Here is a 57671-nt window from a genome sequence, read left to right as displayed (position 1 = left end):
GGCAACTTGGACTCTAAAACGAGTATGGACGTGATTCTGCTGATGCAGTCACTCAGCCATGAGTTCGACCAGACCATCCTTATGATCACCCATAATGAGGAGATTGCGAGGATGGCAGACCGTATCATTCGTATTGAGGATGGCAAGGTCCTTTCGGGAGGTGTGAGGTATGCACGCTAACCGAAATAAAAAAGCAGTAAAGCGCGTGGAAAAAGGGATGATGAAAGCAAACCGTATAAGAAATCTGTTTGCGGTATTTGCAATCATCCTCACCACGTTTATGATTACCACAGTGTTCAGTTTAGGTATTAACTATGCGGAGAACATGAAGTTAATGCAAGTACGTACCGCAGGGACCACCGCCGATGTTTCCCTTGCGATGCCGACCAAAGCCCAGGAGCAGCAGATTCGGGACTTGGAGTATGTCAAAACGGTGGGCACACAGTACATGGTGGGTTCTGTTGCAGAGAAGAATGAAGAGGGACGGGAACTTTCTATCGTGCTTCAATATTACGACAATACGGAATGGGAAGAACATTATCAAGAAGCAATCAAAGATTTAGAAGGGAAATATCCTTCCGATGAAAATGAAATCATGCTGTCAGAGGATGCCCTTTCACAGCTTGGTATTACGGAACCGAAGCTGAATATGGAAATCCCTCTGTCCTACTTAGATAAAAACGGTCAGCAGGAGAGAACATTTACATTGAGTGGTTGGTTTCACTCCTACACCAGTATGGGAATGGGATTTGTTTCCGAGACGTATTGTAAAAACGCAGGCTATACAATGGAGGGGGATGGGGTTCTCTCCTTGTCTATGAATAAAATGCCAGATGATTTTATGCGCATTCAAAGAGATGTGGAGTTAAATGAAAATCAATCTTTCAGCGGTGCAGTTTCGATGAAATCATCAAGCGGCTCAGTCATCGCAATGGAAATCCTTTTGGTGTTCTTTATCATCGGAAGCGGCTATCTGCTTATTTATAATGTCCTGTATATTTCCATTTCAAAGGATACCCGTTTTTATGGCTTGATGAAAACGATGGGAACAACGCAGGCGCAGATCAAATCGCTGGTGAAAAGTCAGGCAGTGAAGTTTGCCTGCATCGGGATTCCCATTGGTATTTTGTTAGCAACTGTCGTTTCCTTTGGAATTGTTCCCTTTGTTTTGAATCAGGGATTTGAGGAAGGCAAGTCGATGATGGATGCAGAGGTGTTCTTTCACCCGCTGATCTATATTCTGTCCATCCTCTTTTCAGCAATAACAGTTTGGATTGCCTGCAATGCACCGGCAAAAGCGGCTGCGAAAATTTCGCCAGTAGAGGCGCTGAAGTTTCAGAACTTTGCACCAAAGAAAATGAAAAGCAGAAATTCCACTAATGGTGGAAAGCTGCATGTAATGGCATTTCATAATGTCTTCCGGGATAAGAAACGTGCAATCCTTGTATTTATGTCTCTGTTTATGGGTATCACCATGATTTTAGGTGTAAATGGAGTCATAAGAAGTATGAATGCCGAAAATTTTATTAAAGCAACTATGGATTATCATTTTGAATACAGCGATATTCAGTTTGAGCAGCCGGAACAGATTAACAAAGAAGTACCGCAGTTTGACGAACATTTTGTGGACCAGATTAAGCAAATTGACGGAATTAAAAATGTTGATACTCATAAAACAGTCTGGGCAGGTATTGCCTTTGACGAGGCGGCGTTGGAAGCTTTTATGAAAATCAAATATGAGGACAGCGGCTATAAAGCGGATGGGAAATCCTATGATCAAATGCTTACAGCGCTAAGAGGTTATGCAGATGCTGGTGAGTATGGTTGTTACATTACGACATTGGATAATGATGAAGTTTTGGAAGAATACAACGCCAATCACCCGGATAAGCCGATTGATATAGAAGCGTTCAAGCGGGGTGAAACAGCAATTTCGGGAACGGATAACGATTATTATACGCCGAATGCAGCTTTAGCCGGGAACACGCTGACGTTGACTGCCGACAGTACAGATGGAAAGGCAACTGATTTTCTCATTGACGGAGCATTTCGATATGATGACTATGAGGATAGGCTTACCCAAGGAATTGGTAGACGTAAGCATATTGAGATTGTACCGAATATTATCTTTGTTAGCGAAGCAGGTATGGAACGCCTGACAAAAGAACCAATCATTTCAGCAATCGGCGTTGACATTAAGGATTTAAACGATTTAGAGCGAATTGACAGTGAATTACAGGCAATCAACAGTACATTAACTACATCGGAGTGGCAGATGAAATCAGCTGTTAATCAGAAAGAACTATTTGAACAGACGAACTACTCTTTGAGTTTGCTGGGAAATGGTGCGGCAGTATTGCTCATTGTCATCGGCTTGGTTAATTTCGTCAATGTGATGCTGACAGGTGTAGTAGCAAGGAAAAATGAATTTGCCATTATGGAAAGTATCGGTACCACGAAAAAGCAGATCAGGAAGATACTGACCTTAGAAGGCGGTATTTACGCTCTGATTTCTACTCTGCTGATCATGACCTTTGGCAATGCGTTTCTGCTACTGGTGGCGGATGCTGTTCCCCATCTAGCAAACTATGCGGTATTTGAATACCCGGTTGCTCTTGTGATCGGCTTGATTGCAGCAATCTTTGTAATCTGTCTGAGTGTTCCGGCGATTGTCTATAAAGCGATTTCGGACGAAACGGTGATTGAGCGACTGCGTGACTTTGATAACTAGGAGTTGGAAGAACAGGAGGGAGAACTTGAATGATATATTATTTGGCAATAACAATACAGAAGTAATCAAACGGTTATCCAAGCGGTATTTTAAGAAAAACAGAATCCGGAATCTTGCGGCGATACTGGCGATCATGTTGACCGCGTTTCTATTTACTTCCATTACTTCGCTGGTATTTAGCATGTCCTCCTCCGTTCAGCTTTCCATGCAGATGCAGAAAGGAAGCAAGGCGGACGGGGACATCCGGTATCTGACGGAAGAACAATATGAAGAGTTACAAAATAGTGATTTTATCAAGGAGGCAGGATGCAGGCGGTTTGTTGGCTTTGCATCCAACGCTTCCGGGCATATGGTTGAGATAAACTATGCAGATCCGGTACAGCAGGAACTGACATTCTGTACGCCGACACATGGAAAGGCTCCAAAGAAAGCAAATGAGATTGCTACAACAGATCAGGCGCTGGAGGCGTTGGGGGTAGAGGCAAAGGTGGGAGAAACCGTTCCGGTGGAATTTACCTTACGTGGAGAAACCTATCAGTATGAGATGGTTGTTTCCGGCTGGTGGGAAGCTGCCAATGATACCGGAAGCCTGCTGATTGTTTCTGAGCAGTTTGTGAAAGACAATCCGGAAATATTTGTAAATACTTATGCAGAGGACCGGGAGATTGCAGGAACGTATATGGCAGATGTGGTATTGAAGGATAAGCGACACATACAGAAGCAGTTACAGGAATTTGCACGTTCCGTGGGCGGAGAACCGGAACAGATGAATGCAGACAATTATATTGCCTGTTCACAAAATCAGGTGGGAAATGCCATGCTTCAGCCGGGCATGATGCTGTCAGCGGTTGTATTTGTACTGTTGTTTGTCGTGAGCGGGTATCTGCTGATTTATAATATTTTCGACATTTCCGTGATGCAGGATGTAAGACAATACGGTCTGCTTCGGACAATCGGAACGTCCACAAGGCAGATCAAAAAGATTGTGAACCGGCAGGCACTTTGGCTGACGCTGATCGGTCTTCCGCTGGGATTACTCTTTGGATTTCTGGTAAGCAGGATGCTTCTTCCGGTTGTGATGAAGTTTTTCCAGGCAAATGCTTTGAATGCCATGCAAGTGTCCGTGTCTCCGCTTATCTTTCTGATTGCAGCGGTATTTACAATTTTTACCGTAATGATCAGTACACGGAAACCGGCAAGAAAGGCGGCGCGGATATCCCCTCTGGAAGCCATCCGTTATACCGGGCAGGAAAAGAAGAAAACGAAAGAGACAAAACGGACACATGGAACAAAACTGTCCTATATGGCATTTTCCAATCTTGGCAGGAACAAACGGAGATCTGTTTTTATTGTCCTATCCATGCTGTTGTGCATTGTTTTATTTAATTCCATTATTGTGATCACACAGAGTATGGATGAAGAAAAATGGATTTCCCGTTCTACGAAAACAGACTTTACCGTTTACAATTCCGTGGCAGTCAATGGAGTTTCTCCATTTCAGTATCGAGAAGACGGACTCCCGGTTTCGGTAGTAGATCTGATCGATCAGCAAAAAGGTGTGGAAGAGGAAAGAATTCTGTACCGGAATACACGAGATGATAGTGATGTGACGATAGATTATAAGTTTGAAGATCTGGTTTGCATCGCGGAGGAGGCAGAAGAAGATTCTGTCAGCAAAGCGTATGAAAACGGATTGTCTCTGCGGGTAGTTCCGGGAACAGAAGATGGCTATTTTGGAAATGTGTTTGGTGTTTCGGAAGCATTCTGGGAGGATGTCACGATTTATGAAGGTGAGAACAATCCGGATGTTTTGAAAGAGAAAATGGAAACCGGAGATTATGTGATTGTCGGAACGATCATAGACCGACTGACCGGAGAGGCGGAAGAAGAGACGCAGCTGCAGCAACAGCTTCAAGTAGGAGATTCCATTACGTTTTCCAAAGATGGAAAAGAAGAAAAGACTTGTACGATTTTAGCAAAAGCAACGGTCGTGGCAACGGAATACGAAACCTATGCGGGTGCAAATGGAGCAGCCTACATTGGCGGCGATGCGCCATTTCTTTATATGAGTGACACAAAGTTCAAGGAACTTTATGAAGAGCCGACGATTTTCAGTTACAGCTTTAATGCAGAAGAAGGGGAAAAAGAGAATCTGGAAGGATTTTTAGCGGACTTTACGGGAGAAAATACTTCTGTTGCCTATACATCCACAAAGCTGTTACAGGAACAGCTTGCGTCCAATCGGAATATCGTTCTGCTGGTAGGCGGTATGATCGGAGTGATTCTGGCATTTGCCGGATTGATTAACTTTACCAATATGATGGTCACCAATATCATTACCCGCCGCCATGAATTTGCAGCCATGCAAAGTATCGGCATGACAAATCGTCAGCTCCGCAGACTGATTGTGGATGAGGGCGTATATTATGCGGCAGGTGCGGATGTAATCGGCGGTCTGCTTGCAGCAATTTTAGGAATGACAGTATTAAAGAACGTACTCAATTCCCCATCTATGTGGTATTTTACCCTGCGCTTTACACTGATTCCGGCATTTTTCATCGCAGTAATCTATTTGATTTTGGCGGCGATTATTCCGGTAGTTGTCTTACATTTCTTCAATAAAGGAAGTGTGGTAGAACGGTTGCGGACAGCGCAGTAGACAAGCGAGAAAAACGGAAGACGGGGGTGATGCAATTTTCAAGTTTGAAAGAATACGGATTGATTTAAACAGCAGACAGGTACACATTGATGCAAAGTTGATTGTTTTGCGAAGAAAAGAATTTGACATTTTATCATTTCTGGCAGAACATCCGGGCTGGGTGTACACAAAGGAGCAGATCTATGTGTCGATTTGGAGAGATGAGCACCCGGTCAATGTGGATAATGCAGTGACCTGTCAGATAAAACAGCTTCGGAAGAAGCTGGGGAATAATCCCAAAGGAACGCCCTATATCGAGACAGTTTGGGGTGTGGGATATAAATTCAATCAGGGAATGTAAGGAGAAAGCGGTACTGGGAATTGGGCAGTACCGCTTTTGAGTTTGAAAAATAAAGATTGTGATAAACTTGTTATTGAGGGCATATCTGACTATAATGTTACTAAAAAGAATGATCGATGATAGAAATGTGGATTGATATAAGAACAGTTGGGAGTGGAATTGTGCTATGAATAAGATTTTAATCATAGATGACGATAAAGAATTGTGTACGTTAATTAAACGGAGTGTGCTTTCAGAGGAAATCGAAGCAGATATTTGTAATTCAGGAAGAGAAGGAATTCAACAGTTAAAAGAACAGACGTATCAGCTTGTAATTTTAGATGTGATGATGCCGGGGATGGACGGATTTGAAACATTAGAAGAAATCCGAAAGGAATATAGTTTGCCGATTTTGATGTTTACAGCGAAAAATGACAGTGCATCTAAAGTAAAGGGATTACGAGCAGGTGCAGATGATTATCTGACAAAACCATTTGATATGGATGAATTGATTGCAAGGATTGTGTCTCTTATCCGCCGCTATACACGTTTTAATCAGCAGGAAGACATACAGCAGCTTACTTTTGAAGGTCTGAAAATTGATATTGATAACCGTTGTATTACAACGGAGAATGGAATATTTGAACTTCCGCCTAAAGAGTTTGATTTGTTGTTGTTTTGCGCGAAAAATCAAGGCAAGATATTGACGAAACAGCAGATCTATGAATCTGTTTGGGGAGAAGAGTATGTTTATGATGACAGCAATATTATGGCAATTATCAGCCGGCTTCGGAAGAAACTAGAGGTAACTCCGGGAAAACCGAAATATATTCAGACGATAAAGGGGATCGGATACCGGTTTAATAAGGAGGTATGAGTATATGCAGGTGATGATTGGTTTATTAGTTGGAGTATCTATCATAGCTATATTATCAGTCTGCTTTATTCTTCGTCGTGTAAAAAAGCAGATTATGGAAATGACAGAGGCATTGCAGGATGTAAAAGAAGGAAATGGAAACCGGCGAATTTTATCAGCAGCGAATGAGTTAGTTGCTCCGCTTGCTTATGAAATGAATGAAATCATTGTATCTTATGAAAACAGACTTTCTAAAGTAAGACAGTCAGAAGAAACAAATCGCCAGCTTATGACCAGCCTTTCCCATGATGTAAGAACGCCTCTCACGACGCTGATTGGTTATCTGGATGCAGCACATAAAGGACTTGTTACAGGGAAAGACCGTGATGAGTACATGGAAACTGCCCGAAGGAAAGCGTATGATTTAAAAGAATATATTGATGTGCTTTTTGACTGGTTTAAATTAAACTCTGATGAATTTGCTATGGAAATCGAGGAAGTTGAAGTTGCAGAACTGACAAGAAATATTTTGATCGATTGGATACCAGTATTTGAAGATAAACAGATAGAGTATAATATTGATATTCCGGAACAGCCATTCCGAGTAAAACTTGATGCAGACAGTTATATGCGGATATTAAACAATTTGATTCAGAATGTGCTTGCTCATAGTCAGGCAGACAGAATCGGAATAATCATGCAAAAGCAGAGTGGAACGGTACAGATTCTTTTAGAAGATAATGGTATTGGGATTGGGAAGGATGATCTGAAGTATATTTTTGATCGACTCTATAAGTGTGATAAGGGAAGGTCTGAAAAGGGAAGCGGACTTGGATTATCCATCGTATATCAGCTTGTAGAGAAAATGAATGGTAGGATAACAGTAGAAAGTGAAGAAGGAAAAGGGACAGCATTTACTGTTACATTTCCGCTGCTTTAGGACTCTCGCTTTTGTGGCGGGAGCCTTTATTTTATACGGATTGTTATCATTGTGTAAAAGAGAGAACGAAATGCAAGGTTAATGCAAGAGCTTTGCAAGGTTCATGCAAGATTGGTGTGATAGAATACTTCACAGAACAGGAGGTTTGAATATGAACAAGTACATTATTGAAACAAAAAATCTTACGAAGAAATATGGATCACAAAAAAGCGTGGCTGACTTGAATATCCATGTGCAGAAAGGAAGGATTTATGGGCTGCTTGGAAGAAACGGAGCGGGGAAAACAACGACTATGAAAATGCTGCTCGGACTTACAAAACCAACGTCCGGCGAAGTGAAAATATGGGGAAAATCTTTACAAGGAAATGAAAAAAAGCTATTGCCACGCATCGGCAGTCTGATAGAATCTCCCGGATTTTATCCGAACTTGACCGCAACTGAGAATTTGCGTGTTTTTGCTACACTTCGAGGAGTTCCGAACAATCATGCAATTCAGGATGCTTTGGATTTGGTGGGCTTACCTTACAAAGATAAAAAATTGTTTTCACAATATTCTCTGGGAATGAAGCAACGTTTGGCAATCGCACTTGCAGTTATGCACGATCCGGAATTATTGATTTTGGATGAACCGATCAACGGACTTGATCCGATTGGAATTGCAGAAGTACGTTCTTTTATTCGTGAACTTTGTGATCTGAGAGGAAAAACAATCTTGATCTCAAGCCATATTCTTTCGGAAATCGCATTGCTGGCGGATGATATTGGAATTATTGATCATGGGATCTTGCTGGAAGAGGAGAGTCTTGCAGAATTAGAGCAAAAAAGTAGTAAGCATATCCGCTTTACTATTTCTGATACCGCACAAGCGGCAAGAATTTTGGAACATAAGTTCCATGAAAATCAATTCTCAATTCAGGATGATCATAATTTAAGACTGCATAATCTTGATTTGCCGGTAGGAAAAGTTGTGACAGCGTTTGTAGAAAATGGACTGGAGGTATCAGAAGCGCATACTTGTGAAGAAAGTCTTGAAGATTACTTCAAGCGTGTGACGGGAGGCGAGGGAATTGCTTAAACTAGTGAAATGTGAATTTTTAAAGCTGAAGCGGAAAAAGTTTATTCCGCTGGTGATATTAGCAGCCTTTCTTTTCCCGATCCCATTGACATATTTAATGACAACTCCGTCTATGATGGAACGATATGTGGATAAAGCAGACGCATTTGACGGATTGTTTAATATGGTGCTTGGATATGGTATTCAGTTTTTGCTACCTTGTTTGATTGGTGTGATTGCGGCAATGTTATTTTTTATGGAACGCGATAATGATACATTTAAAAATCTGCGTACCATTCCAGTTACCAGTACACAAATGGTTCTTGCAAAAATACTTGTATTATTTTTCTTTGGTATCATTTTTTGTGTAGCGTCTACGATTGTAACGATTTTATGTGGACTTGGCACGTTAGAAGTGTATGGAATTGGATATAAGTTGTTTTTAGCAGTTGAAACAGGAATTTTTATTACTGCTGGTACACTGCCACTGATTGTTTTAGTTGTCTTTTTCAGTAAAACTTATGTTTTTTCTATTTTATTGTGTGTGTTTTACAGTGTGCTGAATATGAGTGCTACTGCATTATTTGATGCGTTGCCGAAAACAATTTTGTGGATCTTACCGACTCCATTAACTACATTTTGGAGCGCCGGAGATATGGCAGAGCATGGAATTAAAATGGACTTGGAACAGATGACAGGTTTGATTCCATCAACCTTTCAGGTAGTGATTATTCTTGGAATCATGGCAGTATTGTCTTTCTTCGTGATTGACAGATTATATAAGCAAAGGGGTGAATAAGCATGGTTCGTATCATAAAAACAGAATTTTATAAACTGAAAAGGTATCACATTCTATGGGCGGGCGTTGCGCTTATGTTGTTATCTGTTTTATTGACGTTGTTTACCTCTATGGCAAATGATGGTTCTGTATGGGATTTCGCATATTTAACAGAGCAGGTGATTAAAAACAATATGTCCATGATCTTTCCAATGTGTATTAGCTTGATTGCCGGATACATGATTTCCCGTGAGCAAACGGATGATACATTGAAAAATATTCTGACCGTACCGGTTTCCTTTAAGCGTCTTCTGACGGGAAAACTAATTGTATGCGGTGTGCTGTCTATCGTGTTCGGTTTGATATGTAGTCTGTTTACGGTAATTGCAGAATTGATTGTCGGATTTCCGGGCTTTCATTTTTCCTTGATATTACAGGCTGTTCTGCAAATTACTGCAGTAAATTTCTTTTTGTATCTTGCGGTTTTGCCGATTATTATTATCACATCCCGAAAGTCGAGCAGCTTTTTAATCGGTGTTATTGTTGCTTTTGTTTATGGATATGGCGGAATGTTCGCGGCAGGAAATATGACATTAGCAAATATCTACCCGATTACAGCGAGTCTTGGAATGATTCACTATCGCAGTTATGATGCAGCAGTTCGTTGGAATACGGTAACTTGTATGGTCAGTCTTGTTATTGTTGTTGCAATTTCCGCAGTATTGATTTTATGTATGAAAGAAAAAGAGCCGAAGCAAGTAAAGAAAAAGGCGAAAAAAGCTGCACCAAAGAAAGGGTGGTAATAATGTCAGTGAAGAAAGGTCTTGTTTTATTAACGTTATCCCTTTTGGGAGTTTGCACACTTTCCGGATGTACAAAAGATGAAGTCCTCGATCATTATAATAATATTGTTCAATCTGTCGGATCGTCAGAATTGACCGGAAACTTGTCTTTGCAAGGGAAGAAAGAAAAAGGGATCGATGATTATACGGGAAGTTATCAGGCAGATTATAAAGGTTTTTCTGATACAGAATATTTGTTTGGAGGTACTTCAATAAAACGGGAAGCAGGAAAAGAAATTTCGATTACATGTAATTTGGAAGTAGATGAAGGGACAGCAAAGGTATTTTGGAGTTCAGGTGCAGAAGAACCAGTAACTTTAATTGAAACGACTGGGAAATATAAGGATACTTTTACGCTTCCGGATGGCGGAAATTACATTGGGATTGAATGTGAAAACTTTACGGGAAATGTAGAAATAAGTGTAAAATAAAAATCTTTTAACCATTAGAATGTAGAAAACTTTTAAGTGGGGAGAGTCTAGAGGCGGGTGATACCATTTTCATTTTCGGATCGTTAGTCATTGATTTAAAATGCCGGAAGGTTCAGATCGCTTCCCGGCAGATCGCGTTGCGAAGAAAAGAATTTGACATTCTTGTTCTTCTGGCAGAGCATCCGGGATGGGTATATACGAAAGAACAGATTTATCGATCAATCTGGTGTGAGGAAGTACCGGTTGATGTGGATAATGCAGTGACCTGTCAGATGAAACAATTACGGAAGAAGCTGGGAGAGAATCCCAAAGGCACACCTTATATCGAGACAGTCTGGGGTGTGGGATATAAATTCAGTCATGGGATGAAGTAAGAGAAGAAACTGTATAAAAAACAATACTGTATTGTTTTGGGTTCTGCTTTTTCGTTGATGCTTATTGACTGTATTTTGGAATGACAGTAGTATAGAAGAACAAGAAGGAAAGTTGGTGATGAGGATGTGCCAAAGTAAGAAAAGAAAAAATGATGCTGTTCTCCACGCAAAGCCAGTTGAAAAGCGACCATTGCGTGGAGTAGAGAAGCGTCGCTGATCTTATATTTCTGGCTTTGCTGCTTAGAGTACTATAAGGAGGAAAGCTGTTATGAAATATGTGAATGCTAACACGGTTCTTCCAAGTGCATTAGTGGAAGAATTGCAAAAGTATATACAGGCGGAATATCTTTATGTTCCGGCAAAGAATGAACAACGTAGGGCATGGGGCGAACTGTCAGGTTATAGGGCGGAAATTTGTAAACGGAATGAAAGAATTGTTTCCGAATTCCGGGATGGAGAAACAGTTGCATCACTTGCAGAACGTTATCACCTTTCTGTATATGCTATTAGAAAAATCATTTATCAGAAGTAATTGTGGAGAGCTGCATTTTGTGGCTCTCTTTTCTATTATTTGGGTCTGCAATGTTTGGTGTATTGAGTCGGTTTACAGATGAGCATAAAATGAGAGTGTAAATATAGAAAGTGCAGGAGGACTGATAAAATGGCTGATGTGAGAAAAATATATCCGAGAAGTGGAGATAAAAAAACAGTTTATCTGAAAAATGTAATTTCAAATCCGAATATTATCGTAGGAGATTATACGATGTACCATGATACGATCCATGATCCGAAAGAGTTTGAAACAAATAATGTGCTTTATCAATATCCGATCAATGGTGACAAACTGAAAATAGGGAAATTTTGCTCTATTGCTTGTGGCACAAAGTTTCTTTTTAATAGTGCAAACCACGCGCTTGATTCGTTATCTACATATCCATTTCCGTTATTTTTTGAGGAATGGAATCTTGAAAAGGAAAAAGTTACAGATGCATGGGACAATAGAGGGGACATTGTAATTGGAAATGATGTTTGGATTGGCTATGAAGCGGTCATATTATCAGGCGTTACCATTGGAGATGGAGCAATTATAGGAACAAGAGCAGTTGTTACAAAAGATGTGCCGCCATATACGATTGTTGGAGGAGTTCCGGCAAAGCCGATCCGAAAGCGATTTGATGAAAAAGTGATCGAAGAATTGTTAAAGATCAAGTGGTGGGATTGGACAGAAGAAAAGATTGCCAGAAATATAGAAAATATTAAAAACGGTTGTATCGAACGGTTGAAATAATTCATAAGAATATTATCTACGAAACTTGACGGTGTAAAGATTAAGAAGTATAATGTTTACAGTGTAAAGTTCGGAGGTGGAATATGAAACATACAGCCTATCATCATAAAAATTTGAGAATTGAACTGATAGAGAAGGGGATTGAATTAGTAGAAGAATATGGTATGCAGCAACTTTCATTACGAAAGGTAGCGCAGGAATGTAATGTGAGCCATGCTGCGCCATACAGTCATTTCAAGAACAAAGATGATTTGATTCTGGCAATGCAGAGTTATATTACAGATCAGTTTACGGAACGATTGCAGGATGTGATTGCGAAGCATTCGGGAAAACCAGAGTTTCTCATGGAATTTGGAAAGGCATACGTTTTATTTTTTCTTCAGAATCCCCACTATTTTTCCTTTTTATTTACGAAAGGTAAAATGCAGATCAATTTAGATAATCAAGGGGAAAGTGACGAGGACTATAAGCCATTTTCGATATATAGAGAACAGGTAATGAAACTGCTGGCTCCATTGGAACTTTCAGAAGAAAAGAAACAAGACTATATCATTGCATTATTCGCTTATATTCATGGACTTACCTCTTTGGCAACGCTTCAAAATGTAAGATATGCCTCAGACTGGGAAGAGAAAATAGAAGATCTGATTTGCACATTTCCAGTAGGAAACGAGGTGACATCGTGTTAGGGATTTATTTTAGTGGAACCAGAAATACAGAATATTGTGTGAAATTGTTATCTTCACTTTTAGGAGAAACTGAAACAGTTTCTTTAGAAAATCCATCGGCAGCTAAAAAACTGGAAGAGAATGACACGATTATCTTTGGTTATCCGGTACAATTTTCCAATATACCGTATTTCGTTCGGACATTTATAGAGAAGAATGGTGAAATATGGAAAGGGAAGCAGGTTCTTTGTTTAGCTACAATGGGAGCCTTTAGTGGAGATGGTGCCGGATGTGCCGCAAGATTGCTGGAAAAGAAAGGAGCAGTAATCTTAGGTGGAGTACATGTGAAAATGCCGGACTCCGTATGTGATAGTCCGCTATTGAAAAAATCTTTTGAAGAGAATCAACAGCTTGTGGAAAAGGCGACCGAAAAGATTGAAAAAGTCGCTTCAGATATAAAAAGGCAGATATATCCGAAAGAGGGGCTGTCTTTTCTGGCACATGTGATTGGATTGTTTGGACAAAGGCTTTGGTTCTATCATAAAACAAGAGCATATACTAAAAAGCTGAATATTCATGAGAACTGTAATGGTTGTGGGATATGTGCTCAAAACTGTCCGACGCAGAATCTTTCGCTGCTTGACGGAAAGGCAGTTGCAGGGAATCGGTGTACGATGTGCTATCGGTGTATTAGTAAATGCCCACAAAAGGCAATTACACTTTTGGGGAAGAAAGTGGTTGATCAACACGTTATAACAAAGTATGTATAGGCAGGAAATAAGGCTTGATGTAAAGAGGGTGATACTATTTTCATTTTCGGATCGTTGGTTATTGATTTGAAATGCCGGAAGGTTCAGATCGCTTCCCGGCAGATCGCGTTGCGAAGAAAAGAATTTGACATTCTTGCTCTTCTTGCAGAGCATCCGGGATGGGTATATACGAAAGAGCAGATTTATCAATCAATCTGGTGTGAGGAAGTACCGGTTGATGTGGATAATGCAGTAACCTGTCAGATGAAACAATTACGAAAGAAGCTGGGAGAGAATCCCAAAGGCACACCTTATATCGAGAACGTTTGGGGTGTGGGGTATAAATTCAGTCATGGAATGAATGAGAGAAGCGGTACTGGTTAAAGTGATCAGTACCGTTTCTTTATGCGCAAAACGTACCAAATGCTTACCAGTTTCTTACCAAGTTTTTACCCATTTCTTTTATAAAATCTTTTTATAGCAGAAAGAGCAATAGTCAGCCAAAAGGAATCTTCGGCTGATTATTGCTCTGAATCGGAATTGCGTTTGCGGAGTAGTTCCAGCATATAGCGGGTAACTCGAAGAAGTTCAGCAGCTTCCCGGTCATTGCAGGATTGAATTTCCAAAAGCAGTTGGTGCTTGTTTGGTTCGTCATCCTTCAGTTCCGGGTAGAATAACTTATCTCCGGGAATTTTGAGAAAATTGACAAGAGGATATAGGCTGTCAAATTTTGGATTTCCACGGAAGTTTTCTATGTTTAAAATGGTTTTATCACCCAGACCGAGTTTTTCAGACAATTCAGATTGTGTGAGTCCGGTCTTTTCACGGGCTTCTCTGACTACAATTCCGAGATTTTCTCTTATTTTATCCATTACAATTCACCTCGTGTATAGTTTACAGTACACGTTATCGGTTATGAATATACCTGTAATGGACTAAAAATATGCAGTGCAATACATGAGAGAGGGATGTATGGGAGGAAAGGTTCCGGGGGATGTCATTGATAAACGATTAAAAAAAGTCAGTTTCATATAGAAAAATGTTTTGGGAATGCAGGTGTACTACAAGACGGTTTGATTCTGTTTTGTAATGCACCTGATTTTTTTGACTTTATTTGCCGCTTTAGCAATGCAGTTGAGGATCATATCCCTTTTTGATTGTTCTGAAACCGGTTCGGTTTCAGGAGATCAGAGGTCCGCCTTTCGATTTGAAATTTTCATAAAAATTTTCAGATCGGAGGAAAGGACATGGAAGGAAAACATCCAAAAAGAAGAAAAGATAAATACAATCCGTACAGCATTTGTGAAAGAAACGGAAGTTACTATATTGAGTTTTTAGACGGAGAGCATCAAAAGCATGAATTTGAGATCAGCCGGGAGCTCTATGAAGCATTTGACGAATTTGAACTGCGGGATATTTCATATCTGCATCAGTGGGACAAGTACATAGAGCATTCGGAACTTTGGGAGCATACGCTAAATGGACGGGCGGTACAGAAACCGGAAAGTGTGGAAGATGTAGTGTTGGAGAAGCTGCTTGTGGAAAGGCTGCACCGGGCAATACAGAAACTTCCAGAGATTCAGAAACGCAGGCTGATTTTGTATTTTTTTGATGGTATGACATATGAACGGATCGCAAAACTGGAGGGATGCACGAAGATGCCGGTGAAACGTTCGATTGACGTTGCTCTGGAAAAGTTGAAAAAAGAGTTAGAAAAATAGCGTTTCGCAGGCTACTTTTTTCTCTAAAAGTGGGAAACAAGTGAGGAAGATCATTTCCTGCCTGTTTCCCGACAAATGGTAAATGGGCGCACCTTGATAATTGGATATCCATTCATCAGGCACATTCCTGTTGTTATCGTGATGAGCGTAAGCTATATGAAACAATCCGCCATGATGTGAATGAGAGAAAGGCAGCGAAATCCCACGCGAAGAGAGAAGAAACGGTTTCTGTCTGATTTGTTTCATTCATGGAGCGAACAAGATTTGATTCTGACTGTCAGATTGCTGCTGGCAGGGCGATGACAGACAACAGGTATAATGATACTCCTGTCCGGTCATAAAGTCGTGTATGCGAAGAATTTCCAAAAGATATTTACTTATGGAAATGAAGATACCGCAACAAGTGAGGGCAGCTTCGGGCGATCCCCGGAGGGGTGCGATTCCCGTGGAACTGATTCGCAGTCAGTCGTTTGATGAGTTCCCGTGTATTTTTACACAGAAAGCCGGGGTGTCGGGGACAAATAGGCTTGATTTAGGCAAAGAATGGTAGCCGGAGGAAAGATCAGAAACAGTCATTGAGGATGAAGCAAGAAAAGATCGGGAATCCGGCTGATACATAAGTTCAGAGGCAGTATTCCGTATGGAGGCTGTCTCTGTTTCCTATAAGGAAATATCCGAGGACATTTAGACAGTGGAATCTATGAGGAGGAACGTGATGGAAGAAAGAGAAATCAGACGAGGCGATATTTATTATGCAGATTTAAGTCCAGTTGTGGGAAGTGAGCAGGGCGGTATCCGCCCGGTACTTGTGATCCAGAATAATACGGGGAATGCGTATAGCCCGACCGTGATTGTAGCGGCAGTTACAAGTAAACCGAAAACAAAACTTCCGACGCATGTGATATTGAGAGACCGGAAAGGATTGGAGAAAAATTCCGTGGTACTTTTGGAACAGGTGCGGACGATTGATAAAAGCAGGCTGAGAGAGTATGTGGGAATTTTGGATAGACAGCAGATGTTAAAGGTAGACAAAGCATTGCGGACAAGTACCGGCGTGCGAAAACTGGATAAGCCGATCCAGTTATGTCTCTGCCCGGTATGTGCAAAAGTCTTCTATGAATCGCCGGAACATTTTATCCAAAGGGCAGATTATGGACAGCGGAAGAAAGAAGTGTGTATGTTTTGTCAGAGCAGGAAAGGGTATGACTATTTAATAAGGAAGAAATATTTTTGAAGAAGAGAGGGATAATGTGGATAATGAGAAAATTTTATTGAATGTGGAAGAAACAGCAGAATACTTGAATTTGGGAAAAACAAAGACAAGGCAGCTAATGAAAGAGAATGAGAAAATCTTTGTTGTACGAATAGGTAATCGAAATTATGCACATAAAATGCTGCTGGATAAATGGCTTTTAGCGCAAATTAGGAAATAGGAAATGTCAAAGGTGTGAATGAAAAATTTGCACCTTTGTTTTATTTATAAAAGACTGCTAATTTGAGTGTGAAACAAATCACAGGTCTTATTTAGGAGGAATGTTTTATGGCTAGAAAATTACCAAAAGGAATACGAGAAAACAAAGGAACTTACGAAGCAAGAGCGATGGTAAACGGAGTCAAAATCTGCTTGTATGGTTCGGATTTAGATCATCTGATTGAAGAATTTCATCAGGCAAAAGAAAAGGTGAAGAATAGTATCGATTATCGAAAAACAATGATAACCTTAAATGAATGGTTTGAGGAATGGTTTACAGAAGTAAAGGCGCATAAAGTAAAAGAAACAAGTATCCATCCGATGAAGAACAATTTCAAAAGAACCTTTGGATTCTATATCGGTTCAAAAAAATTGAAGGATATAAAGCCATTGGATGTACAAAGAGCTTTGAATACGATGGAGCAAGAGGGAATTTCAAACAGCGCTATGAGAGAGGCACTGGGACGGTTGCGGGAGTGTATGGAATTTGCAGTCGGAAATCAGATGATTGCAAGCAATCCGTGTCTAATTGTAGAAGTTCCGTGGACATATAAAAAAGCGAAAGAAGAAATTGCCTTGACACAAGAAGAACAAAATACCTTATTAAATGAGGTAGAGGACAGTTGGTATAAAGAAATGTTTTATTTTATGTGTTTGACGGGAGTAAGAGTTGGAGAACTGGGAGGACTGCAATGGTCAGATATAGACTTTTCAAAGAAATGTATCACGATCAGGCGTTCTTTGAGCTGCAGCTATTGTAATGGAAAAAAGAGAGAAATGTTGGTCAGCCCTAAAACAGTAAATTCTACAAGACAGATTCCATTTTTAGGTGAAATGGAAGAAGTATTAAAATCACAGAAAGAAAAGCAAAAGCGGTTAAAAGCAGAATTGGGTGAACGCTGGAGAAGTGGGGAAGAGTTTTCAGATTTAGTATTTACGACAGGGATGGGAAGCCCTTGCAGTAGATATATTGTAGATAAAGAAGTGAAAAAAGTAATTAAGAGAATTCGTGAAAAAGAAGCAGTATTAGCAGTGCAGGAACAAAGAGAGCTAAAGATAATCCGAGACTTTCATCCGCATACGTTGAGACATACCTTTGCGACAAGATGTTTTGAAAATAAAATGGAGCCAAAGGTCGTGCAGTCTCTACTGGGACACTCCAGTATCAGTATCACGTTGAATATTTATACCCATGTATTAGATAATAAGATGGATGAAGAAATTAAGAAGTTTGGAGTAGCCAAAACCCAGAATGATCCTTATTCCGAAATCGATGTGGGAAAAGTACGAATTACAGCGAAAAGCCATTATTAAGGATGGGGGAGAAAAGTTTACTTTTACACAACAATAAAATACAATCAATGTGTGAAAGTAGCGAAAATATTAGATTTTCTCTATGAATTGATTGATGGAAGGATCGTGAATCATGTATAAAAAGAAGCAGAGTATCATAATATAAAATTGTAATTGCATTTTCTGCATGTTTCGTGTAGAATGTAATTAGAAAAGCTGTGCATCAGCGGTGGGTTGACACCTAAAATCTGATACGTTTTCCGAACGAAGGTGTCGGAGGTTGGCAGGCAACGGAAAAACCTGTTATTTTCCAGACATAGGAGCTGGAGGTTGGCAGACAACGGAAAAATCAACCATGAAAAGGGAATGTTTAGTGCCGCGGCATGAGCATTCCCTTTTCTAAACTTCACAAGATAAGGACAGAGTTATGGATAAAAGACGTGCAATACAGATTATGACAAAAGCGGCACAACTTTATAAGGAAAATCTAGAAGATCAAAAGGTTTTGTTTCTATATGGATTACCGAGAGAGGTAAAAAAGCAATTACAGGAAAAGGGAAAGATTTTATCGTCTGTACAAGGCTATGAGGTTGCTTTTCATAGATACAATTTTTTGCATTTGACAGGGGTTCGATTAAATAAGAAAACAACAGCTTCCGCAATTCATTTTTACCAAAAATGTCTTGATAAGAGATTGACGGAAAATGATTTTTCTTTTGCAAAAGATGGCTCTACAGGGCAGAAATTGGATATATTGGAGCGAATGATGCTGATTAAGAAAAATGTAACGATGATAGGAGAATTTACAGACAGAGGACCTAAATTGTTTACAGAAAAAGCTGCTGGAAATGTGTGCGGTTGTATTGGTTTTGTACAAGATAAAAATACGAAATTAAATGTGCCAAATACATTGTTGAAAAAGGATATTAGAGATGTAACAGCACAACCTACTTATAAAGTATTTGCTGTTATATCCAAACATTATACAGAAGATAGATATTCCTATCTTGCAAAAGTGGATAAGGGTTTTGATCTGAAAGAATATTATTTTTCAGAAATAATAGAAAATATGATTGATCGAGAAAATTTATAATAGAACATAGGGAATAGGTACTCATAACCCCATGAGACTGTTTTTCATAACACTTATTCCAAAATCAATACGGGAAAAGCAAGAATTACAGCGAAGAGCCATTGTTAAAGGATAGGGGAGAAAAATCCCCCAAATGGAGCGGTTTAATCCCCCAAAACAGAAAAAGAAGGGTGAGAAAAGTGGAAGAAAACTGGTTTTGGTGTCCCCAGATATATAGTTGGGGGAATTGGAACAAATGAGTAGTGACGAGAAGTGAAAATTACTGTATTTACTACATATTTAACAAGATATGAGGGTGAAATGTCACAGATCAGGCTGGAATGTAATTCAGAAGTTGCAAAACAGATGGGAAACTAATTTCCTAGATAACGTGAATTTTGAAACCCTTGAAAAGCTCAGAAAATGGGCATTTTCAAGGGTTTTTTAGGTTTGAGAGAAATTCATAAATTATCATAAAATAACGTATTTTATCAGTAGATTTGGGAAAAATTTTTTTGGGGGGGGGGAGGAGCTTCCCCAAATGCCATCTTAAACTTTGCCTTTTATATTCCCGCTATGCGCAACATCATAAACTTAAGGGGAAATTATCCCTATATCTGTTGCTTTTTCGGATATAAAAATTATATTTAAGGCAAAAAAGTCCATACTTACCCCCATGGAATTGTATGGACTTTTTAAAAAACTATTTTTTGATTGTTTTTGTATTTATTTGAAAGATTCTTTTTCGGTTCTTTTCTAGGCAGATTTCTTTTAGGTAAAATATATTTTTCATTTCTGCTTGCAGTTTAAAAAGCAAGTGCCCTCTTATTACAGCATTTTTTTCAAGAATTAGTTTTATCATCTGTTCTTTAAATAGTCCTATAGCAATATTTTCGTTTGTGTGCATAGGATATTTACTGCCCTTTTCACGACCTTTTACAAATACCTCCTCATCTGTTTTTTCGTATATCCTGCAGCATATTATATACCAACACTTGTGCATGAAAATCCTGATCTACATAGATAGTTGATTTTCCTGTTACACTTTCAAACTTCATTTTATTTTTAAGTGTATGACATTTCTTCTCTATTTCCCATCTTTGATAATACAAATCCTCCAGTTGTTTCTGTGAAAATTCAAAGGGGAGATTCGTCATAAGTGCCAATTCATTTCCAGAAGGAAGCGTAGAAGTCATGGTCCTCGTATTCGTACTTTCTTTTTCTTTCATACGTTCGAATCGCTCTGGATGCTTTTTTCTTATTTTATCTAATCTCTGATAGATATGCTGTAAAACAACCGTCTCATCAGTTGATTTCATATTTCTACGCTCAAATTTATAATCATTGGAAGAAAGGCGAAATAAGTAATTGATTTTTTTCGTTTCTAGAAAATCAATAAATTCGACAGATGGATATCCCCTGTCAAAAATAGCTAACACGGGCTGTTTGATATCCATATGCATTAAATGAGTTAGATTTTTCTTGGCAAGCTCCGTTTCACTGGTAGAAATATTTGAAATTTCAATATCCAGATAAAACTGATTCAAAATGTCATACATGCCACTTACAAGTGTCCGTACCTGCCCAAGTTCTGAGTGGTGATTATTACTTTTTCCAAAGCGCTCTCGGTTCTCTGTTGAATTCGGCACTTCTGCTTTACTTCCATCAATTGCCAGTAACAGATATCCATTCCAGAGCCTTGGCTCGGAAGAATGATAGAAATCAGCCATATATTCATCATCCAGATAAGAAAAAACTTCAGGATTAAGACGTTTTCGCTGTTGTAAATATCCTTGTTTCGACATTTTCATGGAAGGAACATCCTTTTGTATAAAATAGTTTCTCAATTCCAGCGTAGTAGTAAGCCCTTTTTTAGAAAGGCAGCACAGTAGGATATCTTTTAAAGGCATCTTTCTATTTCTTGAAAAAGTATTGCTGTTTATTTTTCTTGCACAATCTGCCAAAATAGAATCTGATAGTTTTTCAGACAGTTTTTGGATTCTTTCAATATAGGTACCTCTCATATACACCCCTGTCTAAATTTTATCATAAATAAAAGAACCTGCCTATCACAAAGCAGATTTCCTTAAGTTTATGATGTTGCGTTGGACGGTTGGTCATGCTTGTAAAATAGTGTATCTTCCCCAAATTTATCATAAGTTATCGCATGGAAAATAGGGATTGAGGAAAGATGAGGGGTAATTTATAATATAAAGAAGGAAGCAAGGGAATATGTGGCAGAATGTTTTGTGAACTAGTCCATTGGATCCTTAAAAAGCGTGAGATTTGGCAGCATTTAGTGTTGGAAAATGAAAAATTGATAAGCATTGATAAAGGGGGAAGATGAAATATGTCTAAATACAATGTAATTGAATTAAAGATACGAGATGGGCAACTAATAGATTTTGAGCAGAAAAGTGAGGCAGAAAAGAATGCATTAAGAAATCAAAATGCAATTTATGTTTATAGAGGAACGAAATCTCAGAAAATATATGTAGGGCAAACAAAAAATTTTGAAAAACGTCATAAACAGCATTATTCTGGAGTAGAAGAAAAGTTTTTGAATGCGGATTTTGACGAAGTAATAGTTGGCTTTTCAAGGGAGTTTAACCGTTCTGTATTGGACGATGTAGAGAGTAAGCTAATTACATATTTTTCTGCAGACAAGCAACATAAGCTAAAAACGATGGTTGATTTTAATCATAGTGATGTGGTGCTCAATCGAACTAGGGGAAACAATGTGAATGACTATATTGGGCGTGAAAAGGTTTCTTCGGAAATTATTCTGCCGTTATGGGAAAATATTTTTTATGAAAAAGGGTGGGTTGAAAATAAAACTATTGATGAACTTAGAACAAAAGAATTGGTAAAATATAGTCCGGTAAAAGTGCTGACAGATGAACAAGCAAAATTAATTGATGAAATCGTACATAATCCTCAAAAAAATTATGTGATTAATGGAGATGCTGGAACTGGAAAAACAGTTTTACTTACACACCTAGTTGCAAGTATGCTTATAGAGAGAAAGAGTGCTAAAATAGGAGTGGAGTACAGCCGAACTGGGAGAAAACAGGTGTAGACATTTTTAAAACTTATGGAATGGATAATGGACGATTATCTATTTTGACCTCAACAAAATTAATTACCACGAGAGAAAACTATGATGTGATTATTGTAGATGAATCGCATAAAATGTCTAGACGGTATGGGAAGCAGCATCCTTCATTCAATGCAGTATATAAAATATCGGAATTTGAAAATTGCCAATCTCATTTGGAGATTCTCCAACATCTTGGGAAACAAATTGTACTTATGTATGATGTTTTGCAGGGAATCAGGCCTGCAAATATCACTCGGAATATGTTTCAAAATCTGACAAAGAAATATGAAAAGAAGTTTTTGTCGACTCAGTTTAGAATCCAGACACCAAAAGGGAAAAGTTATACTTCAGATGATTATATTAATGGAATTAAGTATCTTTTGTATAAGGACACCGACTTGCTGGATTCCACACTTACAAATTATGATCCTCATTTTAACAGAGATGTATTTCGAGATAACGATATAGATGCATATTTTGGCTATGTAACAGAAAATCCATTACATAATTTAACGGAATGGATAGAAAGAGATAAAAATTTTAATCCGGAACACATTAATCGAATATTAGCCGGGTTGGTAGAAGCATGGAAACAAAGTGAAGGGAAAAATCCATCTATTATCCATTGGCAAGAAGGGAATATGAAGCGTAGGTGGAATTCGACACAAGAAAATTGGATTAATAGCAAAGAAGAGGATGCGGAAGAACAGATTGGATCAGTTTTTGCTGTACAAGGAATTGATTTAAATAAAGTCGGCGTACTAATTGGAAAGGATTTACAAGTGAATTCAAAAGGTCAGTTATTTGCAGATTCAAACAATTTTTTTAATACAAATGGAACTTTTACAGTTGAGGAGATGAAGAAAGAAGAAAATAAGCTTGAATTTACATTATTTGTTTTGAATATATACTATGTGCTATTGACGAGGGGAATTGACGGAATTCGTGTAGGATTTTGGAAGAATGATGCTTTTCGAAAGTATATGGAGGAAACACTGGAAATTAAAGAAAACTTGCCGTCTCTAGAATAGGCAGCATTTAAGTAAGAATATGAGATTATTGAAATGAAAAGGATATTTAAGGTAGGAGAGGTTGAAATGATGATACGAGAAACGATAAATCAAGTGTTAAAATTTAGAGATGATAGGAATTGGAAACAATTTCATAATCCAAAAGATTTGGCAGTTTCTATCAGTTTGGAGGCGGCTGAATTGTTAGAGGTGTTTCAATGGAGTGGCATGGATATAGAATGCAAAGAGAAGCAGGATAAAATCAGAGAGGAATTGGCGGACGTGTTGATTTATTGTGTTCTTATGGCAGATGTATGTGAATTAGATATAAACGAGATTATACAAGAAAAACTTAAGAAAAATAATAAAAAATATCCGATAAATAAGGCGAAAAATAATTCCAAGAAATATAATGAATTGTAAAAGAAATTAGGATAGAGCAAAATTCTAATGAGCCTGTGAAGAAATCTATGTAAATTAAACAATATAAAGGTCTTCTATGATGAATTATTAAATCATAGGAGACCTTTTATTATGGTGCGTGTCCGGCGAAGCTGGACTATACTTGTCGGTGCAAGTCCGGCCGCAGTAATCATCAGTGAGCCGTGCAGCTAAACTCAGTGTGTTACAGTAATGCAGGGTGCTAAGCGAGTGGATAAGGTAACTGTGATAAAGAGGTTCTCTGATTCATTCAAGTTTGTAGAGAGGGTAAGAGTACGAGAATGTCATGAAGGCTAATAACTCCAAAGAAAAAATTCGACAATTTCAAAACAAACTATATCTAATAACCAAGAAATGTGATAGCTAGAAGTTTCAGTAGGGTAGATGGTATCAGAATTGAAGATATTGAAGCAATGGAACATTAAGACAGAACTGGTAAATGGCGTGTATATCCTATCGGGGTGAATGAAAATTGCATCCGCCTACTCTACAGAAAATAAGGTAAGAATTTGATCAAGCATTGACAATAAGGGGAAGGTGTGATACTATAAAAAGCAATTAATTTAATATAGTAAAGTGGTCAATTACTAACGCGATAACGCAAGAGAAAGGAGAATGAAAAGCATGAAAAGGAATTTAGCAATATTTTTGATGGGAATGACAATTGCAACAATGGTGCTCGGGGGATGTGGAGATAAAGAAAATATTTCCAAAAAGGATGGCAAGCAATCTGAGAGTGTGGAGGATAAGAAGACATTTACAGTAGGATTTGATGCAGAATATCCACCATATGGATATATGGATGAAAATGGAGAATATACAGGATTTGATTTGGAACTGGCAGAAGCAGTCTGTGAACTGGAAGGTTGGGAGCTGGTGAAAAAACCGATCAACTGGGATTCGAAAGATATGGAATTAAATTCCGGCGCAATTGATTGTATTTGGAATGGATTTACTATGAATGGAAGAGAAGAGGAGTATACATTTTCTACTCCGTATGTAGATAACAGTCAAGTAATCGTTGTGGCAGAGAAATCCGACATGAAAACTTTGGAAGATTTGCAGGGAAAGAGCGTTGGCGTGCAGGCAGCAAGTGCTGCACTGGATCTTTTACAGAGTGAAGAAGAAGGTGGCCAGAAGGCACTGGCAGATACCTTTAGCGCTTTGAATGAGTTTGCGGATTATAATACGGCCTTTACAGAACTTCAGGCAGGTGCGCTCGATGCTCTTGCAATAGATGTAGGAGTTGCTAATTATCAGATCAAAACCAGAGGAGAAGGATACCAGATTTTGGAAGAAACTTTGAATACAGAGCAGTATGCAATTGGATTTAAAAAAGGAAATCAGGAATTATGCGATGTAGTCAATGCCGACCTGAAAAAATTGACAGAAGACGGAACGATTGCAAAGCTCGCGGAAAAATATGAGATTGCCGATATGGTAACTCTAAAATAAAAAAGATCCCTTTGAAAGAGGACTTCTTTTCAAGGAGATTCTGATAGGAGGAAGAAACATGAGTTTTGGGGTAATGTTGAGGCAAATGACAGCAGGGTTTGGACAGACTTGTCTGATTTTTGTCATGACACTGATTTTTTCGCTGCCTTTAGGACTGTTGGTCTATTTTGGAAGAGTCAGTAGAATCAAACTAATCAGCTGGATTGTGAAAATTTATATCTCGGTGATGCGGGGAACACCCTTGATGCTGCAACTTCTAGTATGGTATTTTGCACCATATTACTTGTGGCAGATGAATATTGGAGGATACAAGCTGACAGCAATTCTTCTTGGATGTTCTTTGAATTATGCAGCCTATTTTGCGGAAATCTATCGTTCTGGCATAGAGTCTATTCCAAAAGGGCAGTATGAAGCTGCTGCACTCCTTGGATATTCCAGACAGCAGACGTTTTTGAGAATCGTACTGCCACAGATGGTAAAAAATGTGCTCCCATCTGTGACAAATGAAGTAATCACACTGGTAAAAGATACATCTCTGGTATATTCATTATCTTACATTGAAATGTTTGCGGTAGCAAAACAGATTGCAGCAGCACAGACAACGGTTGTTCCATTTTTTATCGCTGGTGTATTTTACTATATTTTTAATTATGCAGTTGCATGGGGAATGGAATTGTTTGAAAAAAAGTTGAACTATTATCGTTAGGAGGTTTTCAAAATGAGTCTTTTAGAAATGAAACAGATCAAAAAAGAATTTGAAGGTACAACGGTAATTAAGGATCTTTCGCTCTCCGTAGAGGAGGGGGAGGTTTTGGCAATCATAGGGCCATCTGGATCCGGGAAGTCTACGTTGCTTCGCTGCGCAACAATGCTGGAAACTATCGATGACGGGGAAATACTATATCAGGGAAAGAAGGCAGTATGGATAGAGAATGGAAATCCAACCTTTCCGAAGAAGCAGGAGTTGAAAGAAATCCAGTCCTGTTTCGGTCTGGTATTCCAAAATTTTAATCTGTTTCCGCACTTTTCGGTCATAAAAAACATTGCAGATGCACCAATTCATGTACAGAAGAGAAACCGGGAAGAAGTTTACGAGGAGGCAAAAAAACTATTGGCAAAGATGGGACTTTCGGATAAAGCAGAGGCATATCCTTATCAGCTTTCCGGCGGGCAGCAGCAGAGAGTGTCGATTGCGCGAGCACTGGCCATGAAACCGAAGATGTTGTTCTTTGATGAACCTACATCTGCATTGGATCCGGAGCTGACCGGAGAGATCTTAAAAGTAATCAAAGATCTGGCGTCAGAGCATATGACGATGGTGATCGTGACACATGAAATGGATTTTGCACGGAAGGTAGCGGATAAGATCATTTTTATGGAGAATGGTGTCATCGCGGTGGAAGGAAATCCGGAAGAAGTCTTTGCATCTGATCATGGAAGAATGAGGGAGTTTTTGGGGAAATTGTCCATGTGATTCTTTGTAAGCAGCTTACTATTGGGTATTTTTTTAATGTGTTATTTCCCCAATTTGACTCATTTGAAAAAATTGAACTACACATTACAGATGATAAATGGAATAAATATTTGACAAATAACGAAAAGAGAAAAGATTGAATTATGAAAACTTTAGAATATGGTTCTATTGATAAAGGATGTTTTAATAAAGAAATTTTCAAACACATATGTGCAAACTATATTTATCTTTTTAAAAAAGAATGAATATGGAAACTTGATGTTTAATGTTTGTGTTGAGCCTCCTATAGTTAATGATCATATCAGAAAAACAACAATAGCTTTGAAGAATTACTCTGACACTGAGATAATTGAAGTGTAACAGCTGCATAGCGTCAATGTATAATAACATCAAGTATCACAGATCAGAAAGTCGTGATTAGGAATTTGATTTTTTATAGAAAAGACATTGACAAAATAACGATATTGCGCTATTATGAAATAGCGATATAAAAGAAAATTGTATATCCAATGTACAGCCTGTCGGTGCTCTGGCGCCGGGTAGGACAGTCGATCTAATATTCTTTATAAGGAGGACTTCAATATGTCTATCAGAAAAACAATGTATGTAAAAGAGAACTCATTTCGCAAACTTGACGATCCATTCAGTGATTTCACAAAGAAGTATGTATTTTATGTAAAGATTTGTGATGTCCCAGAAGGAATTCCAATGGCAACAAACCCTCGTGATCAGAAACTTACATCTGGTGTTGCACAGGCAATCAAAGAATCACTCGAAAGCAATGATGGATTTTTCCATCTGAAGAATAGAGGTATTGTTCTTTCTGCAAAGAGTTGTACATACAATAATAAGACAAAAGAAGTTACAATCAACTTCACCGATGATATGCTTCATGGGAACATCGATGGTGGGCATACTTATAAGATTGTATGTGATCATCGTAACGCTGGTCTTGACCAGTATGTACAGTTTGAAGTAATGACCGGTGTGGAAGATATCATTGAAAAGTTGGCAGAAGCTCGTAACACATCTGTACAGGTAGATGAAAAATCTATGGCCGAGCTTCAGCAAAAGTTTGACCCTATCAAAGAAGGATTGGAAGGAATGCCATTCTTCACAAGAATTGCTTTTAAGCAGAATCAGCAGGTATTTGATGATGAGACAAATAAGAGATTAAAGATGATTGATGCGCGTGAAGTGGTTTCTATTATCAACATGTTTAATATTGATAAGTTCGATGCAATGAATCATCCAATTAAAGCATACTCTTCAAAAGCGAAGATGCTAGAGTTATATCTAGAGAATCCAGAATCTTACCGCAGATATGTGAACATTATGCCTGACATTTTTGATTTGTATGACGCGGTTGAAACTGAGTTTGCAACAGCTTTCAATGAAACAGGTGGAAGATACGGACGTAAGAAATATTCTGGGTACAAAGATGGAAATATTATCGGTACATCTAAGTTTGGGCTTCGTGAGATTTACTATAAAATTCCAGATGGTCTTATTTATCCAGCAGTTGCAGCATTTAGATCTTTGGTAACATTGAATCCAGAGACCGACAAATATGAATGGAAGAACGGAGTGAATCCTATCTCAGTTTGGGATAGATGCAAGACAAGCATGGTCAGTCAAATTATGAATTTTGCATCAGCTATTGGTGATAATCCAAATGCGGTAGGCAAAGATTCTAATATCTGGAATCTTGCATATATGACAGTATTACTCCAGCAGGGAATGAACTAAAATGAAAAAGAAATATGTCGTAAAATTGAAAGTGAAAGAAGCATTAGATAAAAGAGAATTGAGTCAGAAGAAATTGGCAGAAATGTCTGGTATCAGAGAATCTACAATTAGCGATATTGTGAGAGGTACCCGTACCGTGATTAATTTTGAGCATCTTTCTAAAATTGCAGAAGCTTTGGAAGTAACAGACATTAGAGAATTAATTGATTTTGAATAGTTAATAACGATATAGCAGTCGAAGAGAGAGTTTCAGGCTGCTATGTTTCTTTACAGCATAATTAAGAATGGAAGAATTGAATGCGGTAAGAATAGAGGTGGCAAAGACCACAGACGAGAGGTCAGTGAGTTAGAAACAGTTCTGAGTAGTACAATTTAAATAGAAATGATGCACTCAGGCAGCGATGTGATATGCCCCTTGTCAAGTCAATGTCATTAAGTTAATTAAAAAGAGAATTAAAATATCAATCATACGATATTTTAATTCTCTTTTTTGTACCATACACATATAAAAAACTTGACAAATCTGTCAAAAAATGCGGGCTACGCCCCTTGAAATATAAATTTTGAGGAGGTTGCTCGATGAAAGCTACAGATGTTAAACAGATTTTAGAGAATATATTGTGTGAGTAGTGTCTGCTCCAGCGACATATGTGTATGAACCACAAAAAAACTTTTCACGCACACGTAAATTGCCTTTACATACAGTTATTAAAATGTTAATCGGCATGGGTGGAAATAGTTTGGGAAAGGAACTGTTAGAGTGGTTCGGATATTCAGAAAAAACGGTATCGGTATCAGCTTTTGTTCAACAAAGAAATAAAATTAAACCAGAGACTTTAAAACATATTTTTCAAACAATGGTATCTCAATGCGATAAACATACATTATACAATGGTTATCAATTATTGGCTATTGATGGTTCCGATTTAAGACTTCCCTCCGATAAAAGAGAAAGTTTTTCCTATATCCAAAATGATGAAACTACAAAAGGTTATAATCTATTACATCTGGACGCCTTATATGATGTTTTGCAGCACGTTTATGTAGATGCGTCTATACAATCAAAAATTGGTATGAATGAGCATAAAGCATTGGTTTCTATGATTGATGATTCCGCCATATCAGATAAAGTAATTCTTATTGCTGATAGAGGATATGAATCCTTTAATAACATTGCTCATTGTCAAGAAAAAAACTGGAATTATATCATTCGTTCAAAAGAATCCTATGGCATAAAATTCGAAGCTCCACCAAATGCGACTTTTGATATTGATCATCTTATCACGCTTACTCGCAGACAAACAAAGCAAACTAAAATTCTTATAAATAAAGATCCCAACAGATATCGTTGGATTCAGCCACACACGAAATTTGATTATATAAAACCTAAAGAGGACAAATTATATGATATACCTATAAGAATTGTCAGATTTGAAATTGCTGATTCTGTCTATGAAACACTATATACGAATTTATCTCGTGAAGATTTCCCAGTAGATATATTGAAAGAATTGTATCAATTACGTTGGGGAATAGAAACGGCCTTTCGAGAACTTAAATATAATGTTGGATTAGCAAGTATACATAGTAAAAAAACAGCTTTTGTTTTTCAAGAAATCTATGCAAAGCTCATAATGTATAACTTTTCAGCATTAATTGCTTATTCACAAGATGTACCCACTGGCAAACGCATAAATTTTGCCAAATCCATGCATGTTTGCTATCAATTCTTTAAAGAAAAGCTAAGCGACATTGTTTTAGCAAAAATGCTTAGTAAATATTTATCGCTAATACGACCTGGAAGATCTTTTGAACGAAATAAAATCAACAAAAATGCTGTGAGTTTTACATACCGAATCTCATAGACAGTTGTATTCATATGATATTGAACAGATGGCATTATGTCATCTGCTTTTATAGTACCATGATCAGGTGTTATGCAGTTTACCAGCCACATTAATTCAAGGTTGCGTTTTGCTTCTGTTTCCAATGCTCGGCTAGAACGAATCTTATTTAAATAACCATAGATATGAAGTTTTAATAAATCGGATCGGCGATAAGGTGATTGTCCTCGATTTCTACCGCTATACTCTATAAAACCCAGATTTTCTAAATCTAAGGATTCTACATAAGAATCTATTACTCGGACAGAATTATCCTTACTTATTAAGTCATCTAATGAAGTGGTTATCATTCTTGTCTGATATCTATCTGTGCCAACAATATATGCCATAATGAATCCCCCTACGATACTGTATTTGGTAGTTTTATTATAGCATTTTTCTTAATTGTTAGACAGTCTGATGTACGGTGGTGTGAGAGGTCGAAATTTCTCGCCTAAGAGGAATTTCTCCTACTCGATTTATGCATGATAGTCGGGATTGCTGACAAAATGGATGAGGTGTGATATATTGAAAGAAGTAAGTATATCTGACATTTTGGAGGCAAAGATGAAACGTTCAATCGGAGAAAGATTAAAAAAGCAAGAAAAGATGCCAAGATTCGGCAGGATGCAGCAGCTGAAAAGATGGAGATGTCTCGACCGACTTTAAGTGCTATAGAAGCAGATAAGAGATTAGTATGGGCTGAGGAGATCACAAAGTTTGCTGAGATGTATAAGGTCAGTGCATATGAACTTTTGTACGGATTTTCAGATGAGCTTCCGGAGATAGAAATCAGAGAAGCTATGGATGATCAAAATGTACGGTTAATGAAATATTCCCAACTTTATGTACAGGAAACATATTTTAGAAATGATGGAAGATCTTTTAGCAAGGCAAAGCATATAAGGACTTGCAATTGGTTATAAAGAGTTCGCAACTTTTTTTCCGTGATGATAAATCCACCTTGGTGCATAATAACAGTATATTTGAAAACGGCATCGATATTGGAGGGATGAGCATGGAAAAAAATACGATTACAAATCTTAATAATGAAGCAATGGACAATAATGCAGAGGTAGTAAAGTGCCTGCAGGAAACGGTGTCAAAAGCGACGGATGTATCTTCAGAAATAGACAAGATCATCTCGTTTACACCTAAAAGTGGGTATGATAAAAAGATTGAACTAATCGCAGCCGCAGATGATTTGACGACTAAAGAAAAGATAGCTGCTATAAATGAGGCTGAAGCCAAGTATTCGCAGGATCTTGCCGATAATGCGGAAACATATAACAGGCTACTCTGGACAAAGGTAGGAACTGTTCTTGGCGTGACAGCAGGAATTGTTCTTATGGTATCTTCACCGAGTGGGAGGAAGGTTGCTAAGAATATTTTGAAAAAGATAGCGTAAAGGAGGTGAAACCATGGCATACAGTGAATTAATCAAAAATTTTAATAAGGTCCGTGATTACATGCGTGATTTTTATGTCTATGGTTTCAAGAGCCGGGATGATTATACGAAGAAAAGTGCCAGGTCTTATGACGACGAGAAACGTCGAATAGAGAGCTGGCTTGGTGATTATATGGAATTCCATCAGACCGCTGATGGTAAGAATGTATTTTTGTCAATTGATAGCAGGGTAACCAGACATAATCCGCTTTATAAGGCATGGAAGACGAAAAGCTTTACAGACGGAGATATTACCCTTCATTTTATCATTATGGATATTCTTTCGGATGGACAAGAGTTGTCACTTGTAGATATTGCATTTCAGGTGGATGCGTATCTGGCTATGTTTGATCATGCAAGGGTATTTGATGTCTCTACGATCAGAAAAAAACTTAATGAATACGTAAAAGAAGGATTGATGGTAAGCAGGAAAAGCGGAAAGATGATGTTATACCGTCGTACAGAAGAGTTTGAAATGCCAGATATGGATATTTTGGATTTCTTTTCTGAAACTGCACCATGCGGTGTGATCGGATCGTTTCTGAAAGATAAAACAAATGACACAGCTGACCATTTTGCATTTAAACATCATTACATAACCGGTGCAATGGATAGTGAAGTTTTGTGTACGATACTGGAGGCAATTCATGAAAAAAGAAATATAACAGTTGAAATGATCAATCGTAAGAAAGATCGCATTACGGAAACGAATGTTGTTCCACTTCGAGTAATGATCAGTGTACAGAGTGGAAGACAGTATATAATGGCCTATGCCCAATACTTTAAACGAATAACAGCGTACCGTCTTGATAATATTGTCACTGTTAAAAACGGCGAGATTGCAGATCGGTTTGATGAACTAAAAGATAAACTAAATGAAATGCAGCAACACATGTGGGGAGTCGCAACAGATAGTCGATCGGGAAATCGCATGGAACATATTGAATTTACGGTTCAATATGATGATGGGGAACAGCATATACCAAGGCGGCTGGAACGAGAGAAACGAATCGGGAAGGTGGAACATATAGATGAACATACATCACGGTTTTCTGCGGATGTTTATGATGCCAGTGAACTGATTCCATGGGTACGCACATTTATCTGCCGTATCACAGATATTTCGATATCGAACGAAGCATTGGAAACACAGTTTAAAGATGATATTCAGGCGATGTATGAAATGTATGGATTGAAAGGTGGTGATGATCATGCTGTTTCATGAAATATATGGGACATACTTTCAGACTGTTTCAAGAATTCTGACAGAAGCGGTGGAGCATCCGCTTACACCAGGAGAAATTAATAGGATTATTCAGAATTATGCGTTTGAAGAAAGTTCATTAAGTATTACAGAGTCTTTGGGAGCAGAGCATTGGCAACTGTTGAAGGATGACGGGACGACCATTCTTAAGAATAAGCCTACAATACCGTTGACAATGTTGCAAAAACGTTGGTTAAATGCAATCTCACACGACCCGAGAGTGCGTCTGTTTACAGATCATCCCATCGTATTTCCGGATGTCGAACCGTTATTTTTTCCGGAAGATATTTATGTTTTTGATAAGTATTCAGACGGTGATCCGTATGAGGATGCAGAATATATTCGGAATTTTCGTTTGATACTGGATGCAATCAAGCATCAGTATCCGATTCAAATCAGCATTACGAATCGTCGCGGGAAACGAGTGACAACAAAGACAATTCCTGAGTATCTGGAATACTCCGAGAAAGATGATAAATTCCGTTTAATTGGTACCGGAGGTAAGCTGGGGAATACAATTAATCTTGGAAGAATCATCTCATGTGAAAAATGCGAGGATAAACAGGATACCAAGCTTAGCAAAAGAAACCGTCCGCATCCTCGAACAATAATCTTTGAATTAGTTGATGATCGAAATGCTTTGGAACGTGTTCTGATGCATTTCGCACACTTCGAAAAGCAAGTCGAAAAAATAGATGATCGAAAGTATCAGGTGACCATACACTATGATAAAGAGGACGAAACAGAGATTTTAATTCGTGTTCTTTCGTTTGGACCGATGATTCGCGTTATGAAGCCTACGGCATTTATTAATTTAATAAAGGACAGATTGTCAAGTCAAAAAAGTTGTGGACTGTAACAGTTCGCAACTTTTTTTCCATGATATTTGAAATCAAAAAAGATAAACTTAGATCATAACAAAGCACGTGAGGGGTTATGACCTTGCGGTGGACTTAAAATCCACTTGGCAGCAGATGGCCGTCGTAACATCTGTCAGGCATGCTTGGTTGATAAAGACACATACAGCAATATATTTTTACTATCATTATGGACGATATGTTTGAAAGGCCGAATGGCAGCGTCTTGTGTTTGAAAGGCACCCACAGCAATATATTAGCAAAAGAATATTTATTTTCTATACGGGTCCAAATCTCGGAGGTGCCTTGTTGTTATTAAAATTGGAGGGGAAATATCATGTTAGATTATTTGAAATTGGAAGATAATAAAACACTGACTGAGAATGGAGCAGCAACGTATAAAACGACCGGATCTGACATGTTGGATTTGTTCGCTACAATTGGAGCTTTGAGAAATTCGAGAGAGGATGAAATCGTTATTCGTTTTATTCGTGCATATTCTGAAAATTCAGAATTGGCAATGAAACTCCTGTTTTTTACCAGAGATATTAGGGGCGGTCTTGGTGAAAGACGTGTCTTTCGTATTATATTCCGGTGGTTGGCAGAAAATGATCCGGACGTTGTTATTAAAAATATAAGCTTTATAGAAGAGTTTGGTAGGTATGATGATTTCCTTGTTTTATTGCACACAAAATGTGAGCATGCGGCAATAAACTTTCTAAAAGCTCAATTAGAGGAAGATGTACAGCATTGCATGGAGGATAAACCAGTTTCTTTGTTGGCTAAGTGGCTTCCGTCTGTAAATACATCAAATGTAAACACTGTAAAAAATGCCAAGAAACTTGCCAGGGAGTTCGGAATGACGCAGGAGCAATATAGAAAGACGATTGTAACTCTCCGCAGAAAAATTGATTTGATAGAGAATCATCTTCGTGAGAAAGACTATGTATTTGATTATGCGAAAGTTCCATCCAGAGCACAGTTCAAATACAGAAATGCTTTCTTACGTAATGACAAAATGAGATACCTGGAATTTATTGAAGCAGTAAATCAGGATGCGGTAACAATGCATACAGATCACGTCATGCCATATGAATTTGTAGAGACCTATCTTCAGAGAGAAAACATAATGACTAATGATGAAAAAGAAGTTTTGAATACTGCATGGAAGGCACTTCCTGATTTTGGTAGTGAAGAAAATGCAATTGCAGTAGTTGATACATCTGGTTCCATGTACTGGGGCGGAAAACCGACTCCTGCATCGGTTGCTCTTTCTCTGGGAATCTACTTTGCGGAAAGAAATTCAGGCGCTTTTCATAATTATTTTATTGAGTTTTCGGAACAGCCTCAGCTGATTGAATTAAAGGGGGAAACATTTGCAGAAAAATTGCAATATGTTATGACCTTTAATAAGGTAGCTGATACAAATCTGGAGGCTGTATTTGATCTGATCCTGAAAACTGCAATCAAATATCATGTGCAGCAGAAGGACTTACCATCAAAGCTGGTGATTATCTCTGATATGGAGTTTAACACATGCATGTTGCATGCGGATAAAACCAATTTTGAAAATGCGAAACATAAATATGAAAGATATGGATATAAACTTCCAGAAATTGTGTTCTGGAATGTAGCAAGTAGGAATCGTCAACAGCCGGTTACTATGAATGAGCACGGAGCCATACTGGTATCAGGATGTTCTGTCCATTTGTTTGAAATGGTTGCTGGCAGGAATCTTTCGCCGTATCAGTTTATGTTGGATGTTTTGCAAAGCAGCCGATATGCGAAAATTAGTGCATAGATTGATGAGAAAGGATGTGTATGAAATGTTTGAAATAAAGGGAAAAGTTACAACAGCAATCTGTTACGCAAAAGTCGTAGAAGCTGAGGCAATAGAGCAGATTAGAAGAATGTGTGACTATGACCTGACAAAGGGAAGCAAGGTGCGAATTATGCCTGATGTCCATGCCGGAAAAGGATGTACGATTGGAACGACCATGACGGTCATAGATAAAATTTGTCCTAATATTGTCGGAGTTGATATTGGCTGTGGAATGTATACTGTAAAGCTGCAGGATCAGAAGATTGATTTTGAAAAAATTGATGAAGCATGCCATTATGTTCCTTCTGGAATGAATGTATGGGAAGGGAGAATGGAGCGATTTGATTTGACGCAGCTTAAATGTTATAGATCCTTGCGAGATGCAAAGAGATTGGAGAGATCGCTTGGAACGCTGGGGGGAGGAAACCACTTTATAGAGGTTGATCAGGCAAAGGATGGTACGTATTATTTAGTTATTCATTCAGGAAGCCGAAATTTGGGAAAACAGGTGGCTGAGATTTATCAACAGCTAGCGATCGATTTGCATATGGGAAAAGAAGAGTACTTTAAAGAGCGCGATGAGATTATTCGTAATTACAAAGAGCAGGGAAGAAGAGCGGAAATCCAAGAGGCATTGAAGCAGTTAAAACAAAATTATGAGATACAGGATTTGGATGCACCAAATGATATTTGCTGGCTTTACGGATCATTTATGGATGATTACCTGCACGATGTAGAAATCTGCCAGCGGTTTGCAAGAAGAAGCAGAGAGCGCATGGCAGAAGTGATTATTGAAAGAACAGGAATGACGGCAGTAGAAGATTTCCATACTATTCATAATTATATAGATGTCGATGAGATGATTCTTAGAAAGGGTGCAATTGCCGCACATGCTGGTGAAAAAGTGTTGATTCCGATTAATATGAGAGATGGTTCCGTTCTTGCTGTTGGAAAAGGAAATTCGGAATGGAATAATTCAGCACCACATGGAGCAGGAAGAATCATGTCCAGAACAAAAGCAAAACAGTCCATTGATTTAGAGGAATACAAGGCATCCATGCAAGGTATTTATTCTACGTCAGTGAATGCTGATACATTAGATGAGGCGCCAATGGCATATAAATCGCTTGAGGATATCATTGATGTAATCAGGGATTCTGTAGATATCATCGATATCATGAAACCGGTATATAATTTCAAAGCTTCGGATGGGGAGGTACCTTGGAAAAAGAAAGGTGACACAAATGAGAGAAAAGATACAGACTCAGCTTCGTAGGATTGAAGAAGAGGAGCATATAAAAATGCTATTAGCCGTTGAATCGGGAAGTCGTGCCTGGGGATTTGCAAAAGACATTAAGATTACTGTACAAGTCAAACCCAACACTATTTGAGTGGTTTTCTTCTCCAATTGTTTATCAGGAAACAGAATTTGCCGCCAAGTTTCGTGATTTAATGATTCATTACTTTTCATCAAAGAAGACGTTGCACCACTATATCAGTATGGCTGAAGGAAACTATCGGGAATATCTTAAAGGTGATTTTGTGAGAGCAAAGAAATATTTCTACGTCTTACGTCCGGTACTGGCATGCCGATGGATTTTGGCTCGAGGGACGCCTCCTCCTATGTTGTTTTCAGAGTTGATGAAAGCAGAGTTGCCGACAGAATTAATCGGTGCAGTGAATCAATTGCTGGGATTAAAGATGAACTCTCCGGAGGTGAAGTTGATCCCAAGGATTCCGGAAATAAATGAATATCTTGATGAAAGTATTTCGAGTATCAAAAATGTAGTGAGATCGCTGGAAGATAGTCACACACCAGATTGGAATGAGTTGAATCAATTGTTCTTGCAAGAACTGAGGAATTGGGAGTAACTTGCAAAACGTCAGGGTAGCGCAGCGGAGAGGCGCAGTGCCAAGTATCGGCAAAGGACGCAGGTTCGACTCCTGCACCTGACATTATGGTCAAGATTTATATAAATGCGCTATATATGCAATGTCACGAATACTGACATAAATGAGGATCTGTGATATACTATTGATAATAATTCCAAGGAACTGGAAAAGAAGTGTATTAGAAGATTTTATCCCTTACAGGCACTTTGAAATTTTAGATAGAGGAGGTGCTTAACATGATCGTGTTAAGTTTTTTGCTGAACACATTTAAATTAATTTTCAAATTACCGGTATTACTTTGCTTGGGGATTGTATATTCGATTGTAGGTATAATCAGAGGAATATACAGCATCTTCCACGCATTTTACTGGGTATTTCTTGCACTTGCATTTGTCACATGTCTGGTATGGCATTGGATCAGTTATTGTGCTTGTGACAGTCAGTGTAACTGTATTATCAATGTTTGATCTAATTAAAGACGGGATTCGTGGTATGATGGATCTGGTATCAGCATTCTAAATTTTAATATCAAAGGTTCTGTAACCATTCTGTGTAAACTAAAGATATGATGTATATCCTCTTGGATTAATGTTAAAAAATAAATATTAATCCAAGAGGATATTTTTTTGCAAGAAGAAAAATGAATCCCAGGGTCAAGCGTTCATCAACAGCTAATTGGAACACTATCGGCATATCCTGCTAAGTTAGGGATTGAAACTCTGCCCAGTTGCATACTTTTAGGGTATAAAAAGACCGCTTTAATCATTTTGTAATCAAAGCGGTCCAATTTACTAATTGTGCAATTTTTTATGCATATCAATGATTTTCAAGATATGCGCGTCACATGCTTTTTCTTTTGGAATAAGCGGATTATCTGTTGGTAAAATACCTGAAAAAATCAAAAAATCATCCTGGGGAATGTCAAAAGCATTATATATTTTAATGCTCGTTTTTGATTTTTTAATCATAAGATGTTCTTTGATTTTTGGTTGTTGTCCATCTTTTCCCATAATAGCAGGACAAATAGAAAATGAATTGCTTACTTCTAACTCTTTTTCAAACATTGAAATATTACGATTGTTTTGTGGCATCATCGTATGAACTCTTGAAGGCGAAGCAATTATTCTCACATCTTCCTCCAGAGGAATCTTTGAACTTCCTACAATTATGCGATAAGAAAATGGATTTATAGAATCAATCCCTTTTATCATCCTTATTTCAATATTATCGTATGTATCATCTACACCAAATTCATCTATCCACTTTTCAAATATTACGGCCCCTTCTTCCTTCTTGAAAACAAATGCTAAGATTGGAGGAAATGAATGTTTATACACATCAGCCATAAACATAACACCTTTCCATTGACCGTTATCCCAGTCAGGAATACTAATGATAGAATGGGTCTTTATACTATGTTGATTTACATTATTAATAAGATCTTTTCCTTCTGGAGGCAATCCTATTGTAATGGTTGAAGGCTTTTTCTTTTCTTTTTGTTTTTCTATTTTGTTTGGAACAATTAATTCCGCCCCGGTTTCGAATGTTTCTGTTTTATCAAGAACAGTATCAAATAAGAAAGCCTCTTTCCCCATTGTTTCTTGTCCAAATACAACACTATTCGAAAAAATAAAGGTCCTATCCAATGCAGCTTCTTTCAAAACCATTCTCTTAAGTCTGTCTAATGATTCAGAGAATGGAAACATCATTGAGATTATGGCACCGAGGATTTCTGTAAGGAATACAGAAATCTGTTGTTGAATCAACAAAAAATCATCTTTCGAATAATTTCCAATGAATATTTCCAACTTATTCGAATTAAGCTTTTCCCAGGTGACAAACTCCTCTAAGTTTTCATAATAATTTAAGCTTATATCTATTCTGCCACACATAGAAATCAGATCATTCTTGATACCTGTTCCTAAAAAGCTTTCTATGGTTGCTAAAATAGTTGCTGCTACTTCAAACTCCCCATTTACATATGGTGCATCTAGCGAGATTGCTATATCACATCCTAAAATACGAGACTGTAACTTACACACTTTTTCTGCACCAAACCAAGGATCAGCTACGATTTCATCAGCTACTGGGGAATTCCTCCACTCGCTAATTGTTTTATCAAACTGTTTCTTATCGTTTCCTAATTGACTCAGAAGACCCTCGTCATAATGTCCGAGCATATACCTCGTTACGATAGAAGAAATATCCAAGCCATTCTTTTCAAAATAGTACGGAAGTCTCATCAAGACTTCTTTTTGTGGGTTTTTGCATTGTAATAGCATTAAGGCCAGTGCAAAATCATAGTGAAACAGCGCTTCTTCATTAGCATGATATGTATCCGGATATAATTCTATTGCTATTTTTTCAAAGAACGAGAATTCTGTAGAATAAAGAACATGTCCTAGTCTCAGTTCGAGGTATTTGAGTTTATTAAGGCTAATAAATAGCAGCGGTAAAACTTCTCCATATTTGAAGTATTGATTTATACAGACACAAAATATGTAATAATAAAAATTCCTTGCAGCCCAATTCAGTCCGCATTTTTCATAAATATCAGCTAATGCAAATACTGATTTACAAAGGTTTTCCTTGTTCTGTTCATTGTAAAATGGAATAAGAGTTCTGCTGAAATACGATATCGCCTCATATGGTTTTTCATTTTTCAGTTTTGCACCTCTTTCAGCGAGCATACAGGCCATTTCTGTATCTTGTTTACATTTTCCCGCCGTTGCAACAGCCTTTTCGAATAAAGAATCATACCGGTCAGATTCGAGAATTACCGGAAACTCCATAATCAATTTATAAATATCTGATAAGTCCAAATCCAGATGACCGGTAGTTTCATCCAATAATTCAAACATTTCATTTACAATAGACTCTATGTCTTCTTCGGTGATGATTCTAAAAGGGATATATGCGGCTCTGGCTTCTAAGGCAGTATTTGGTTTTGTTTGATCCTTAATGAATGCTTCAAATTCATCTGTTACAATTCTTTTATGTTTTTGAAGGTCAATTCCTTGAACACCTTCGTTTGTTAGAGAAAATAGGTTAATCCATAAAGCAACCAAATCTTTAAACAAATGAACATTGTGTTCTTTAATCGTTCTCTTCTCGTATTCTTGATAATACTCATAATATAATTCAGGATCGTGATACCACCAATAAATAGTCCATGCTGCAACACTATATGCTTCAGCTATTTCTATTTTTGTACCATATTTCTTAGAAATACGTATGCATCGATCAATTAACCCTAGTATTTTGTCTGCTGAAAATTCAAGTTCGCGTGCGATGACTACAGCCTTGAAAACTAGCTTTACTTTCTCTGAATCTTTAATGTCAGGATTTTTTAGTGTTTCCTCTATTTTCTCCAGCTTATTCTTCCTTTTGTAATCGTGTTCACCAACCTCTATTTCATCTGATAAACTATCAGATAATCCAAGATGTTTTATTGCGATCTCAATATTTTTCTGTGATGCAAAGATTTTATCAAGCATCCATGTCCTATCTAAAATTCGAACATCAATATCATATTGAGATCTGAGTTCATCTTCGCATTCAGCCCGCTTTTTATCAGAAATATATTGATTTGACATAAAGAAAATTTTTTCATATTTACGTCCAAGATCATTATTTACGGTAACTATTTTTTTTACATCCGATTTTAGTTTAGGTTTCCAATCTTTTTTTGCGCTTATTGCAAATGCCCAACGTTCAAGAGCTGCCGATGGTGTGACTCTGCAATACCACATTTCGGATAGATCCTCTGCAACTGGATATGTTTCTGAATCTACTTTGCTATCACCACCTCCAGTAGGACCTGTTTGTGGCAATAAATTTGGACATATTTCTACTTCAGCAATCGCTCTACATAGTTCTTCGAATTGTTTATCCATGTTTCTACTTGTTAGTGTATCCAAGTAGAAATCCAACATTTCCCTTTGTATTTTTCCCTTTTTAACAGTTTTAGAGTCCGAGAATTGCTCTGGATGCATTTTCTTATAGTATTCTTTTTGTCTGGTCAATCTAACACCTCAAATCATATATTAGTTTGTAATCAATAATGATTACTTGAAATCTCATCTAAACAACACTAATAGTATAGCATGAATTTCTGATGCTTTCAGTACAATACAGCAGAAGAGTGCTGCATAAAGTGAAAACTGATGATTAACTTCTGGTAGAGGCTTATTTTGCGTGTTCGAAAACAATTAGACTGAAGAATGTTTCTTCAGACAAGATCAGAAACGGGATCAGCTACAACCTTAACCATGAAAAAGCATTGTATATGTTCCTCGAGGATGGAGAAGTGCCACTTGATAACAATGCAACTGAAAGTGCATTACGGAGTTTCAGTCTTCATAAGCATATCTAGGAACTGATCGATACGATTGATGGTGCAAAATCAAGTGCTGTGATCTACAGCATTGTTTAGACAACAAAGGCAAACCATCTGAACCAATTCTTTACCGTATATTTTATTTCTAAAATCATTTCTAGAAAAAAACAAAAAAATTTTTCACCACCTGGGTGTTATCCGCCCACACCAAATAAGAGAGGGAGTTAAAAATCCTAGTGCACTTTGAAAAATGAATAGTCAGCATTCAGAAGTTCCGCACAGTGAAGAGCGACACGTATTTCGCCGCCATGATTCTTCCTGCCACAAGGAAGAGAAGCGAACTGCGAAGATACAAAACAGATTTATCTGATCGCGATGATGAGCCCTGGTAGTAGGGGTGAGCATGTGCAGCATAATGATACTTCCGTAATTCTCGGTCCAGCCATAAAGAAGGCGGGGAGGGGTAGTGCCCTATGATCTGAATGTTCCCGATACAGTCCGGGGCGCGAGCGGCAAATAGGACTGAGGAAAACTTTGTTATTAACACTTAACAGTGAAAACTATGTGGCGGAGTGACAGTTATTCCGCCATATCCTTTTGCCGTTAATTCGACTGAAAAGCTATCCACACCAGCTTTTTAATCGAACGGTACCTGATAGCAAATAAAAAGGAAAGTGAGAAATCTATGAAATATGTTGTAGCGATTGTTATAGCGATGGCTGTCCTAAATGCATTCATCACGTGGTGCATGTGTGCAGCTGCAGGTCGGGAAGATCGAAAAATGGAAGAAATGATGAGGAAAAAAGAGATGAAGAAAAGAAGTCAGGAACAAGCGATAACAAAAATTAAATATGCAAGCGACAAACCGAAGGATTGTAAATACTGCTACTGGTGGGGCGGACGAAACAAAGGCTGAGAGTGTTTAACAAAAAAGAATATTTTATGTAACACTATTGTGGCAGAGGAGAATTATTCATCCTCTGCCACAATATCTTCCAACACTTTGATCAAGTCGTGGATATTTTGGATCCGCACATTTCTTTCTAAAATAGTATTTTTCAGATTTACCGATAAGGATTCAAATTTTTCCCGTATTTCAGGAGCAATATAAGACATGTTTCTCACCTCGTAGATAGGATAGGCAAAAAGGAAAGGACCTATACAGTTTTCCTGCAAAAAGTAAAAGAAATTTATTCAGATATTTACAAATGGAAATGAAAATCGCTATAATATTGTCCAGAGTAGAGTTGCCTTTTCGGGAACTCCTTAGAAAACATCAGACATATATGAGAGAAGTATTTGAAAGCAGGGTACAAGAGGGCTACCGGAAGAGAGAAGAAAATAGAGTAATGGGATAAAAAACGTTAAAATAGAAGGTATAGACTAAATGCGAGTGAAGCATCCGCCGATGAAGATAGAGGGCATTATTTTTTCTGAACTATAGGTAGAGCGAACTTCTCAAAGCAGGATAGCAGAAATCTACTTTCCCTTTGTACTGATATTTAGAACAATAAATTTTGCATGTACAAGATGTGCAGGCGGATAAGAAATAGAGAAAAGAAAGAGAGACTGAGCATGAAGAGAGAATTGGAATTATATATTCATATTCCGTTTTGTATGAAAAAATGTGCATATTGTGATTTTTTGTCCGGTCCGGCTCCGAGGGAGACGATAGATCGCTATGTAACAGCGCTTGTGGCAGAAATCAGGCAGTATCAAAAGTTGGCAGAGAATTATCGAGTTACAACGATTTTTTTTGGAGGAGGCACACCATCGATTTTATCGGGAGGTCAGATGAAAGAAATTTTTGATGCGCTCCGGGATGTGTTTGAGATCCAAGCAGATGCGGAAATTACGATGGAAGCGAATCCGGGTACGGTCACAAAAGAAAATTTGCAGGCATACAGGGCATGTGGGATCAACCGGATCAGTTTTGGACTGCAGTCGGTCGATGATAAGGAACTGAAGCTGCTCGGGCGTGTACATACGATGCGGCAGTTTGAAGAGAGTTATGATCTGGCAAGGAAGGCAGGATTTCAGAATATCAATGTAGATCTGATCTCGGCAATCCCAGGGCAGACAGTGGCATCCTGGGAGCACACATTGGATACCGTGATCCGAATGAATCCGGAACATATTTCTGCGTATAGTCTGATCATTGAGGAAGGGACGCCATTTTACGAGATTTATGGGGAGGACGCAAAAGAAGAGCAGGATAGTCGGTGTGAGAAATGTTTGGCTGATGACGGGAAACAGATGGATACAGGCAAGAACTTCCCAAAGCTTCCGGATGAGGAAGCAGAACGTCGCATGTATGAATTGACCGCAGAGAAGCTGGAAGCGGCAGGATATCTACAATATGAAGTTTCGAACTATGCGAAGCCGGGGTATGCGTGCAGGCATAACAAAGGATACTGGCAGAGGGTGGAGTACCTTGGAATCGGCACTGGGGCGGCATCTTTGATTGAAAACGAGCGGTATCAGCATATTTCAGATACGGATCTTTATATCCGGGCAAATGGAAAGTTGGATCAGATCGAGGAGGAAAAAGAGAAGCTAGATTGGAATGCACAGGTGGAGGAGACAATGTTCCTTGGCCTTCGGATGAAAGAGGGGGTAAACAAGCAGAAATTTAGAGAACGGTATCACAGAGAAATACAGGAAGTCTATGGAGAGGTATTGGAAAAACTCAAAGAAGAAGGATTGCTTCGTGAAGAGGAGAAGCGAATCTGCCTGACAAAGAGAGGAAATGATCTGAGCAACTATGTACTTGCACAGTTCCTGTTATAACCTATAAAAATGTTTCAGAGAGAAAGGCAATTGAAAAATTTTCAGAATGAGAGAAAGGTTCCGGAAATTTTTTGATTGCTTTTTTGGATTGAAAGTTTCTAAAAATGTACATAATCTCGATAGAAAATAGTTTTTTACAAAAAATATAAAAAATATGTAAACTAGGTTGACAAACGAAAAGCATAGTGCTATCTTAATAATCGTAAGGTGTTAGCACTCGTAAGAATGGAGTGCTAATAAAGAAAACGAGGAGGTGTGAGATGAAAGCAGATCATGGATTGGATGATCGGAAACTTAAGATTTTGCAGACGATCATTAAGACCTACTTAGAGACCGGGGAACCGGTGGGATCCAGAACGATTTCCAAATATACAGATTTGAATCTAAGTTCTGCGACGATCCGCAATGAGATGGCGGATTTGGAAGATCTGGGATATATCATACAGCCTCATACATCGGCGGGAAGAATTCCTTCAGACAAAGGATATCGGCTTTATGTAGATATGCTGATGGAGGATAAGGAGCATGAGATCACTGAGATGCAGGAGAAGATGCTTCAGAAGGCCGATAAGATGGAACAGCTTTTGCAGCAGGCTGCGAGAGTGCTGGCAAATAGTACGAATTATGCGACGATGGTTTCTGCTCCTACTTATAATAGGAATAAGTTAAAGTTCATCCAGCTTTCGCAGGTGGATGCCAATCAGATCATCGCGGTGATCGTCATGGAAGGCAACATCATTAAGAATAAGATTGTGACGGTTGCAGAGCCGCTTGACAATGAGACAATGCTGAAGTTGAATATGCTGTTGAATACCAATCTGAATGGAATTGCGGTCGAAGATATCAATCTTGGCATGATTGCCAGACTGAAGGAACAGGCAGGAATTCACAGCGGTGTGATCAGTGATGTGCTTGATGCAGTGGCAAATACGATTCAGCTTGATAATGACCTTGAGATTTACACAAGCGGAGCGACAAACATTTTCAAATATCCGGAGCTGAGCGACAAGCAGAGTGCACAGGAGATCATCAGTGCTTTTGAAGAAAAGCAGCAGTTGGCAGAACTTGTGACACAGACGCTGGCAAGCGATGAGAACAAAGGAATTCAAGTTTATATCGGAAGTGAGACACCGGTACAGACGATGAAGGACTGCAGTGTTGTGACAGCGACTTACGAGCTTGGGCAGGGCATGCAGGGGACAGTTGGAATCATTGGTCCGAAGCGGATGGATTATGAGAATGTCATGAAGACATTAAAGACGTTGATGGTAGAACTGGATGCGATATTTCATAAAAAATCATAAGAAAGGTGGTACGACCATTGGATAAGAAGATGACACAGGAAGAAATGGTAAAAGAAGCCGTAGAGGAAGCAAAGAAAGCGGCAGAGGAACAGGACGCCGCTCAGGAAGCAGCGGGAGAAGATACAGAAGCGGTTGCAGAGGAAACCGTTGAGGAAGAAGCTGACAGCGAAGCATCCGAAGAGGAAGCTTTGGAAGAGACAGCAGAAGAAGGTTTCGAGAAAGGAGCAAAAGGGCTGTTTAAAAGAAAGCCGAAAAAAGATAAAAAAGATGAGCAGATCGAGGAATTGAAAGATAAGCTCACACGTCAGATGGCAGAGTTTGATAACTTCCGCAAGCGTACGGAGAAAGAAAAATCAGCGATGTACGAGATCGGGGCAAAAGATATCATCGAGAAGATTCTTCCGGTTGTAGACAATTTTGAGAGAGGACTCGGAGCTGTTACAGAAGAGCAGAAAGAAGATTCCTTCGTTGCCGGTATGGAGATGATCTACAAACAGATTATGACGACACTGGATTCTGTCGGAGTGAAAGCGATTGAGGCAGTCGGAAATGAATTTGATCCGGATTTCCACAATGCAGTGATGCATGTAGAAGATGAGGAAGTCGGGGAGAATATCGTTGTAGAAGAGTTCCAGAAGGGTTACACATACAGAGATACGGTAGTAAGACATAGTATGGTAAAAGTAGCAAATTAAAAATTCATTTAAGATGCATAAAGCATTTTGAATTTTATCAACAATAGATAGAGTAAGTAAACTTAGTATAAAATATAGGAGGATTTCATCATGGGAAAAATCATTGGAATTGACTTAGGAACAACAAATAGCTGTGTAGCTGTTATGGAAGGTGGACAGCCGACAGTCATCGCAAATACAGAAGGAGCAAGAACAACACCATCGGTTGTTGCTTTCACAAAGACAGGAGAACGTCTCGTTGGAGAACCTGCAAAACGTCAGGCAGTGACAAATGCTGATAAGACAATCTCTTCTATTAAGAGACACATGGGTACTGATTACAGAGTAACGATCGATGATAAGAAATATTCTCCACAGGAGATTTCTGCAATGGTACTTCAGAAACTGAAAGCAGATGCAGAAGGATATCTTGGAGAGAAAGTAACAGAGGCTGTTATCACAGTTCCGGCTTACTTTAACGATGCTCAGCGTCAGGCAACAAAAGATGCTGGTAAGATTGCTGGTCTTGATGTAAAACGTATCATCAACGAGCCAACAGCAGCAGCACTTGCTTACGGACTTGACAATGAAAAAGAACAGAAGATCATGGTATACGACTTAGGTGGAGGTACTTTCGACGTATCTATCATCGAGATCGGTGACGGAGTTATCGAAGTATTATCAACAGCAGGTGACAATAAACTTGGTGGAGATGACTTTGACCAGAAGATCACAGATTACATGTTAGCAGAATTCAAACGCGCAGAAGGAATCGACTTATCTACAGATAAGATGGCACTTCAGAGATTAAAAGAAGCAGCAGAGAAAGCGAAAAAAGAACTTTCTTCCGCAACAACAACAAACATCAACCTGCCATTCATCACAGCAAATGCAGAAGGTCCAAAACACTTTGATATGAACCTTACAAGAGCAAAATTTGATGAATTGACACATGACCTTGTAGAAAGAACAGCAGAGCCTGTAACAAGAGCGTTATCTGATGCAGGAATCGCAGCTTCTGAACTTGGAAAAGTATTATTAGTAGGTGGATCTACACGTATCCCGGCGGTACAGGAAAAAGTACAGAAATTAACAGGACATGAGCCATCCAAATCATTAAACCCAGACGAATGTGTTGCATTAGGAGCATCTGTTCAGGGTGGTAAATTAGCAGGAGATGCAGGTGCAGGCGACATCTTATTACTGGATGTAACTCCACTTTCATTATCTATCGAAACAATGGGTGGTATCGCTACAAGACTGATCGAGAGAAATACAACGATTCCTACAAAGAAGAGCCAGGTATTCTCTACAGCAGCAGATAACCAGTCAGCAGTAGACATTAACGTTGTTCAAGGTGAAAGACAGTTCGCAAGAGATAATAAATCTCTCGGACAGTTCAGACTTGACGGAATCGCACCAGCTCCACGTGGAATCCCACAGATCGAAGTTACATTTGATATCGATGCAAATGGTATCGTAAATGTTTCTGCAAAAGATTTAGGAACAGGAAAAGAACAACACATTACAATTACAGCAGGTTCTAACATGTCAGACAGCGAGATTGACAGAGCAGTAAAAGAAGCAGCTGAATTTGAAGCACAGGATAAGAAACGAAAAGAAGCAATCGATGCAAGAAATGATGCAGATGCGATGATCTTCCAGACAGAGAAAGCACTTGGAGAAGTCGGAGACAAGATTGATGCAAATGAAAAAGCAGCAGTAGAAGCTGACATCCAGGCATTAAAAGACGTTCTTGCAAAATCTACACCAGAGAGCATGACAGATGCACAGGTAGAAGAGATCAAAGCAGGAAAAGAAAAATTAATGACAAGTGCACAGCAGTTATTTACAAAGATGTACGAACAGGCAGGCGCAGCAGCTGGAGCACAGCAGGCAGGACCGGCACCGGAAGCTGGACCGGCACCAGAAGGATTTAACGGTGACGATGTGGTAGACGGAGACTACAAAGAAGTATAATAAGACCAGATAAGTGCATTACCTGCACGGATTCTGCGGGATCTGAAGACTCACAGACAGTGGGAAATCAGGTTTCGCAGAATTTCCTTATGAAATGAAAGGTAGAAGAACAATGGCTGAAACAAAAAGAGATTATTATGAGGTGCTCGGAGTAGATAAAAATGCAGATGATGCGGCGTTAAAGAAAGCTTACCGTGCACTTGCAAAAAAATATCATCCGGATATGAACCCGGGAGATGCGGAGGCCGAGAAAAAATTCAAAGAGGCTTCTGAGGCATATGCAGTACTTAGTGATGCTGAGAAACGGCGCAAATATGACCAGTTTGGACACGCGGCATTTGAAAATGGCGGTGGAGGAGCCGGCGGATTTGGCGGCTTTGATTTTAATGGTGCGGATTTCGGAGATATTTTTGGAGATATTTTTGGAGATCTGTTTGGCGGCGGCCGCAGAGGCGGACGTGCAGGCAATGGACCGATGAAAGGAATGAATATCCGCAAAGGAGTTCGGATCACATTTGAAGAGGCAATCAGAGGATGTGAAAAAGAGTTAGATCTTGTGATCAAAGATCCGTGTCCGAAGTGTAATGGAACCGGTGCAAAGCCGGGAACCAGTCCGGAGACTTGTTCCAAATGTGGCGGAAAAGGTCAGGTGGTATATACTTCCCAGTCATTTTTCGGTACAGTTCAGAACGTCCAGACTTGTCCGGACTGTGGCGGAACCGGTAAGATCATAAGAGAGAAATGCCCGGACTGTGCGGGAACTGGATACGTATCAAACCGGAAGAAAATTCAAGTATCGATTCCGGCAGGAATTGACAACGGACAGAGTATCCGCATCCGTGACAAAGGAGAACCGGGAACGAATGGCGGTCCGAGAGGAGATCTGCTCGTAGAGGTAACAGTATCCAGACATCCAATTTTTACACGTCAGGATATGAATATTTTCTCAACAGCTCCGATTACATTTGCACAGGCTGCGCTTGGTGGAGATGTGCGCATCAGCACTGTGGATGGCGATGTGATCTACAATGTAAAACCGGGAACAAAGACAGATACAAAAGTGCGTTTAAGAGGGAAAGGTGTTCCGTCTCTCCGCAACAAACAAGTGCGAGGAGACCATTATGTCACACTTGTGATCCAGACACCGGAGAAATTAAGTGCAGAGGCAAAAGAAGCGCTTAGAAGATTTGACGAACTGACTGGAAATTCCTTACATCAGGAAGATGGAACTATGGAAAAATCTGAGAAAAAGACAAAACCGAAGAAAAAAGGATTTATGGATAAGTTGAAAGAATCTTTTGAAGAACAGTCGGATAAATAAGTATCTGGCTTCAGAAAAAATAACAAAAATAGGACAGACAGAGAGATGAAACTCTTTGGACTGTCCTATTTGTCTGTCTGGGAAAGTGTTTTGTGCCAGTCATGATTTTCAGTAAGAGACAGTCGGGATCCGAATGGGAGGAATATAGAAATTGTCCCTTTTCATATAGTAAGCATAGCGGAAGGTATCTGCATCATTGAGTGGTGAAAAGTTTTCCCATGCGCTGGAAAAGGCAGAAAAATTCCGGGAAAGGGGCAGAAAAATGTGTGAAAGATTTTTGTTAAATGAACTAGAACAAAATCAGACAGGGGAAGTCCGTAAAATTTTATCCGAGCCGGAGATGAAGAGGCGTTTCCAGGACATTGGTCTGATCTGCGGAACGAAAGTGACCTGTGTGGGAAAAGGACCTTTTGGTGATCCGAAGGCCTATGAAATCCGAGGCGCAGTCGTTGCGATCCGAAACAGCGATGCGGAGCAGATCGAAATATGTCCAGAAAGAATTTCAGAGAAGGGTGTGTAAGGCAGATGGCAAAGCGAAGAGAAATGACAATCGCACTGGCAGGGAATCCGAATGTGGGAAAAAGTACACTATTTAATGCACTGACAGGGATGCATCAGCACACAGGGAACTGGACCGGAAAGACGGTAAGCAATGCCAAAGGCTATTGCGAACGGGACGGAGTGCTGTATACATTTGTAGATGTTCCGGGATGCTATTCTTTGATGGCACGTTCCCCGGAGGAAGAGGCGGCAAGAGATTATATTTGTTTTCAGTTTCCGGATGCTGTGATTGTTGTCTGCGATGGAACGTGTCTGGAACGGAACCTCAATTTTGTGCTGCAGGTGATGGAAGCAGCAGATCGAGTGATTTTATGTATCAATTTGATGGATGAGGCGGAGAAAAAAGGAATTTCCATTGACTTTGAGGTATTGGAAAGCATGCTGCAGATTCCTGTGATCGGGATGACGGCGAGAAGTGGAAGAGGGATGGAACAACTTTTTGAGGTACTGGGGAAATTTGCGGAAGGAACAGGGGAAAAAGACATAAAAGAAGCGATCGTGTCGAGAAAACAAGCGTTTGGGCAGATTGAATATCCGGAAGTGATCGAAAAGGAAATCTCCCATCTGCTTCCGGTTGTAAGAGAAGTGACAAAAGGGTGCTTAAAGGAACGATGGGTAGCGGCGCGGCTCATGGATCAGGATCCAGGACTGTGTCAGGCAATTATGGATTGTCTGAATCTAGAATTTTCAGAAGCAATGCAACTGAAAAAGGCAGGAATGCAGGCAGAAAATCGGATGAAAGAAACGGGGCAGCGTCTGGAGGATACAAGAGAACAGATGGCAGAAGCGTTTGTCAGACGCGCAGAGGAGATTGCAGAAAAAGTGGTGAGCACTAAGGAGGACACTGGAAAGAAAAAGGGACGAATGGCAGATCAGATCTTAACAAGTAAGCTGATGGGATTTCCGGTTATGATTTTACTGCTTTTAGTGATCTTTTGGCTGACGATCAAAGGGGCTAATTATCCATCGGAAGTGCTGAGCAATTTCTTTGGTACGATTGAGGGATATTTGCTGGAATGGTGTCGGAGAGGAAAGCTGCCGGCGGCTATCTATGAGCCACTGCTTTTCGGAGTATACCGCGTGACCGCATGGGTTGTTTCTGTCATGCTGCCTCCGATGGCGATTTTCTTTCCGATGTTTACGATTTTGGAAGATCTGGGATATCTGCCGAGAGTGGCATTTAACCTTGACAAATGTTTTCATTGCTGTCATGCCTGTGGCAAACAGGCGTTGACGATGTGCATGGGATTTGGATGCAACGCAGTAGGAGTTTCTGGATGTAAGATTATTTCTTCCAGAAGAGAGCGGTTGATCGCGATGCTGACCAACTGTTTTGTTCCTTGTAATGGGAAGTTTCCAACCATTCTTGTGATACTTACGATTTTCTTTGCGGGAAATCAGGCAGTTTCCGATTGGAAGCTGGCATTGCTTCTGACAGGCGTGATCACTCTTGGTATCGGGATGACGTTTCTTGTATCGAAAATCTTATCGGGGACGATCTTAAAAGGGGAACCTTCGACGTTTCTGTTGGAGCTTCCTCCGTATCGCAGACCACAGATCGGAAAGGTGATCATCCGTTCCATACTGGACCGGACTTTGTTTGTTTTAGGAAGGGCAATCGTTGCTGCTGCTCCTGCTGGACTTTTGATCTGGTGTGCGGCAAATATTACAGTTGGTGAGCAGACCATTCTGATGCATTGTGCCGGTTTCCTTGATCCACTTGGACGTTTCATGGGGATGGATGGCGTAATCCTGCTTGCGTTTTTGTTGGGATTTCCAGCAAATGAGATCGTACTGCCGTTAATCTTTATGGGATATCTGTCTCTTGGCAATCTGACGGAATTTACAGATCTCCATGCAATTTCACAGGTTTTATATAGAAATGGATGGACACAGGTGACGGCATGCAGTGTGATTTTATTCTCTCTGATGCACTGGCCGTGTGCTACCACCTGCCTTACTATTTACAAAGAAACGAAAAGCAAAAAGTGGACGTTGGCGGCGATACTGATTCCTACCTTGGCAGGGATACTCTGCTGCGCGCTGTTTGCACAGATCACGAATTTTGTATTGCGGTAAATAGAAAGAAGCTATATAATAGCAGTCAGAGGCGCGCGGGCGCAAAATACAAAAAGAATGATCAGAAAGGGAAAGAAAATGAAATACATTTTATTTGAAGCAGGTCCGGTCACAGTGTACAGCTATGGGCTGATGATTGCCCTCGGTGTGATCCTGACCTTTGTTGTGGCACAGAAGAGAGCGAAAAATTACGGATTAGACCCGGATGCGATTTTCTATATGGGAGCCTGGGGATTGCTGGCGGGAATTCTCGGGGCAAAGCTGTTGTTTTATCTGACAGAGATCAAGGAGATTATCAAAGATCCATCGCTGCTGCTGAATGTATCCGAAGGATTTGTCGTATATGGCGGGATCATCGGAGGAATTTTGGGAGCATACATTTATGCAAAGATAAAGAAGATAGATATTTTGGCTTACTTTGATCTTGCAGTTCCGTCCATCGCATTTGCACAGGGATTTGGAAGAATCGGATGCTTCCTTGCAGGATGCTGTTATGGGCGTGAGACAAATGCATGGTACGGAATTACGTTCCACAATTCTCCGTTTGCACCAAATGAAGTTGCACTGATTCCGACACAGTTGATTTCCAGTGTAGCTGATTTTGCGCACTTTTTTATCTTGATCTTTTTGGCAAAGCGTGTGAAACACAAAGGAGTTGTCACAGCGATGTATCTGATCTTTTACAGTGTCGGAAGATTCCTGATCGAGATGTTGCGAAATGACCCGAGAGGAACGATCAGCGTAATGTCTACATCACAGTTTATTTCTATCTTTACATTAGTCGCAGGAATCTTTATGTTTGTGTTCTGCCGCAGAAAGAGACAAGGAGAAGAAAAACAAGAAGCGTAGTAATTATCTTCTCAGCGCACAGTCTGCTTCCAGGATGGAACCGGAGGCGGGATCCTTCGTCTTCAGAAGAATTTCGCAGGACGGATTTACCGGATAGAGGAGAGGGTTGACGGCAAAATCACGGACGACAAGCTGTGAAGCCAGTTTTGTAAGGTCTTCCTCAGACTCGTAGAGAGCTTCACTTGCGCGGTAGCCATTTTCTAAAATGCGGAAACGTTCTGCGCTGACCAGCATATAGTTTTCAATTGTATTTTGGGCAGGGATCTGGTGGGCCTTCAGGTAGTTGATCGTCCGGTGAAAGGAAGGGTAGATCAGACCACCATCCCCGGTGTCTGTGCGAGGGTAAGCAAGCGTTAGAGAGCCACAGGGAAATTCTGTTTGCAAAGTAGAAAGGGAGAGCGATATCATTTCCTCAGAATAGATGGAAAGGAGCTCTTCCTTTTCTTCTGTGTTAAGATCCAATACATAATGAGAAATACCATCGGACCAGATGAGATTTCTCTTGGCAGTATGTCCGATACCTGACAGAAGAGGAAACATTCCTTTTTTATATTTGTCCGACGTATAGACTGGATCAAAAGCGAACAGAACATCGGGATCGGCAATTGGATAGCGTCGGTAAATATTTTGCCCGGAAGTAGTACGATATAAAATAACAGCGGAAGTATAGCTGGTTTCTGCTATTCGTTCTGAGGCGGATAGTGACTGGCACCAGGTGTAGGCTGTATTCAGAGAATCTCCTTGCAGATGCATTTCCTGCAAAGCAGCTTCTGGCGGAGCTGCATAGGTATCGTTTGTGTCAACTCCGTCAATGCTTACTGCCATGGAGGCTACGTTCTTTCGGGATGGAAGAAAGCTGTCATAAGAAAACAAATCAAATATAAAGATGCAGGCGATGGCGGCAGAAAGCGAAAGACTGAAGAGCAGAGCCCTCTTATTTTGCAAAAAACTTCTGACGTTTCCCAAAAAGCTGATTTGGAAAAAACTATGGGCGGTTACTGCGCCGAATGCAATCCCGACAAAGAGCCAGACATAAGAGGCAGGATCCGGTGCCGATTTCTGAAGAAAGAAACCGCAGTAAAGCGCCGCAGGGACTGCGAGGAGGGGGCGGATGTATTTGGCACAGGTAGGAAATGCAAGAGTACTTTCGATAGATTCTGCCGAACGTTTTTGGAATAAATATACGTCCAATACAAGTGAGCAGACACAGAGACACAGCAGAAGAACCATTTGTGCCAGATGAGAAGAAAGCTGCCAACTCCCATCGGTTGCTGTCCGCACAAGAGACTGATAGAGGCAGAAAGGCGAGGCGTTATCTTTGAAAGTCAGTAACAGTTCCGAACGGTAAAAGGTCTGGAAAAACATCCGGCAATAGAGTTCTACTGGAAAAATCACCGCATAAGTGCCATAAAAGAAAAGAAGCAGAATCGCCAGAAGACTGACTGCCAATTTCCCGCACAGCAGCATTCCGAGAATAACCGTATGATAAAGTAACAGAAACCCCAAAAAAGAAAGAAGCAGGGAGCAGGACAGATGAAAAAGTGCTGTGTTCCTGCTTAAAATCTGCCCACTGACATCAGCAATCACAAAGGAGATCAGTTTGTAGGCGGCAAATGGGATCAGATAAAACAGAATCCCGTTCCAGTAAGAGGCGAAAAACAACTGTTTTCTGGAAAGTGGGAGGCTGAGAAAAAAGTCTGCTTTTTTTCGGGAGTGCAAATATAAAAATCCGTGAATTCCACAAAAAACAGCGGAAAATACTGTAAAGCAAAAAGAACGCACATCTGGCATTCCGATCAGATCGGAAGTGACGGCATGGTAATCCGATAGAGAGAGCATTTCAAAGGTAAAGGAAAGGACAGACATGGCTGCAAGGTAAAGAAGGAGCCAGAATGCCCAAAGTCTCTGTGTACGTTCTAATTTATGATAGTTAATAAACAAGTTCTTTGATGTCATAGCCAATCCTTTCTGTTTCGTAAATAAATATTTCTTCCAGTGACAAAGGGAGCGATTCATAGCAGACAGGAGAGCGGGATGCAAGGATGGTCTGTATCTCGCTGAAATCTCCGCGGACAAGCATGGTTGTCAGGAACCCACGCTGTTCATAGCGGAGGATGGTGAGTGCGTGGAAAAGAAATTCTCGTTCATCCGAAGAAAAGACGCACTGAAATTTGTGGACTCCATATTCAAGTGCTGTGATTTCTCTGGAGAGAAGAATCCCGCCCCGGTGCAGGATTCCGATATGGTGGCACAATCCTTCCAGTTCTGAGAGATTGTGGGAAGCAATGACAGGAGTAAATGGACGGCAGCGGAGTTCATTTTGCAGTAAATTTTTCACAGATTGCCGAACAACAGGATCCAGACCGTCGAATACTTCATCGCAGAGCAGGATGGGTGCATTGCAGCAGATTCCGGCAATCAGGAACACCTGTTTTTTCATTCCCTTGGAGAAGGTGTGGAGTTTTTTTGTGGAATCCAGCTGAAAATCGGATAACAGTTTCAGAAATCGTTCCCTGTCAAAACCGGGATACATCTTTTCGTAAAAAAAGAGCATCGTCTGTGGGGTGGCGCCAGGGAAATAGTATTGGTCATTGGACAGATAAAAAATCATCTGCCGCACTTTGGAAGTATCAGTAAGTTTTTCTCCGTCTATAAAAATTTCTCCGGAATCCGCGTTTAGAATTCCGGCAAGAATACGGAGCAACGTACTTTTCCCTGCACCATTTGTGCCAAGGAGCCCGAAAATAGCATTGTCAGGAATTTCCAGATTGACGTTGGACAGAGCAGATGCCGAGCAAAATGTTTTTGTGAGATGGGAAATATGAATCATAACTATTCCTCCTGTAGTTGTATCAAAAGCGATTTCGTCTCCGGACACAAGGCAAAGCCGCAGAATAGAAAAATAAAATGTGACAAAAATATTACAAAAATATTACGAATAAAATTATACAAAATATACCATCAGAATGACAAAGTGTCAATAAAAATATGAAAATAAAACAAAAAGTAGCAATTATAAGCAAAAAAATATGCTGTTTCATGCGTTATAGGAAAAACCTGTTGATAAATGCGAGGAGAAAGTGCTACAATAAAAAGAGTAATAGCGAAGCAATGGGAAGCCATTTTTGTGGCGGACTTTGCGGAGATAGAGTAAGGAGAGAAGTAGAGATGGCAGAAGAACAAAATAATGGTTCATGTTCTCCGGAAAGCTGTTCCAGCTGTGCACATGCAGACAGCTGTCCAAGCAAACAGAAGGAGAGCATGAAGGTAGCTCCAAATGAGTATACCCATGTAAAAAAAGTAATCGGTGTCGTAAGTGGCAAAGGCGGTGTCGGAAAGTCGATGGTGACAGCTTCACTTGCCCGTATGATGCGCGAACAGGGATACTCTGTCGGAATTCTTGATGCAGATATTACAGGACCGTCGATTCCGAAGATGTATGGAATCCATGAACATGCAGTGGGAAATGAACTGGGAATGTTTCCGTGTATTGCGAAAGATGAGACGAGAATCATGTCAGTCAATCTTTTGTTAGACAGTGAGGATACACCGGTGATCTGGAGAGGTCCGATCATCGCAGGTGTTGTGACACAGTTCTGGAATGAAGTATTATGGGGAGATTTGGATTATCTCTTTGTAGACATGCCTCCGGGAACAGGTGACGTGCCGCTGACTGTATTTCAGTCCCTTCCGGTAGATGGAGTTATCATTGTTACATCTCCGCAGGATCTTGTACAGATGATCGTAAAGAAAGCCTACTACATGGCGAAGCAGATGGATGTGCCGGTACTTGGAATCGTAGAGAATTATAGTTATCTGGAATGTCCGGATTGCGGGAAGAAAATTCCGGTTTTTGGAGAAAGCCATGTGGAAGAGACCGCAGAAGAACTTGGAGTAAAGGTATTAGGGAAAATGCCATTAGATCCGAAGCTGGCATCTATCGTAGAAGAAGAAAAATTCTATGAAGTGACAAATGATTATCTGAAAGATGCTGCAGAAGTATTAATTTCATAATTTTAAAACCTTTCGTTTGTCATAGGGGCTGTTGCAAAATAGATGAGTAATCATCTATAGAGCAATAGCTCCCTTTTTTATGCCTAAAAGCAGAAAACGGACTCCGAAGAGTCCGCAAT

The 57671-nt window shown here is 39.4% G+C and carries 54 protein-coding genes, 1 tRNA gene and 3 pseudogenes (1 of these 58 running past the window's edge); 51 read left to right on the top strand and 7 right to left on the bottom strand.

From position 1 onward, the window contains the following. The 16 genes and pseudogenes from EDD74_RS07430 to EDD74_RS07355 all read left to right on the top strand — a co-directional run. A pseudogene (locus EDD74_RS07430) lies at positions 1 to 180 on the top strand (ABC transporter ATP-binding protein) (its annotated part extends 375 nt beyond the left edge of the window); the annotation flags it as partial. Further along, a complete protein-coding gene (locus EDD74_RS07425; RefSeq protein WP_116442035.1) occupies positions 170 to 2731 on the top strand; it encodes an ABC transporter permease in 2562 nt (853 codons plus the stop codon). The pseudogene EDD74_RS07430 and the gene EDD74_RS07425, both read left to right, overlap by 11 nt. A 25-nt stretch (positions 2732 to 2756) precedes the next feature. Further along, the gene (locus EDD74_RS07420) at positions 2757 to 5390 is read left to right on the top strand and encodes an ABC transporter permease (protein WP_116442036.1); all 2634 of its coding nucleotides are present in this window, start codon (positions 2757 to 2759) and stop codon (positions 5388 to 5390) included. A 97-nt stretch (positions 5391 to 5487) separates the two neighbouring features. Then, the gene (locus EDD74_RS07415) at positions 5488 to 5730 is read left to right on the top strand and encodes a winged helix-turn-helix domain-containing protein (protein ID WP_330572392.1); all 243 of its coding nucleotides are present in this window, start codon (positions 5488 to 5490) and stop codon (positions 5728 to 5730) included. Positions 5731 to 5896: 166 nt separating this feature from the next. Next, entirely contained in the window at positions 5897 to 6586 is a 690-nt protein-coding gene (locus tag EDD74_RS07410; protein WP_116442038.1) for a response regulator transcription factor, read from the top strand. Positions 6587 to 6599: 13 nt separating this feature from the next. Next, positions 6600 to 7505: a sensor histidine kinase gene (locus tag EDD74_RS07405; RefSeq protein WP_416388198.1), complete on the top strand. Its 906-nt coding sequence runs from the start codon at positions 6600 to 6602 to the stop codon at positions 7503 to 7505. A gap of 151 nt (positions 7506 to 7656) precedes the next feature. Then, entirely contained in the window at positions 7657 to 8580 is a 924-nt protein-coding gene (locus EDD74_RS07400; RefSeq protein ID WP_116442040.1) for an ABC transporter ATP-binding protein, read from the top strand. Beyond that, entirely contained in the window at positions 8573 to 9358 is a 786-nt protein-coding gene (locus EDD74_RS07395; RefSeq protein ID WP_116442041.1) for an ABC transporter permease, read from the top strand. Before EDD74_RS07400 ends, EDD74_RS07395 begins: the two co-directional genes overlap by 8 nt. Positions 9359 to 9360: 2 nt before the next feature. After that, the gene (locus EDD74_RS07390; RefSeq protein ID WP_116442042.1) at positions 9361 to 10140 is read left to right on the top strand and encodes an ABC transporter permease; all 780 of its coding nucleotides are present in this window, start codon (positions 9361 to 9363) and stop codon (positions 10138 to 10140) included. A 2-nt stretch (positions 10141 to 10142) separates the two neighbouring features. Further along, a complete protein-coding gene (locus EDD74_RS07385; protein WP_330410008.1) occupies positions 10143 to 10610 on the top strand; it encodes a hypothetical protein in 468 nt (155 codons plus the stop codon). 137 nt (positions 10611 to 10747) lie between these two features. Continuing rightward, entirely contained in the window at positions 10748 to 10984 is a 237-nt protein-coding gene (locus EDD74_RS07380) for a winged helix-turn-helix domain-containing protein (RefSeq protein WP_165851606.1), read from the top strand. Positions 10985 to 11252: 268 nt separating this feature from the next. Beyond that, positions 11253 to 11516, top strand: a complete 264-nt coding sequence (locus tag EDD74_RS07375) for a CD3324 family protein (RefSeq protein ID WP_116442044.1) — start codon at positions 11253 to 11255, stop codon at positions 11514 to 11516. A 129-nt stretch (positions 11517 to 11645) separates the two neighbouring features. After that, positions 11646 to 12272 carry a CatB-related O-acetyltransferase gene (locus EDD74_RS07370; protein WP_116442045.1) on the top strand — a complete coding sequence of 209 codons (627 nt, stop codon included), beginning with the start codon at positions 11646 to 11648 and terminating at the stop codon, positions 12270 to 12272. Positions 12273 to 12355: 83 nt separating this feature from the next. Further along, positions 12356 to 12961, top strand: a complete 606-nt coding sequence (locus EDD74_RS07365; protein WP_116442046.1) for a TetR/AcrR family transcriptional regulator — start codon at positions 12356 to 12358, stop codon at positions 12959 to 12961. After that, the gene (locus EDD74_RS07360; RefSeq protein ID WP_116442047.1) at positions 12955 to 13710 is read left to right on the top strand and encodes an EFR1 family ferrodoxin; all 756 of its coding nucleotides are present in this window, start codon (positions 12955 to 12957) and stop codon (positions 13708 to 13710) included. The genes EDD74_RS07365 and EDD74_RS07360 overlap by 7 nt, the downstream gene beginning before the upstream one ends. A 66-nt stretch (positions 13711 to 13776) precedes the next feature. Next, complete coding sequence (locus EDD74_RS07355; protein ID WP_165851607.1) at positions 13777 to 14073, top strand: winged helix-turn-helix domain-containing protein; 297 nt, start codon at positions 13777 to 13779, stop codon at positions 14071 to 14073. Positions 14074 to 14210: 137 nt separating this feature from the next. On the opposite strand, the gene EDD74_RS07350 is transcribed toward EDD74_RS07355, so the two are convergent. After that, positions 14211 to 14561, bottom strand: a complete 351-nt coding sequence (locus EDD74_RS07350) for a helix-turn-helix domain-containing protein (RefSeq protein ID WP_024852977.1) — start codon at positions 14559 to 14561, stop codon at positions 14211 to 14213. Positions 14562 to 14936: 375 nt separating this feature from the next. Between EDD74_RS07350 and EDD74_RS07345 the strand changes: the two genes are divergently transcribed. The 6 genes from EDD74_RS07345 (at position 14937) to EDD74_RS07325 (ending at position 19267) form a co-directional block, all read left to right on the top strand. Beyond that, positions 14937 to 15410, top strand: a complete 474-nt coding sequence (locus EDD74_RS07345) for an RNA polymerase sigma factor (protein WP_116442049.1) — start codon at positions 14937 to 14939, stop codon at positions 15408 to 15410. 385 nt (positions 15411 to 15795) lie between these two features. Next, the gene (locus EDD74_RS15060) at positions 15796 to 15960 is read left to right on the top strand and encodes a hypothetical protein (RefSeq protein WP_165919064.1); all 165 of its coding nucleotides are present in this window, start codon (positions 15796 to 15798) and stop codon (positions 15958 to 15960) included. A gap of 165 nt (positions 15961 to 16125) precedes the next feature. Further along, positions 16126 to 16644, top strand: coding sequence for a type II toxin-antitoxin system PemK/MazF family toxin (locus EDD74_RS07340; protein WP_116442050.1), 519 nt, complete (start codon positions 16126 to 16128; stop codon positions 16642 to 16644). A 16-nt stretch (positions 16645 to 16660) separates the two neighbouring features. Then, entirely contained in the window at positions 16661 to 16843 is a 183-nt protein-coding gene (locus EDD74_RS07335) for an excisionase (protein WP_116442051.1), read from the top strand. Between the two features lie 107 nt (positions 16844 to 16950). Beyond that, the gene (locus EDD74_RS07330; RefSeq protein ID WP_116442052.1) at positions 16951 to 18195 is read left to right on the top strand and encodes a tyrosine-type recombinase/integrase; all 1245 of its coding nucleotides are present in this window, start codon (positions 16951 to 16953) and stop codon (positions 18193 to 18195) included. Between the two features lie 406 nt (positions 18196 to 18601). Beyond that, the gene (locus tag EDD74_RS07325; RefSeq protein WP_116442053.1) at positions 18602 to 19267 is read left to right on the top strand and encodes a PBECR4 domain-containing protein; all 666 of its coding nucleotides are present in this window, start codon (positions 18602 to 18604) and stop codon (positions 19265 to 19267) included. A 929-nt stretch (positions 19268 to 20196) separates the two neighbouring features. Here EDD74_RS07325 and EDD74_RS07320 read toward each other — a convergent pair. After that, a complete protein-coding gene (locus EDD74_RS07320; protein WP_116442055.1) occupies positions 20197 to 21270 on the bottom strand; it encodes an IS4 family transposase in 1074 nt (357 codons plus the stop codon). A 326-nt stretch (positions 21271 to 21596) separates the two neighbouring features. Here EDD74_RS07320 and EDD74_RS15255 point away from each other — a divergent pair, with 326 nt between their 5' ends. The 9 genes from EDD74_RS15255 to EDD74_RS07280 all read left to right on the top strand — a co-directional run bounded on the left by EDD74_RS15255 (position 21597) and on the right by EDD74_RS07280 (position 30340). Next, positions 21597 to 22325 carry a GIY-YIG nuclease family protein gene (locus EDD74_RS15255; protein WP_207658011.1) on the top strand — a complete coding sequence of 243 codons (729 nt, stop codon included), beginning with the start codon at positions 21597 to 21599 and terminating at the stop codon, positions 22323 to 22325. Positions 22326 to 22345: 20 nt separating this feature from the next. Continuing rightward, positions 22346 to 23377, top strand: a complete 1032-nt coding sequence (locus tag EDD74_RS15250; RefSeq protein ID WP_207658012.1) for a DNA/RNA helicase domain-containing protein — start codon at positions 22346 to 22348, stop codon at positions 23375 to 23377. Between the two features lie 69 nt (positions 23378 to 23446). Then, on the top strand, positions 23447 to 23779 hold the full coding sequence (locus tag EDD74_RS07310) for a nucleotide pyrophosphohydrolase (protein WP_116442507.1): 333 nt from the start codon (positions 23447 to 23449) through the stop codon (positions 23777 to 23779). Positions 23780 to 24421: 642 nt separating this feature from the next. Next, positions 24422 to 25252: an amino acid ABC transporter substrate-binding protein gene (locus EDD74_RS07305; protein WP_116442056.1), complete on the top strand. Its 831-nt coding sequence runs from the start codon at positions 24422 to 24424 to the stop codon at positions 25250 to 25252. A gap of 58 nt (positions 25253 to 25310) precedes the next feature. After that, a complete protein-coding gene (locus EDD74_RS07300; RefSeq protein WP_016440400.1) occupies positions 25311 to 25958 on the top strand; it encodes an amino acid ABC transporter permease in 648 nt (215 codons plus the stop codon). Between the two features lie 12 nt (positions 25959 to 25970). Next, positions 25971 to 26726 carry an amino acid ABC transporter ATP-binding protein gene (locus EDD74_RS07295; protein WP_116442057.1) on the top strand — a complete coding sequence of 252 codons (756 nt, stop codon included), beginning with the start codon at positions 25971 to 25973 and terminating at the stop codon, positions 26724 to 26726. Between the two features lie 582 nt (positions 26727 to 27308). After that, on the top strand, positions 27309 to 28475 hold the full coding sequence (locus EDD74_RS07290) for an AIPR family protein (protein ID WP_116442059.1): 1167 nt from the start codon (positions 27309 to 27311) through the stop codon (positions 28473 to 28475). A gap of 1 nt (position 28476) precedes the next feature. Then, entirely contained in the window at positions 28477 to 28692 is a 216-nt protein-coding gene (locus EDD74_RS07285; RefSeq protein WP_116442060.1) for a helix-turn-helix domain-containing protein, read from the top strand. Positions 28693 to 29188: 496 nt separating this feature from the next. Then, positions 29189 to 30340, top strand: a complete 1152-nt coding sequence (locus EDD74_RS07280; RefSeq protein ID WP_207658013.1) for an IS4 family transposase — start codon at positions 29189 to 29191, stop codon at positions 30338 to 30340. A 50-nt stretch (positions 30341 to 30390) separates the two neighbouring features. On the opposite strand, the pseudogene EDD74_RS15730 reads toward EDD74_RS07280, so the two are convergent. Beyond that, positions 30391 to 30708: pseudogene (locus tag EDD74_RS15730) on the bottom strand (transposase); the annotation flags it as partial. A 240-nt stretch (positions 30709 to 30948) separates the two neighbouring features. Here EDD74_RS15730 and EDD74_RS07270 point away from each other — a divergent pair. From EDD74_RS07270 to EDD74_RS07230, 9 genes and pseudogenes are all read left to right on the top strand, one after another. Next, positions 30949 to 31284, top strand: a complete 336-nt coding sequence (locus EDD74_RS07270; protein ID WP_116442061.1) for a helix-turn-helix domain-containing protein — start codon at positions 30949 to 30951, stop codon at positions 31282 to 31284. Positions 31285 to 31376: 92 nt separating this feature from the next. Further along, positions 31377 to 31766: a hypothetical protein gene (locus EDD74_RS07265; RefSeq protein WP_116442062.1), complete on the top strand. Its 390-nt coding sequence runs from the start codon at positions 31377 to 31379 to the stop codon at positions 31764 to 31766. Between the two features lie 13 nt (positions 31767 to 31779). Beyond that, complete coding sequence (locus EDD74_RS07260; RefSeq protein WP_116442063.1) at positions 31780 to 33030, top strand: WYL domain-containing protein; 1251 nt, start codon at positions 31780 to 31782, stop codon at positions 33028 to 33030. Further along, positions 33017 to 33928 carry a WYL domain-containing protein gene (locus EDD74_RS07255; RefSeq protein ID WP_165851608.1) on the top strand — a complete coding sequence of 304 codons (912 nt, stop codon included), beginning with the start codon at positions 33017 to 33019 and terminating at the stop codon, positions 33926 to 33928. Before EDD74_RS07260 ends, EDD74_RS07255 begins: the two co-directional genes overlap by 14 nt. 335 nt (positions 33929 to 34263) lie before the next feature. Further along, positions 34264 to 35727, top strand: a complete 1464-nt coding sequence (locus tag EDD74_RS07250) for a DUF2828 family protein (RefSeq protein ID WP_174704854.1) — start codon at positions 34264 to 34266, stop codon at positions 35725 to 35727. Positions 35728 to 35752: 25 nt separating this feature from the next. After that, positions 35753 to 37024, top strand: coding sequence for an RtcB family protein (locus tag EDD74_RS07245; protein WP_116442508.1), 1272 nt, complete (start codon positions 35753 to 35755; stop codon positions 37022 to 37024). Beyond that, positions 36957 to 37620, top strand: a pseudogene (locus tag EDD74_RS07240) (nucleotidyltransferase domain-containing protein). Before EDD74_RS07245 ends, EDD74_RS07240 begins: the two are co-directional and overlap by 68 nt. Positions 37621 to 37630: 10 nt before the next feature. Next, positions 37631 to 37704, top strand: a tRNA-Tyr gene (locus EDD74_RS07235). 173 nt (positions 37705 to 37877) lie between these two features. Continuing rightward, positions 37878 to 38108: a hypothetical protein gene (locus tag EDD74_RS07230; RefSeq protein WP_116442066.1), complete on the top strand. Its 231-nt coding sequence runs from the start codon at positions 37878 to 37880 to the stop codon at positions 38106 to 38108. A gap of 324 nt (positions 38109 to 38432) precedes the next feature. Here the strand turns inward: EDD74_RS07230 and EDD74_RS07225 are convergent, their stop codons facing one another. Next, positions 38433 to 41666: a hypothetical protein gene (locus EDD74_RS07225; protein WP_116442067.1), complete on the bottom strand. Its 3234-nt coding sequence runs from the start codon at positions 41664 to 41666 to the stop codon at positions 38433 to 38435. A 152-nt stretch (positions 41667 to 41818) separates the two neighbouring features. On the opposite strand from EDD74_RS07225, the gene EDD74_RS15635 reads away from it, so the two are divergent. Together EDD74_RS15635 and EDD74_RS07215 are read left to right on the top strand one after the other, a co-directional pair. Continuing rightward, complete coding sequence (locus EDD74_RS15635; RefSeq protein ID WP_278320682.1) at positions 41819 to 42016, top strand: IS66 family transposase; 198 nt, start codon at positions 41819 to 41821, stop codon at positions 42014 to 42016. Between the two features lie 649 nt (positions 42017 to 42665). Beyond that, complete coding sequence (locus EDD74_RS07215; RefSeq protein ID WP_116442068.1) at positions 42666 to 42896, top strand: hypothetical protein; 231 nt, start codon at positions 42666 to 42668, stop codon at positions 42894 to 42896. 53 nt (positions 42897 to 42949) lie between these two features. On the opposite strand, the gene EDD74_RS15055 is transcribed toward EDD74_RS07215, so the two are convergent. Beyond that, positions 42950 to 43096, bottom strand: coding sequence for a hypothetical protein (locus EDD74_RS15055; RefSeq protein ID WP_035102520.1), 147 nt, complete (start codon positions 43094 to 43096; stop codon positions 42950 to 42952). 459 nt (positions 43097 to 43555) lie between these two features. On the opposite strand from EDD74_RS15055, the gene hemW reads away from it, so the two are divergent. The 8 genes from hemW (at position 43556) to EDD74_RS07175 (ending at position 53538) form a co-directional block, all read left to right on the top strand. After that, positions 43556 to 44770, top strand: a complete 1215-nt coding sequence (gene hemW / locus EDD74_RS07210; protein ID WP_116442069.1) for a radical SAM family heme chaperone HemW — start codon at positions 43556 to 43558, stop codon at positions 44768 to 44770. Positions 44771 to 45030: 260 nt separating this feature from the next. Then, a complete protein-coding gene (hrcA, locus tag EDD74_RS07205; RefSeq protein ID WP_008975933.1) occupies positions 45031 to 46074 on the top strand; it encodes a heat-inducible transcriptional repressor HrcA in 1044 nt (347 codons plus the stop codon). A gap of 29 nt (positions 46075 to 46103) precedes the next feature. After that, positions 46104 to 46769 carry a nucleotide exchange factor GrpE gene (grpE, locus tag EDD74_RS07200; protein WP_116442509.1) on the top strand — a complete coding sequence of 222 codons (666 nt, stop codon included), beginning with the start codon at positions 46104 to 46106 and terminating at the stop codon, positions 46767 to 46769. A gap of 90 nt (positions 46770 to 46859) precedes the next feature. Then, positions 46860 to 48728, top strand: coding sequence for a molecular chaperone DnaK (dnaK, locus tag EDD74_RS07195; protein ID WP_008975931.1), 1869 nt, complete (start codon positions 46860 to 46862; stop codon positions 48726 to 48728). A gap of 112 nt (positions 48729 to 48840) precedes the next feature. After that, entirely contained in the window at positions 48841 to 50049 is a 1209-nt protein-coding gene (gene dnaJ / locus EDD74_RS07190; RefSeq protein WP_008975930.1) for a molecular chaperone DnaJ, read from the top strand. Between the two features lie 262 nt (positions 50050 to 50311). Beyond that, complete coding sequence (locus tag EDD74_RS07185; protein ID WP_009261654.1) at positions 50312 to 50569, top strand: FeoA family protein; 258 nt, start codon at positions 50312 to 50314, stop codon at positions 50567 to 50569. 5 nt (positions 50570 to 50574) lie between these two features. Further along, complete coding sequence (gene feoB / locus EDD74_RS07180) at positions 50575 to 52689, top strand: ferrous iron transport protein B (RefSeq protein ID WP_116442510.1); 2115 nt, start codon at positions 50575 to 50577, stop codon at positions 52687 to 52689. Positions 52690 to 52767: 78 nt separating this feature from the next. Then, positions 52768 to 53538 (top strand): prolipoprotein diacylglyceryl transferase, encoded by a 771-nt coding sequence (locus tag EDD74_RS07175; protein ID WP_008975928.1) that lies wholly within the window; start codon positions 52768 to 52770, stop codon positions 53536 to 53538. Positions 53539 to 53541: 3 nt separating this feature from the next. Here EDD74_RS07175 and EDD74_RS07170 read toward each other — a convergent pair whose 3' ends face one another. Together EDD74_RS07170 and EDD74_RS07165 are read right to left on the bottom strand one after the other, a co-directional pair. Continuing rightward, positions 53542 to 55494 (bottom strand): DUF6449 domain-containing protein, encoded by a 1953-nt coding sequence (locus EDD74_RS07170; RefSeq protein ID WP_116442070.1) that lies wholly within the window; start codon positions 55492 to 55494, stop codon positions 53542 to 53544. After that, positions 55469 to 56368, bottom strand: a complete 900-nt coding sequence (locus EDD74_RS07165; RefSeq protein ID WP_116442071.1) for an ABC transporter ATP-binding protein — start codon at positions 56366 to 56368, stop codon at positions 55469 to 55471. The genes EDD74_RS07170 and EDD74_RS07165 overlap by 26 nt, the downstream gene beginning before the upstream one ends. Before the next feature lie 338 nt (positions 56369 to 56706). Between EDD74_RS07165 and EDD74_RS07160 the strand changes: the two genes are divergently transcribed. Further along, entirely contained in the window at positions 56707 to 57552 is an 846-nt protein-coding gene (locus EDD74_RS07160) for an Mrp/NBP35 family ATP-binding protein (RefSeq protein WP_016440429.1), read from the top strand. Positions 57553 to 57671 lie beyond the last annotated feature (119 nt).

The sequence above is a fragment of the Faecalimonas umbilicata genome, from assembly GCF_004346095.1.
Taxonomy (GTDB): Bacteria; Bacillota; Clostridia; order Lachnospirales; family Lachnospiraceae; genus Faecalimonas; species Faecalimonas umbilicata.
The sequence above is the reverse complement of the archived record's forward strand: the minus strand, read 5'-3'. Positions and strand labels throughout refer to the sequence as shown.

Excerpts from the sequence above, each read along its gene's own strand:
- EDD74_RS07425 (WP_116442035.1), top strand. The coding sequence starts at position 170 with ATGCACGCTAACCGAAATAAAAAAGCAGTAAAGCGCGTGGAAAAAGGG.
- EDD74_RS07410 (WP_116442038.1), top strand. The coding sequence starts at position 5,897 with ATGAATAAGATTTTAATCATAGATGACGATAAAGAATTGTGTACGTTA.
- EDD74_RS07405 (WP_416388198.1), top strand. The coding sequence starts at position 6,600 with ATGATTGGTTTATTAGTTGGAGTATCTATCATAGCTATATTATCAGTC.
- EDD74_RS07400 (WP_116442040.1), top strand. The coding sequence starts at position 7,657 with ATGAACAAGTACATTATTGAAACAAAAAATCTTACGAAGAAATATGGA.
- EDD74_RS07390 (WP_116442042.1), top strand. The coding sequence starts at position 9,361 with ATGGTTCGTATCATAAAAACAGAATTTTATAAACTGAAAAGGTATCAC.
- EDD74_RS07385 (WP_330410008.1), top strand. The coding sequence starts at position 10,143 with ATGTCAGTGAAGAAAGGTCTTGTTTTATTAACGTTATCCCTTTTGGGA.
- EDD74_RS07375 (WP_116442044.1), top strand. The coding sequence starts at position 11,253 with ATGAAATATGTGAATGCTAACACGGTTCTTCCAAGTGCATTAGTGGAA.
- EDD74_RS07370 (WP_116442045.1), top strand. The coding sequence starts at position 11,646 with ATGGCTGATGTGAGAAAAATATATCCGAGAAGTGGAGATAAAAAAACA.
- EDD74_RS07365 (WP_116442046.1), top strand. The coding sequence starts at position 12,356 with ATGAAACATACAGCCTATCATCATAAAAATTTGAGAATTGAACTGATA.
- EDD74_RS07350 (WP_024852977.1), bottom strand. The coding sequence starts at position 14,561 with ATGGATAAAATAAGAGAAAATCTCGGAATTGTAGTCAGAGAAGCCCGT.
- EDD74_RS07345 (WP_116442049.1), top strand. The coding sequence starts at position 14,937 with ATGGAAGGAAAACATCCAAAAAGAAGAAAAGATAAATACAATCCGTAC.
- EDD74_RS15060 (WP_165919064.1), top strand. The coding sequence starts at position 15,796 with ATGAAGATACCGCAACAAGTGAGGGCAGCTTCGGGCGATCCCCGGAGG.
- EDD74_RS07340 (WP_116442050.1), top strand. The coding sequence starts at position 16,126 with ATGGAAGAAAGAGAAATCAGACGAGGCGATATTTATTATGCAGATTTA.
- EDD74_RS07330 (WP_116442052.1), top strand. The coding sequence starts at position 16,951 with ATGGCTAGAAAATTACCAAAAGGAATACGAGAAAACAAAGGAACTTAC.
- EDD74_RS07325 (WP_116442053.1), top strand. The coding sequence starts at position 18,602 with ATGGATAAAAGACGTGCAATACAGATTATGACAAAAGCGGCACAACTT.
- EDD74_RS07320 (WP_116442055.1), bottom strand. The coding sequence starts at position 21,270 with ATGAGAGGTACCTATATTGAAAGAATCCAAAAACTGTCTGAAAAACTA.
- EDD74_RS15255 (WP_207658011.1), top strand. The coding sequence starts at position 21,597 with ATGTCTAAATACAATGTAATTGAATTAAAGATACGAGATGGGCAACTA.
- EDD74_RS15250 (WP_207658012.1), top strand. The coding sequence starts at position 22,346 with ATGGATAATGGACGATTATCTATTTTGACCTCAACAAAATTAATTACC.
- EDD74_RS07310 (WP_116442507.1), top strand. The coding sequence starts at position 23,447 with ATGATACGAGAAACGATAAATCAAGTGTTAAAATTTAGAGATGATAGG.
- EDD74_RS07305 (WP_116442056.1), top strand. The coding sequence starts at position 24,422 with ATGAAAAGGAATTTAGCAATATTTTTGATGGGAATGACAATTGCAACA.
- EDD74_RS07300 (WP_016440400.1), top strand. The coding sequence starts at position 25,311 with ATGAGTTTTGGGGTAATGTTGAGGCAAATGACAGCAGGGTTTGGACAG.
- EDD74_RS07295 (WP_116442057.1), top strand. The coding sequence starts at position 25,971 with ATGAGTCTTTTAGAAATGAAACAGATCAAAAAAGAATTTGAAGGTACA.
- EDD74_RS07290 (WP_116442059.1), top strand. The coding sequence starts at position 27,309 with ATGTCTATCAGAAAAACAATGTATGTAAAAGAGAACTCATTTCGCAAA.
- EDD74_RS07285 (WP_116442060.1), top strand. The coding sequence starts at position 28,477 with ATGAAAAAGAAATATGTCGTAAAATTGAAAGTGAAAGAAGCATTAGAT.
- EDD74_RS07280 (WP_207658013.1), top strand. The coding sequence starts at position 29,189 with ATGTTAATCGGCATGGGTGGAAATAGTTTGGGAAAGGAACTGTTAGAG.
- EDD74_RS07265 (WP_116442062.1), top strand. The coding sequence starts at position 31,377 with ATGGAAAAAAATACGATTACAAATCTTAATAATGAAGCAATGGACAAT.
- EDD74_RS07260 (WP_116442063.1), top strand. The coding sequence starts at position 31,780 with ATGGCATACAGTGAATTAATCAAAAATTTTAATAAGGTCCGTGATTAC.
- EDD74_RS07255 (WP_165851608.1), top strand. The coding sequence starts at position 33,017 with ATGCTGTTTCATGAAATATATGGGACATACTTTCAGACTGTTTCAAGA.
- EDD74_RS07250 (WP_174704854.1), top strand. The coding sequence starts at position 34,264 with ATGTTAGATTATTTGAAATTGGAAGATAATAAAACACTGACTGAGAAT.
- EDD74_RS07245 (WP_116442508.1), top strand. The coding sequence starts at position 35,753 with ATGTTTGAAATAAAGGGAAAAGTTACAACAGCAATCTGTTACGCAAAA.
- EDD74_RS07230 (WP_116442066.1), top strand. The coding sequence starts at position 37,878 with ATGATCGTGTTAAGTTTTTTGCTGAACACATTTAAATTAATTTTCAAA.
- EDD74_RS07215 (WP_116442068.1), top strand. The coding sequence starts at position 42,666 with ATGAAATATGTTGTAGCGATTGTTATAGCGATGGCTGTCCTAAATGCA.
- EDD74_RS15055 (WP_035102520.1), bottom strand. The coding sequence starts at position 43,096 with ATGTCTTATATTGCTCCTGAAATACGGGAAAAATTTGAATCCTTATCG.
- hemW (WP_116442069.1), top strand. The coding sequence starts at position 43,556 with ATGAAGAGAGAATTGGAATTATATATTCATATTCCGTTTTGTATGAAA.
- hrcA (WP_008975933.1), top strand. The coding sequence starts at position 45,031 with ATGAAAGCAGATCATGGATTGGATGATCGGAAACTTAAGATTTTGCAG.
- grpE (WP_116442509.1), top strand. The coding sequence starts at position 46,104 with ATGACACAGGAAGAAATGGTAAAAGAAGCCGTAGAGGAAGCAAAGAAA.
- dnaK (WP_008975931.1), top strand. The coding sequence starts at position 46,860 with ATGGGAAAAATCATTGGAATTGACTTAGGAACAACAAATAGCTGTGTA.
- dnaJ (WP_008975930.1), top strand. The coding sequence starts at position 48,841 with ATGGCTGAAACAAAAAGAGATTATTATGAGGTGCTCGGAGTAGATAAA.
- EDD74_RS07185 (WP_009261654.1), top strand. The coding sequence starts at position 50,312 with ATGTGTGAAAGATTTTTGTTAAATGAACTAGAACAAAATCAGACAGGG.
- feoB (WP_116442510.1), top strand. The coding sequence starts at position 50,575 with ATGGCAAAGCGAAGAGAAATGACAATCGCACTGGCAGGGAATCCGAAT.
- EDD74_RS07175 (WP_008975928.1), top strand. The coding sequence starts at position 52,768 with ATGAAATACATTTTATTTGAAGCAGGTCCGGTCACAGTGTACAGCTAT.
- EDD74_RS07170 (WP_116442070.1), bottom strand. The coding sequence starts at position 55,494 with ATGACATCAAAGAACTTGTTTATTAACTATCATAAATTAGAACGTACA.
- EDD74_RS07165 (WP_116442071.1), bottom strand. The coding sequence starts at position 56,368 with ATGATTCATATTTCCCATCTCACAAAAACATTTTGCTCGGCATCTGCT.
- EDD74_RS07160 (WP_016440429.1), top strand. The coding sequence starts at position 56,707 with ATGGCAGAAGAACAAAATAATGGTTCATGTTCTCCGGAAAGCTGTTCC.